This is a genomic window from Marinomonas sp. MED121, from assembly GCF_000153025.1.
Lineage (GTDB): Bacteria > Pseudomonadota > Gammaproteobacteria > Pseudomonadales > Marinomonadaceae > Marinomonas.
Genome location: NZ_CH672429.1, coordinates 1528760 through 1577106, shown reverse-complemented (window position 1 = coordinate 1577106; position 48347 = coordinate 1528760). Strand labels below are relative to the sequence as shown.

Here is a 48347-nt window from a genome sequence, read left to right as displayed (position 1 = left end):
TGATTACTGCAGAGGGTGAGCAGGAAGGAAAGCAGATAAAACGCCTGGATCTTGCTGTCTCCATGCCGGATGTCGCCAGTGAGATCTTTCGTGAAATAAGACCAAATAGCCAACTTACCGAACTAGATGCGTATGCCTATGTACCTAGTGCCATGCATGACTTTGCCAGAGGTTTACAGGCCCTACAAACGGATGGTTATGTGTTAGCTCAGTATTATTTCAAAGCCTCAATGCAGATTGATAAAAGCCATACTTGGTCCGTGCTTTATCAGGCGATCAGCCAATACCAACTAGGGCAATGGCAAGTGGCAGAGTCTGTATTTAGAAAGCTTGTGAATAACAATAAAGAAGCTGCAATTTTAGAATCTGCTCATTTTTGGTTAGCCCTTATCCACTATCGACAAGGTGAACTTGAGCAGGCACAAACTGAGTTAGAGAGCAGCCAGCGCTTTTATGTGGCTAATCAGCAAGACCTAGTACAGAGTTTAAGGACCCAGTTACAGCACAGAATTGATAAATTGCAGTCGGCTCATTTAATGGCCAAAGACAAAACTGTCTTGAAAGCTCTTGATGAAGATGCTTCATCATTAAAAGGGCCTTTATTGGATGTACCACTTTTTAGCCATGACAGGCTGATGGTCCTGTTAGCAGATAAACCTCAGACCAGCCTAGAGTATGCTGAGTTCGAAACCTTAAGTAGAGAACTTACGTTAAAAGGTCACAAGCCTGTCTTGTTTCGCCTTTTGTTAAAGCAAAGTCTCAAACCTAGTTTAACTTGGATCGTGAGAGACAATTTAGTCGCTCGTGCGATCGACATTATCAGTGAGTTAGAACAACCCTATGATCTCGCTATCGCTTGGTTGATTCGTGGACGTTTGGCTATGGCAATGCAGAATAGCAAGGCAGCTATGTATTTATCTCATGCCAATGACATAGCAAGAGAGTTCGAGGCAAAACTCTTGATCAGAGAAATTGAAATTTACGCCTTATTAAATGAAGCTCAGCTTGAGGCATCTGCATTAAAGAAAGGTGTTTTATTAGAGAGATTAAAAGCGCTTCAAGAGGGGTTAAGTCAAGACCAGCTAAGTCTCTTGAAACGGCTTTCAAAATAGCATCTAGATTTCAAATTAGCATCTGGATTACTTTTATGATTCTAGCGCATTTAAAAAGTACTTATCCCAAAGGGTACGGTATCTCTCTTTGTGCCAGCCAATATGACCAATGCGTTTTTGCCCGATATCAGAGGGTGTGATTTTTACCATGCTTTGTTTTGAACCAGTAAAAAAGCTGTGTAGCATGGTGATGTTTTTCATCGACATCATATCGTCATCACTAAAAGCAAACGCAGTAATTGGCATCTTGGTATTGGCAAAGCGCTCCTTTAGCCAGTCACCTTCATAGCCAATGGCGTAATCTTCTTTTAAACACCAGCGACGCCATTGCATGATGACACCTTTGGGCAAGTTACACATTATCTTGAGTTTATCTCCAGGGAAATAGCCCATGAGAGGCACCACAATAGGCACAAGAAAGTACCATAAAAACCAAGCTGCACGTTTAGTGGGTTTGGCGTTATACCACCAAGTGCCGGTACCTGCACCAACAGTAATTGCCTTGTCTATGGCATGGGTGTCTTCCATAAAACCTAGCATATGAGCGCCAACGCTGTGTCCTATCCAAGTGATCTTCTGCTCTGGATAAGCGTGTTTTACAAAGTTTAAAACCGTAGGGCAATCATGTTTGGCCCAGCTTAATTTATCGCTTTTGCAGTATTTAACATGGCGATCAATCGACTGGCCGATACCATCATAATCAAAGGTAACAGCCGTATAATTATGCTCAGTTAGCCAGTTGGCAAAATCATTATATAAATGCTGGGCCACGCCGGTTGCTGTGGCAATGATACAAACCCCTTTGCTCTCTCCTTGTGGAGAGAATATTTGAGCGGTAATTGAATGGCCTGCCGTGGTTTCTAAAATTTTTGTTTCCATCATGATCTCTCATCAGAGCAAAGCTTGCTCCTTTAGACATTGGTTAAAAGCGCTGGATAATAAAGTTTAAAAACTTCAGCACGGTTTGGATTTCTTCTTTACTGAATTCATCACTAAACAATTCATTTAACTGGTCAATATAGGGAATTAAGTCTTTGGCTTTTTGGGCACCAATAGGGGTGGGAAAAAGCTTCATCGCTCTCGCATCTTCGGTGTCAGTAATGCGTTCAACGAAATCATTTTTTTCCATCCGTGCGATGAGCCCAGTGATAGCAGACTTATTCAAACATATGGCTTTTGCTAATTCTTTTTGAGAACAGCCTTGGTGCTTCACCAAATATAAAAGGGCAGCAAGTTGAGTCACTGATGCCTCAAATTCTTTCTCACATACTTTATCTAGGTGATTGAAAAGCTTGCGTTGAGCCATGCTAAGTAGAAAAAAGAGACGCTTATCCAAAACTTAAAAGATCCTTAAAAATTAAATAGTACGTATATGAACTAAAATTAGTTTACATGCAAACTAAAAAGAAATACAAGAGGATGATGAAAATAATCTGCTGTCGCATATCTTCAAGACAGCCTTAATACACCTAGCTAAGCTGTACTCTTTTAAGAAGAAGTGAAAGACAAGATTAGGCCCTAACACACTGCTTTTTTAGTAATTTTCTAGTGCTTAGCCTTGGTTATTAAGCAGTTTAATGGAGTGGAAATATGGCAGATCTAACTTTTAAATATACAATTTTATATGTGCAGAATGTATCTGAAACCTTGGCTTTTTATGAGGCTGCATTTGGCCTTAATAGGGCTATGCTGCATGAAAGTGGTGATTATGGTGAGCTAGTGACAGGCAATACTAAATTGTCATTTTCGTCCTTAGCCTTGATGACCTCTCTGGGTAAAAAGCCCGGAACACAAGCAGACTTAAATGCGTGTTTTGAAATTGCGTTTGAGACCACAGATGTACCAATAGCTTTAACTAAGGCGTTAGCGGCTGGGGCGAGTTTGGTTCAGGATGTGGAAACCATGCCTTGGGGTCAAACCACAGCTTATGTGAAAGATTTAAATGGTTTCTTGGTGGAGTTGTGTTCGCCAGTTGCTCTTTAGGTTTCGAAGTTCATCTTCGCTGATAAGTTTATTTGAATTTAGAAAAGATCAAAACCATAACCTGTACTGTCTAATTGGGCCATTAACATAGGGTTATTGAGCAGTTGTGTTGGGCTAAGTTTAAACCAATGTTGAAACTCTCGACACATATGGGATTGATCCGAATAACCATATAAAACAGCGGTGTCAGCCATGGTCTTTGTTTGGCCTAAGTGCTTGGCTGCTTTGCGTGCTCTGGCTAACTGGAGCCAGTAGCTAGGGCTTTTATCTGTTTCCCTGATGAGCATACGTTGTAAGCTGCGAGTGCTCATGCCGAGTTGTTTTGCTGCTTGGGTAACATTGAATAAATCGCTGGCTAAGGATGTCAGTGCTTCTTCCACACAGGGCTTGATAGACGTGACTTCATTAAGCATGTCTTCCAATTGGCTAATGGCTTTTTGATCCTGGCTAATGGCTTTTTCATCATGGCTAATGGCTTCATTATCAAGCTTAAAAAGCGGCATATATTTGACGAGCTTTTCTTGCTCTATCTTCACGCCAGGCTTTAAACGAAAGCCAAGAGTATGGGTGTTTGCTTGAGTTTGAACCGCTTGAGTATGTTCAAATAGAGGGGAAACAAACCACAAAGAAGGATGAGTTCGATTATTCACTTGGTGGGTCTTGATAATGAGATCACGACAGCCATCAGGCAAAATTAAAATGCTGCCATTAGAATGGGAGTGAGCTGACCAGACATCTGTGATGTGACTCATGTGTTCCTCCCATTGTTAGTGTTTTAAAGGTTTCCTAGCCTATGGTTCCATTTACCTTGGTGTTCTTCAAGACAGGCCTCTTCACTATCAAATTTAATTTGCTTAAAGCTATCTTGCAACTGGATGCCGAGTGGTTTTAATTCAGACTGAATCAGCCGGCTCATTTCTTTTCGCTTTTCTCCACCTGTCGGGCTACCTATAAAATGGCTTACCTGAGCGCGAGTTTCAAAGACACAAGTCACCTTGATGGAGCGAGATATATCATTGAAATCCACTTGGTGGGTTAGCCATTGGAAACCCTCAAAGGTCTCCATGGCTTGGTCACAGACCTTAGTAAGGGCTGTGATTATGGCTTTTTCGTGTTTCTTGTCTGTTTTTTTCATGACAAATTATTTATGCCTTGGGGCTCTTTTTTTCTCAGGTTTAGTATTAGCTGTTTTGTTGCTTTTTGGCTGTGTATCCTTGCTAGGTGCTTGTTTACCTTCAGCATCAGGACGGTTCGCTTTACGCACATAATTCAAGATAGAAACAGGCACAGTTTTACGTACAGGGAAGCCTTCGATTTCTTTACGCTTTATAATATGTCCTAAGCGACTTTCAATCGCACATAGGTTCTTAAAATCTCCCATAGCGACAAAAGAAACAGCTTCACCCGCAGCGCCAGCACGGCCAGTTCGGCCAATTCTGTGGATGTATTCTTCTGGTTTGAAAGGTAGATCATAGTTAACCACGCGCGTTAGGTCGCCAATGTCTATGCCTCGTGCTGCAACACCGGTTGCCACAAGGTACTTAAGCTCACCCGATTTAAACTCAGCGAGGACTTTTTCACGCATGGATTGGCTTCTATCCCCATGGATACAATCTGCTTTGATACCGCGTTTTTCTAACTGGCTAACCAACTTAGCCGCACCGTGTTTTTTCTCAATAAAGATAAGGGCCTGATCCCATTCTTGCTCTTTGATTAAATGGCTCAAAAGGGCAGACTTGGTATCTTTATCTACGGTAATCAAGCATTGATCTATGCTTGATGCTGAGGTTTCTTTAGGGGAGATGTTGATCTCTAAAAGGTCATCATAAAATTCTTTGTTTTCCATACCCACACCTGAAAAGGTGGTAGATAAATTGCGAACATGGTCATTTAAAGTCGCGGAAAATAACAGGTTTTGTCTATCGTCAGGTAATCGATCGATAATATTATAGATGTCATCGATAAAGCCCATGTCGAGCATTCTATCGGCTTCGTCTAGTACTAAGGTTTCAACTTCATCAAAATGTAGTGCGCGCTGGTGGACCATGTCAACCAAGCGGCCAGGTGTTGCAACCAAAAAGTCGACACCTTCAATTAAACGCTCTTTTTGAGGGACTTCATCAACACCGCCATAAAGTGCCATTGAGGTAAAATCTAACTCTTTGCCATACTCTGCGATGCTTTCTTCAACCTGAGTGGCCAGTTCTCGCGTTGGCGTTAACACCAAGATGCGAACACGTTTTCCTCTGACCTTAGTTTGGCCGTTATAACGTCGATTACGGAAAAGCTTTTCTAATAGGGGTAAGACAAAACTTGCGGTTTTACCTGTCCCTGTTTGAGACGCTGCTAACAGGTTTCTATCCAGTAAAATGGCTGGGATGGCTTGTTTTTGGATAGATGTAGGCTGGGTGTAACCCAACTTGGCAACCGCATTCAGAATAGGGGTGCTTAGTCCAAGTTTAGCGAATGACATAAAATAGGTCTCGATAGGGAGCAGATCAGGAGGACGTGCGATGGCGGGAGTATAACAGTAAGTTAATAGGAGAACATGGAAAGCATCAAATTATTGGGTAGAGGGAGCAAGGCTAAAAAAGAGAGTCTCATTGCTATGATAAGTCCGTTTTAAAACTAGGGCCTAACCTTCCTTGGTATGACCACTCATTTTAGTGCTTTTGGCCTACATCAACTCTTTTAGGCTTATAAAGCCATCGTTGTTTTGATCCAGTTTATGAAAGTAATATTCAGCCATAGCGATCAAGTCAGGATTAGAAAAGTGCTCTCTCAGTTCGTGATCTGTAGTGTAAAAGGTTTTTAATTCTTGTTTCGAAATTTTCCCATCACCGTTCTGGTCTCGGGCTTTCAACCTTTCATTAGCAAGTTCTATGATTCGTTCTTGATTGTTCATGCTTCACCTCATTAGTTTATGTCACTTTCTAATGGGTATTAAATACAAAGCTTGATTGGCTAACGCGGGAAAATTCATGGATTTCGAGATGTCATAGAATCTCTGTATATCAAAAATTATGATTATAAAAACAGCGCTTTCTCATTCTTTGTACGGCTAGAATCTAACTAAGTTTGTGTTAAACACTTCCCAATGAACATCAGCATAATTAACTATTCAGACGCTCAGCACCCTAATATAGGTGCTGACGTAAGGTGAAGTTTTAATGCAGTCTTGTGCTGGTCTTAAAGCTTGAAGTTACATCTTCAAAGGATTTAGACACATTTGTTAGCTCAAGGCTTGAGCTCTCAATGGAGGAGATCTTATTCAGATTAGTGGTACAGGCATGTTCGATGTCTTCAACGGCACTTAGTTGCTGAGAAATATTATCTTTTTCACTTTGGGCCATTTCATTAATGATACTATTCGCACTCTGTACTTTGATTATTTCATCGTTACTTCTCGATAATCGCTCTATCGTTTGGCTCATTAAGTTGTTACTTTCTCTGACTTTTAATCTGTTATCATCCATTAAGTTATTTGCATGTGTTGTTCTGTTTTGCAGACTGTCAATGACAACGCTGATTTCTTGTGTTGCCAGATTGGTTTTACTAGATAGTTGGCGTACTTCATCGGCCACGACAGCAAACCCACGACCGCTCTCTCCAGCGCGTGCAGCCTCTATGGCTGCATTAAGAGCAAGTAGGTTTGTTTGTTCTGAGATCTCTTGGACACCAGATAGAATGTTTATAATCTGATCGCTGTCCTGTCTTAGAGCTTGCATTATATCGTAGGCTTCATCTGCTTTAGATTGCATTTCAAGCATCATAGCTTTCATTTCTTCAATCATTTCTAATGATTCAAAAGAGCTACTTTTAACATGATTTGACCTTTGTGTGATGTCCATGGTCAGGTTTGCAAAGTTGTGAAGTGAGTCATGCAACTCTGCGGTGGACTTAGTGATGTTTGCAATATCTGCTAATTGCTTTTGCACGGCCAAACTAATATCAGATGAATCTAGGTTCATATTGTTGGTATGGTGTTTTAAGTTTTCCACTCCTTGAGAAAAGTTCGAATAGGTTTGTTCAACTTGGCTTAGAAGCCTATTAAACATTACAGCAATATCGCCATTCTCTGTACCATTTTCAACCTCAAGACGCTTTGTCAAATCGGCAATTGCATCGGGATTACTGTGAGCGTTAACGAATTCTTGCATTGCACTTAGGGTTTCAATAATGCCACTGGTGGCACCATGTTCAACAATATTCAGGCCTTCTTTTTCGTGCTCTGGATCCACTCTGAGTTTATTAAAAGCTTTTAGCCCCCAAAACATAATGAGGCCTGCTGAGAAGGACCAAGCAAATACAACCAAGACACCGGTTAATTGAATTGTGAATTGATCAAAACGACTGACATTGTTTAAATTTTCAATAGGAGCAACTAACGCCAACATTAAGGTTCCTACAACACCTGCAACACCATGGACTGCAATAGCGTTGACCGGATCATCTAATTTAAATACATGAAGCATCATCTCTTCACTAAAGTAGACAATCGCACCTGTCACTAAACCAATAATAATGGCCCCACTGGGAGTAACGACCGCGCAACCTGCCGTAATACCAACTAGGCCGCCAATGACACCACTTAGAATTTTTTCAATGTCAATGGTCTTTTTATTGTTAGAAACTGCAATAACAAAGCACATAATGGCAGACGCTGATGCTGCCAACATGGTATTTGCCATAATACCTGCAATGTCTTTGGTTGCAGCAAGCGTACTTCCTCCGTTGAAGCCAAACCAACCGAAGAAGAGAATAAAGGTACCAATAACAGCCAAGATAAGGCTATGACCATGAATCTTCTTTGCCTTACCTTCAGCATCAAAGCGACCGATACGAGGCCCAAGCATGATAACACCAGCTAGACCAACCCAAGCCCCAACAGAGTGCACAACGGTAGAGCCTGCAAAATCTATCATGCCTTTTTCAGCTAACCAGCCACCGCTTTCCCATATCCAATGTCCTGAAATCGGGTAAATAACAGCTGTTAAAATAAGAGAAACAACAACATAGGACATAAACTGCATTCGTTCAGCAACAGCGCCACTGACGATTGTCGCTGCGGTGCCTGCAAAGGTAGCCTGAAATACAAAAGAGGCAATATCACTTGGCTCACTTAGGCCTTCAAGCATAAAAGCACTGGTTCCCCACAAGCCCAAAGTATCGCTACCAAACATTAAACCATACCCAATAAACCAAAATGCAAAGATGGCAACGACAAAATCTGTCATGTTTTTCATTGCAACATTAATGGAGTTTTTTGCTCTGGTAAGACCTGCTTCAAATGCTGTGAAACCTGTTTGCATAAACATGACTAGAGCAGCAGAAATCATGATCCAGATAATATCGAGTGTTGGTTGAATTTCTTCCATAGTGGTTCGACTCTTAATTCTTTTTGAACGGGGTTAAGTGCTTAAACATACTCTTATAATGTGACATTTGAGTTGTATGAATGCAGGTTTGATGCCGAATAGAGAAAAAATGGAATAAAGTTCTAGAAAATCAACTTAAGTGATTAAAAACGAAGTAAATTTTAGAGGGGGTTAGTGAAGTTAAAAAATTATATTCGTAATTTCTAATGTTTTAGAGGCGCTTATATATGATCTCAAAAAATAGGCGCACCAATTTATCTCATTAATATGTTTGGGATTTTTGGGATGCACTATTTCGGTTCTTTAACTAGCTAGTCGCTCGGCTAAGGCTTTTAGGTTGGCTAGGTTTAGTTACTTATCTCCTTGATTCGCTTCAAAGTATTCTAACCAATTCGTCACAGGTAACGGCTTGGAGAAGTAGTAACCTTGTGCACGTTTACAGCCCAATTGGATGAGTTTATCTAAATGCTGTTGTGTTTCGACACCTTCTGCAATGACAGACAAATTTAGAATTCTCGCGAGTTTTAAAACAGCGTTGGTAATTTCATAATCAAGTTGCGAGGTGTCTAAGTCTTGGATAAAGCTACGATCCAGTTTTAGGTAATCGGCTGATAAGTTTTTGACGACAGAAAGTGACGAATAACCTGTACCAAAATCATCAATAGCAATTTTATAACCTTGGGCTCTGAGGATCTCTATGTTGTGCACACAGGTGACAAAATCACGCATCATGTCTCGTTCGGTAATTTCTAAAATAAGCTGATGAGGCTGACAATTAGTTTGATCCAGAATATTTTTTAATTGATCTGCTAGGTCAGGCATATAAAACATGCGTGCTGAAAAGTTTACTGAGAAGTGAATGCCATCGAGGTTAACGCCTTCAGCTTGCCATTGGCTGATTAAAGAAGCGACCTTCCTAAACACCCATTTATCAATATCTACAATAAGATCTGTTTTCTCAGCTATCTCTAAAAAGTCGACAGGTTGTAGTAGCCCTAATTTAGGATGCTGCCATCTGACTAAGGCTTCGGCACCAGTAACATGTTTGCTGTTTAGGTCGACTTTAGGTTGGAAAAAAACCACCAGTTCATCATTTTTGATCGCTTGGCGAAGGCCGACATTAGTCTCAATAATATCGGTCACTTCCAGTGTCATTTTATCCACATAAATACGATATTGGTCTTTGCCGTTGCGTTTTGCATGGTACATGGCTGTATCGGCATTTCTAATCAAGGTCTCTTCATCGTGACCATGATCGGGGAACTGACAAACCCCAATACTAGCAGACACGAAAACACTCTTATCATCGATATAATAAGCTTTACGTAGGGACTTATTGATACGTTCTGAAATGAGCTCACCGTGTTTTATGCTTTCAACATCATCCACAACAATCATAAACTCATCGCCACCCATACGAGAGACAAAGCCAATGTTTTGGGCTAATTCTTCTAAAATTCTAGCAACATTGATCAGTAGGTTGTCGCCAGATGTATGGCCCAAAGAATCATTAATGGTTTTAAACTCATCAATATCTAAATAGATTAAGAGGAAGCAAGTATTTTGCTCTTCTGCTTTTTTTATTTTGGCATTGAGTTTCTTGGTGCCCAAAAGTCGATTTGCTAGGCCTGTGAGTGGGTCGTGGTGAGCAAGGAAGTCAAAGTTTTTCTTCTCTTCATTGAGATCTGAATAAGCATCCGACAGTCTCAGTGCCATCTTATTAAAGGTATTTTCTATATGGCTCCATTCATCACTTCGATTTAAATCAATGGGTTTGTTGATGCCGTTTGATTCAATTTGATCAAACCCTTCACTCAGATCATCAAGGGGTTTTCGTATGTGTTTTTTGACCACTAAACTGATCAGTAAAATGGATAATAAGAAGGCGAATATACTAGTGACTATGGCGTTAAAACGAGACTTACCTATTTCTTTCTTTAAACTATCGGTTAATGCCAGCGCTTCAGCTTGAACTTTTTCTTCGGTGATCTCAACCATAGAGAGTAGATTGTTTTGCGCATTAACGAGGGCATCCATGACAACCCAACGTTGTTCTAAATTAGCTTTTATACGCCTAAGAGCCGCATTATATTTTTGCAAAGTACGCTTCATCTTCTTTTTTTGCGTATTTAGCATAGGGGTTTGTGTATCAACGTTTTCTAGATGTAAAAGTAGTATGTCTAACTCTTTTTCTACTTCTATGATCAAGACTCGTTCCGTTTCTGGCGTAATACGGCTGTGAATATTTCCGACCATTTTCCCCGTCATTAAAAAAGATTCACGCAACATAGCGACTAGACTAAGTTTATTGTAGTCATTCCAATCCTCACCCTCGTTAGCATCAAGTAAATTCTTATCAGCTATGTGAAATTCTAATTCATCTATTTGCGACGCTAATAACTCATCAATTTGATCCGTCTTTTTCAATATACGATTAAGAGACAGTGAGCTGCCTAGAAAGCGATGGAAGTTATCGATAAAGACATCCATTCTTTTGGCGAGAACTGGGTTTGTGGATAGCTCTCTAAGGGTTTGTAGTTCCAAGTCAATATGGAAGGCTTCTTCGGATAAGGTGGTTTCACTAAAAAGGAAGGTTTGTTCCAGCAGCTTTACCCTGGACGTTAATTGGAATACACGACGACTAATATCGGAATGCTCGGTGAGAACGGCTAGGTGCTCATGGGCCTGAGTCTTTAAGGTAGATTCCACATAATAAAGGGACCTGATCACCATAAGTATGGCAAAGCTAACAATGACTAAAGAGAGTAAATTAGAGAATATTAGACGTTGAGTTATCGTGACATCTCTGAACTTCATTTACTGCTCCAAATGTTTAAATAAGTTTCACGATATCCATTTTTGGGGTCATATATCCCTGTGCTTTTATTGTTAATTAATTCATCTACGTTGTTAGGTATCACCAAGTGAACAGGGGTCGAGTAACCACTAGGAGGGTGGTTGTTAAAGGCTCGGTTAAGCTCATCGATAATCTGCCAACCATGTAAATATAAGGGCTCAGGTACGGTTGCCAGTTGAAAGCGTTGCTGGCTGATCCGTCTGTAAGCGGCTTTACTGCCATCGCCTGCTGAGATATTTAAAGGGATGGTTTTTTGCTCTTCTAAACGTGATTCAAAAGAGGGGATAGCGTAGTCAATATAAAGGTCATTGATAGCTAGAATATGGGTGACCTCTTCACCATAGGCTTGCCAAAGCTTATTTAAGGTAGCGGGCATTCTTTCAGCAATTTGATCCAAGGGGAGTGGGTTTAATTCCATTACGCTACATGAAGAGCAACGCTTGAGCGTAGCCACCATTGCGTTGGCTTTTATCGTGGCAATTTTATAATTTGGGTCAGTAAAAACGATGGCTTTGGCTTTACCTTTTGAATTCACCACAGCGAGAAGGGCGGCAACTTCGGCTACTTCTAAAGGGTCTGTGGTGATGTTGGTATAGAGTCCTAGGGCTTCGTTTTTTCCTGCTAATTCGGCTGCATGCCAGCCAACGACGACTATGCCAAGCTTGTTTGCTTGAAGTAATGTTTCCTTGTGTCTGAGGGCATCAATCCCACCTAATATAATGGCATCAGGTTTAAAATTAATGGCTTCTCTTAAACCGGCTCCTTGGCGAATCTCAGATCCGCGGCTATCAATAAATCTCAGATGCCAATCAAGGTTGGAGACGGCTTCAGATATCCCTTTTGCAACACCATAAACGCCGCCATTTCGAAGATCAGATGCGACGAAGATAATATTTTTTTTGCTCACCAATTTAGGCCCTTCTTTTGGGCCATCCCACTTTTGGTTACTGTCTATCGCTTGTTCTACTTTCTTTGTCGCAAATTTTAGAAAGTCAGTATCTACATTATTGGCTAATGATTGTGGTACATAGCAACTTAAGACAGCGAATATTATTAGTAGCGTTTTTTTGATTAGCATCATCTTATATAAGCTTAAATTATCAATTTTATTAGTATAAGATAAGAATATTCCACATTCTGTTTAGTTGGTGTAAACCATGTATATACGTGCTCTTGGCTCTTTTAGTAAGGTTTTTTTGCTGATTATAATAAGTATTTCTACTTGTCTTAATGCCAATGAATTAGCCGAATCTGGGTTAGCAAAGCAACTGACTGAGCAAGAAAAACTTGAACGATTTCAACTGACTGTGAATGATCAAGCGGTGCCGGTTGACCTCAAAATTCAGCAACCCGTTCGTATTGCCATTATCTATCCAAGTGCCGATATTTCTGATTTTTGGGTGCGTAATTACACGGCCATGACAGAACGTTTAATGGAATTAAAGTTACCTTTTGTGATTGACCAATACTCTTCTAGGCAGATTGAGCATGCCTTACAAACTCAGCATACACGTGCTGTTTTAAGTAGCGAAAAAGCCTACGACTTTGTGATTTTTGGACCTTCTGAGCTTGCGCTTCAATCGGTAAATATTCAAAAACTGGCTGCATCAGAGCAATTTAAAACCTTCATCTGGGCGTTTCATACTCCGAATCCAAGGTGGGAACATCAGCCTGATGCCTGGTTTGATTTCTCAAGTGCTATGGGGGCTGAGGTGCTTTGTCACTATGTGATTGAGCGTTTGGGTGACAATATTGAATTTGCTGCCAATAGGGGGATTCCTGGTATAACGGATACCCAACGCTCTCAAGGTTTTATTGATTGCGTCGAGAAAAAAGCGGATTGGCTTAATATGTATGAACATTTTGGACAGTATCAAAAATTAGGCGGATCCGATGGCGTAAAACTGTTTTTGTCTAACTTTCCGGAAGTGAAAATGGTCCATAATGCCAATACCGCCATGACAATTGGGGCTCTCGACACCCTTGTTGAAGAGAGCAAGTTATCTGATATTTTTGTTACGGGTTGGGGAGGCACAGCGAAAGAAATTGAAAAAATAAAAATGGGTGAATTAGGCGCAACGCCGATGCGAATGAGTGATGATCTTGGGGTTGCGACAGCCGAATCCATTAAGTTTCATATTCAAAAAAGAGAGTCAGATATTCCACACACATATCTAGGTAGAATCGTTGTTGTGCACGATAAAATGACCCATGAAGAGCTAGATGCCTTCACCAAAGAAGCCTTTAGATACTCAGGTATAAAGCAGGATGAATAAGGCTTTACTTGGTCAACTTCATTGCTAAGCAGTCTTTAACTCGTTCGCACTTCAACAGCAGCGAAAAAGCATCCTTAATGGCACAGTTACCACGAAAGTGGATGCCTTTGTTGGGTTTAACGTTAGGGGCATCCTTATACCTGACCGAATTATTGGAACAAATTTAAATAGAGACCGCCTAGAACAACTATTAAAAATAATAGGTTCGAGAGTAAACTGATTTGCTTTTGATATTGCTGATCTAGCGTTTCAAAAAAATACTCTAATATCGCTACGAAAGCGTCCTTGCTTAAGAACTTTTTTAAGATTTTTTCCTCAATGTAAAAAGCTTTTATTGATATCTTTTAATCACTGTTTTTAATAGGTGAGTGTAGATATTACTTTTTTACTTTTTAACAAAACCTTTCTTATCATATCAGTGTAAAAATCGTATATAAATCAATGTTTATGCATGGTTTCTATACAGATCTGAATAGGTTTTTCTCTATTATAAACGGCTCTTTTTAAGTAAGATTTTGCTCGAATAGACAGGACGTATGAAACGTAAAAGTAAGGAAGGTGTAAATGAAAAACTGGTTGAAAAAGCGATTAGTTGCCGCTTTTATGTTTATGCTGTTTAACGTGCATTTCGCCCATAGTTTTGAAGTAGCCATCGATCCTGTGCCGTTTTTACTCAAAGGCTACTCTCTGCATCTAGCACAGACCATTGGTGATAAACGTTTTGATATCGGTGTATTTAAATTGGAGGCTGGGGACGACATTCATGGCAATGATAACTTTGATATGGCGTTTGAGGGGGTAGGCATCAAATACGATCATCTTTTTAATCATGACCAAGGTGTTTTTGTTGGTTGGGAGTTGAATGTCGCTGATGTCACTTATACCCATACCAAGAGCAAAGAAGTATTTGAGCGCACTGTTATCACCACTGCCCCAAGGCTAGGGTATCGTTTTGTTAAAGATAATAATTTCACCATCACACCTTGGTTAGCCTTAGATATTTTGCTCTATGATGGTAACTCGGTCGAGAGTGACGGTGACAGTTTTGAAAATGAGAAGGTGCAGCTCTTTCCCTCTATTCATTTTGGATACAAATTTTAGTATCAGAAAATCATTCCTATTTTGTTTAATGGATTAATGAGTATTTAAAATATAAAGTTGGCTCATATAAGGCGCCTTATCTTTTATTGAATTAATAAGATTAAAACCAGGCGCTCTAATGTGGTTTAACAGGAGCGTATAAATGCGGAATAATCTTTATGATAAACAGGCTAAACTAAGTATTTGGCTGCAAAGTTTTTATCATATTGCCAGCATAGGTAGCTTTTCAAAGGCGGCAAAAGTGCTAGGACAGTCACGTAGTACTTTAACGAATCATATTGCTGAATTAGAGTCGCTTTATTCGGTCAGCTTGATAAACCGAACCACAAGGAGCTTTGCTTTAAGCCAAGAAGGGGAAGCTCTTTTAGTACATTGTCAAAAATTAAATACGATTTTATTTGATAGCCATGCTTTGTTATCGAGCTTTTCAGATAATCACGAAGGCCTGTTGCGCCTTCAAATTCCCAGTGTACTAGATACTAAAAACTTCCACCAAATACTGAGTTTATATAAACAAGCCTACCCTCAAGTCGTTTTAGATATTGTGGTTAGCCAAGAGCTTGGTGACCTAGTGGAAGATAATATTGATGTGGCGCTAATACTGGGGGACCTAGAAGATACGAGTTATATAAGTCGTGAATTACTCAGTATTGCTTCCCATGTTGTCTCTAGCCCAAGCTTTTGGAAAAACCGACAAAAACCAACTCACCCTAATGAATTAAAAACCTTACCTTGTATTAATTACCGTCATTGTAGGACAGGTAATCAATGGAGTTTCAGTGAGCAAGGTAAAATTTTTTTGGTCGATATCGGTCCTTCTCATATGTGTCACTCGGATGAAATGCTTCTCTCTTTTGCCCTCGATGGCTCTGGTGTCACAACCTTGCTGGACTTTACCTGTCGTGAATACATCACTGAGGGCAAGCTAGAAACTTGCCTTGAAGGTTGGACTTATAACATCCCTTTAAGCGCGCTTTATCAAAGACGAGATAAAACGCCCTTAAGAGTCAAAAGCTTTGTCGATTTTCTGGTCCTGCATATGCCTGCTCTTTAATAGAGAGCACTATTTGTTTTCAAGTATTGGAAACAACTTGTCTGATTTTCTGACATCTGCTGTCTGAGTAATTGAACCGAGGAATCTGTAGTCTTGATGACGAATGAATAAGTGCCAAACAGCACTTGTTCAAGCTTCACTTTCATACTGCTTTTTAAGCTTGTGTGATGACCATGGCAGGCTCAGAAACCTATGTTCCAAAACCATCTTAAAATCCTCGTTTCAAACTTTATTTGGGGCTCTATTCCGCTGTATTTTTTCTTCATAGGAGAATATTCCCCTTTATTTTTATTAACGGTGCAAATCACGAGCGCTTTTTTTGCCTTGCTTGTGCTGACTTATCTGTTTACCCCAATTCGAATCAAGGTTCAGGATATAAAGCGAAGTATGGTGCCAACGGTTTTTCTTTCAATTAACTGGGGAGGGTATGCGTTCGCGATTAAATCAGGCTATGTGATTGAAGCGAGTTACGCTTATTTGATCCTACCGATTTTATTTTTATCAGTTAACTTAGTTTTAGGTAAGGATAGGCAATTAAGTACCAAGTTCTGTGTGGCTCTTACTTTAATTATATTGCTGCTAGAGTGTTTGCTAAGTGGTGTATTTCCACTAATTGGACTTGGAATCGCCCTCTCATTTTTAGGGTATGCGCTCTGGCATACTAAATACCAATTGAATCCTATCAAAAATTTATTACACGAAACCTTACTCATGCTACCTGTGTCCTTTGTCATCTGCTTTATCTATGACGACACAAGCTTAACGACACTCAAAATAGAATCACTCTCAGCGTTATTTTTACTGGGTATATTAACCGTGACACCTCTTGCCTTATTCGTCAGTGGTGCTAAAAAAGTTAACTTTAAAATCTTACCTTTATATCAGTTTATTTCCCCTGTGATAGGCATGTTGTTAGGCATTTACCTATATCGTGAGCCCCTAGACACTTGGCGCCTTACTGCTTATGTCTCACTGATATTGACGCTTGTTGTTTATAATCTGTATCACTTGAATCGAAGGGGAAACCATCTGGTTTCTTAACCCATTCTTTAAACATTAAATTAGATTTTCAAACCATGTTGGAAATAAACCAGCACCTTAAATAGATGCCGGTAAGGTTTGATTTAATGAAGCCTTGTATTCGTTTTAAAGTTTGAAGTCACTTCTTCAAAGGATTGAGATACGTTTGTAAGCGCTAGACTTGAATTACTCTCACCTTAGTCATACATAATATTTCCTTTTTGAATCAAGAGTTTAAAGGCTGCAAAATGACACATTTGGTTCCTTCTAGTGAGGGCATATTTAAGTTAGCCATTTTCACTTTACACCATGTATCCTATAGGCTACTATTTTTTCATGAAATACTTAATAGAAAAAACGGACTTTTTCGACAAGTGGCTCACAAAACTGAAAGATAGAAATGCCAAGTCAGCGATTTTAATGCGTATTATGCGGGTCGAAAATGGCAACTTTGGTGATGTTAAAAGTGTCGGTGTGCCAATTCAGGAGATGCGAATTTTTGTAGGTAAAGGCTACCGCATATATTTCACTGTGCGTAATGACCGTATTATTTTGTTGTTGTACGGTGGCCACAAAGGCACACAAAGTAAAGATATTGAAAAAGCGCATCAATTACTAGCAGACCTGGAGAGTTAGCATGTCTGAAAAAATAAGTTCATTTAATCCGTTTGATTATATGGAAAGCCAAGAAGAGGTGAGTACTTTTTTAAGAGAATGTTTGGCAGACGAGGACCCTAATGTCTTTGTTTCAGCATTAGGCCACCTTGTGAAAAAGCAGGGCGTTGCCAAAGTGGCTGCAGAAACAGGACTTAGTCGTGAAAGCCTTTATAAAACCTTTAATGGTAAGACTCAGCCTAAGTGGAGCACCATCTACAAGGTGACCAATGCCATAGGTCTTCATTTGGCGGTAGCGTAAGCTAAACTTGAAACCTTCACCCAGTTTGCACAACTCTGGGCTTCAACGCCTTTCATGGAAGCCGTTTTGTTAGCATATATGGCTCTACTCCAAATAACTGACTCTCGTCATAAATAAAGCCCCTGCAGTGATGGCTTGAACTACAAAGCACACGATAAATATCATATCTATACCATAGGCTGTAACCAGATATCCTGAACTGGCGAGCCCTGCTGGCATCAAGAGTTTAAAGAGAGAGCCTGTGATGCCTGTCACGCGTCCTAATTGATGCTCATCAAAGGCCTCTTGTCGGTAACTCCAAATGCAAATGTTGCCATAAAGTCCGACTGCGCTAACCCAAAAAAAGGCGAATAAAAGCGTCCAAGAATTGGTATAGATAAGTGGCATAATGAAACCAATCGATTCTAGAAAAATAGACACAATCAGCAGCAAGCCTATACCCATATGTTTGCGAACTCTATCTGCCGTAAAAGAGCCAATCAATCCGCCTATGCCAGAGGCGGCAACCAGATAACCAATTTCTAGATGAGACAGAGCTAGCGTGGCTTTGGCGTAGAAAATGGCCTGTATCCAAAAGATAGCCCCCGTGGTGTTGATGACCATTACCGCTAAGGTGATGTACCACATGTTTTTATTACGATAGAGAATGATAAAGCCGTCTTTTAAGGACGCCCAGATTGAGGCTTTAATCTGTGTTCTTGTGTCAGTTGTTTTAAGGCGATTAAGTTGAAAATAAGCAATCAAGTAAAAGAGGCAAACTAACAAAAAGACGTTATGTAGCGCTGACATAAGTAGCAAAGCACCTGATAAGACAGGCCCTATGGTCTCCAGCAAACTGTAGAGAGAACTCATGCGAGCTGTGGCTGTGTTTTGTAAGGATTGTGGTAACGCGTTCTTCATCATTCCCATGCGGGCATTGTGATAGCCATAGTTAAACGCCATCATCAAAAAAGCACAGGGAAAAAGGGCGATGAGAGGGTTATCAAGCCAGCGTACTGCTGAGTAAGAGATGACGAGCATGGCTATCTGGCCTAACAACATATATTGAGACCAACGTTTCTTATTAAACCTATCCACCCAGACACCAATAAAGAGCGCTAACAAGAGGTTAGGTAAAAACTCAACTGCTCGCATCCACCCCATCATTTGTGCTGATTGAGTCAGTTCATAGACAAGTAAGGGAAGGGCGATATCATAGATTTTTGCCCCAAAAGCGACAAAAAAGGCACTGGAAAATAGAATCAAAAAACGCTTGTTTTTCCATATGCTGGCCGTATTTTCGATCTGGTTATCCAGGTTGTTTGTTGTGTCATTTTGGGCTTGGCTGCTGCTTGCCATTGTTATCTTCCTTTTCAAGTTTGGCGGTTTCTTCTATTATCGAAATTAAAAGATGAAGAAAAATAGAAAGATAAGATAAGGATTTCACCTTTTATGCATTATTGGAAAGCACTGGCATTTTTAAGGTCTCGATTAATTTTGAACCAAGTCACTCAGCTCTCGTTAGATGAATTGACTCAAGCCCTAGGCTGTACACGTCGTAACGCTCAGCTCATTATAAAAAAGCTAGAAAAGGAAGGTTGGATTGAATGGCAAGCAGGCATTGGCCGTGGCAATTTACCTCGCATCAAACTGATCAAATCTTTGCATAAGGTTCTACAGGATCAAGCGGATGTTTTGATTAGCGAAAATAAGCTAGATCAAGCTTTGTTACTGATTGAAGAGACGCAAAGAGACGCGTTTTTAGTGTCTTACATAGAGCGTTATCAAAGTAAGGAAGAAGGTGAAAACCCTAATCAGGATATACTGCAAATACCCTTTTATCGGGGTACACACTGCCTTGACCCTGTCTATGTGGCCAGACGCACAGAAAGCCATATCACCTCTTATTTATACAGTAATCTACTCAGGTTTGATTCAATTAAAAACACCTATGAAGGTGATTTAGCGATTGATTGGAATCGAGATGGAAATACTTGGTTTTTCACCTTGAGAAAAGGGCTTAAATTCCATGATGCTAGTCCGCTTAAAGCGCAAGATGTTAAAGCCCATTTTGATCGGCTAAAAGCGGCAGAGCATCAAAATAGCCAATTGTTTAGCTGTATCAAAAAGGTGGAAGTGCGAGACCCGTTACGATTGGTGTTTCATATGCAATCACTGTCTGGGCATTTGCCTGCGTTACTCACAAATACCCCAGCAGGTATTACGAAAGAGGTCACGGATGACGAGAAAACAAACATTATCGGCAGCGGTAGTTTTGTCTTAACTGAGCAAAATAACTGGTTAACCAGACTCACTGCTTTTGAACAATATCATGGTCTTCGGCCTTGGGTGGATGGCATTGAAATTTGGAATATAGGTGATAAAGCAAAAGAGTTTAAACTTCATTGTGACCTAGTGCATCCGCATCAACTTGTTGAAATAGAAGAGAACCAAAGGCCTGAATTTGAACAAAAAGTTCAATGGGAAAAAGGCTGTGAATATGTCTTGATCAACGCCAACAGAAATCGCTGTCTAGGGGGTGAAGAAAGCCGGATTTTATTGCAGTCCTTACTAAAAGCCCTAGGCGTTCCAAAGGATATTTTAAAAAATAAAGGTGAGTTAGTAAGCTTCGCCACAGGCATGTTATCCATCCCTCAAGCGCCGCCTTACTCTTTACCTAAACTACAGGAAGAGACAGCGAAGCAAGTTGCAAAAGCTTTGCGAGAAAAGATATTTCTCAATCATAATGCTGGAGATGAAAGCCGTCGAGAAACAGCCAGTCAAGCAGATAGCCGTCTACAGATACTTACTTATCCACTACCGCAGCATATCGCTATGGCCCAATATTACTGTGAACAACTCAATAATTTGGGGCTAGTCTGTGACTATAAAGTAGAAGAATTCCCCATTTTTAGTCTCAATGAAACTCAAAGAAAAGCAGATATCATTATCTCAGGTGAAGTTTTTAGTGAAGCGCTAATGGATGTCAGCTGGGTAGGTTGGTTTAAAGGCTGTTCCGCCCTTGAAGCGTGTTTTACTTCAGCACAAAGACGGTGGCGTGATCATCAATTAGAGCAGGTATTTCAGCAAGAAAATGAAGCCGCTCGCTCAGCTTTATTCAACAAAATGGAAACTGAGCTGGTGGAGAAAGGTATTTATTTACCTCTTTTTCATGTTCAGCAGCAGCTTAATCAAGCGGATACGTTAAACCCCATGGAACTACTCGCTAACGGCTGGATTGATTTTAATACAGTGACTTTTAAAGGGCGTTAGAGACTGATCAAACCTTAATCGTTTTTGAAAGGCTAATGACACTTATGGGAAATGAGTTACTCTCCTTGCAGCGTCACCACGATTTTTCTTGGACCTCCATGGTCCCTGTGTTCACACAGATACACCCCTTGCCAAATACCTATGTTGAGCTTGCCATTAGAGATAGGCAGGCTTTGGCTTGCACCTAATAAGCTGGCTTTAATATGAGCCGGCATGTCGTCTGGACCTTCGTAAATATGCTCGTAATAGGGGGCGTTTTCAGGGGCTATCACATTGAAGTGAGATTCCATGTCCGTTCGCACACTTGGATCCGCATTTTCGTTGATGGTTAAGGAGGCTGAGGTGTGTTTGATGAACAAGTTCATCAAACCTATGTTGAGTTTTCTAAGCTCAGGCAATTGAGCCAGTAGCTCATCGGTAATTAGGTGAAAGCCTCGAGACTTGGCTTTAATGGTAATTTCTTTTTGAATCCACATAGTGAATAACCTTTTGTCAAATGTGTGTAAGGGTGACCAACTTTGCTATTTAAATAGAAAGTTACTTACTTTGAAGATGGGATTAGGCTTAGTGACTCATCATACTGAGTTGTATTTGATCTTGAGTATTTAGCGTCATTTCAGCAAATTTGCTCACTGCAGCACTATGATTTTTCTTATATTGTAGTTGTAGAGGGATTTGCGTAGTCACGCTTTTTAAATCGACAAAGTGGCAGCCTTCGCTATAGAGTTTGCTAATACATAAGGGGGCAATGGCAACACCAAACCCCGCTGCGACTTCTGTTAGTAAGGTTTGCATCTGCTTTGGCTGGCTGACCAAATTGGGAGAAAAACCTGCTTGTTTGCATTGCATGATGATCTCGTCAAAAAGTCCAATAGCTTCCTCCCTATTAAAAATAATAAAAGGTTCCGCTTTTAGTTCTGATAAGCCGACTTTGCTTTTGGTGGCAAGATGATGATTTTTATTCACAATAGCCACTAGTTTATCAATGTAAATATCATGGCAAAGGTACTCACTATTGAGTGTACTGGGTAAGGGGCGCGAAAAGGCAATATCGACCTCTTCGCTTTCTAATGCTTTTATTTGCTCTGTGACTGACATTTCAAACAAAGATACATGAATATGTGGGAAATGCGATTTATAAGTACGAACTAGGCCTGCCATAAATGAGAAACAAGCCGAGCTTAGATAGGCAATTTTAAGTGTTCCTAGTTGCCCCATATTAGCGAGCTCAGCACGTGCTTTTGCTTGTTCAGTGAGAGCAAGTATGGCTTTAGCATCATTTAATAATTGCTCACCTGCCTGAGTAATGGCGACATCTCTAGAGTTGCGATTAAACAAGTTAATACCTAGCTCAGACTCTAGTGCTGAAATATGACGACTAATGGCAGGTTGTACCGTATGTAGCTCATTTGCAGCGAGGGAAAAGCTCTTATGCTTTGCCACAGATACAAAGCTTTTTAATGTTTTAATGTCCAAGAGTCACCATAAATACAAAATTGGTATAGATTCTATAAAATAATATCATTTTTGTTATTGATAAAGAGAATTTATTCTAGCGGCATATTTTTAGAGGCAGAGAAAACTATGACGCAAGTTAAACAACCCCAAGCATTAACAAGGTTCATTTTATTGTTAATGACCAGTGCCATTGCAGCAACCGCAGCAAACTTATATTACAGCCAACCCATATTACCCCTGATCGCGGATGAGTTTAACTTGGCAGGATCTGAATTAGGCAGCATTCCTGCTTTTGCTCAGTTTGGTTATGCATTTGCCTTACTTTTTATTTCACCTTTGGGAGACTCAATAGTACGCAGACGGTTAATCGGTTTTCTATCCTGCTTGCTTGTTCTAGCTAGCGCAGTTGCTGTGCTCTCACCAAATTTAACGGTTCTATTATGTGCTGTCTTTTTTATCGGTGTGAGTGCCAATATTACGCAGCAATTGATTCCATTTGCGGCTTCTTTAGTCTCCTCTGAGCAAAAAGGTGCAACCCTAGGCACTTTAATGATGGGACTGACGATAGGTATTCTCTTATCAAGAACCTTGAGTGGATTTGTTGGAGAGCAATTTGGCTGGCGTAGTGTTTTCATTATGTCTGCATCTTTAGCAGTATTGTTTGGTGTATTGCTACGCATGTATTTACCGACAAATAAGCCACTAGCGAACCTAGGTTACTTGCAATTAATTAAGAGTACGCTAGCACTTTTAAAAACCCATAAATCACTCAAAATTTATACACTGGCAGGTGCCTTTTGGTTTGCGGCATTTAATGTACTTTGGGCAACCCTTGCTATTTACGTGAGTGATGCCCCTTTTAATTACAATGCTCAAGAAGCGGGCTTATTTGGTGTTATCGCGCTCGCGGGTGTCATAGGTGCTAAGTCATCTGGAAAGTGGGTTAATACTCTAGGTTCTAAAAAATTAGTCATGATGGTTTTGCTAATTGCTGCTTTAGGCTTTGTGATAACAGGCGTTTTTATTGGAAACCTGATTGCCTTAATTGTGGGTATTATTCTAATCGACTTTGCTATTTTCAGTGCGCAAGTGGCAAACCAAGTGCGTGTTTTTAGTATTAATCCAGCGGCTCAAAGCAGAATAAATGGTCTTTATATGCTTGGCTATTATCTCGGTGGTGCAATAGGTTCAGTGGCAGGTGTTAAGGCCTATGCGCTCTATCAATGGCCTGGTGTCGTGCTGGTCAGTATTTTATTCATTTTACTAAGTAGCCTGTTTAATTTTGTGGCTAAAAAATGATCCCTTAATTCATATATCACTATGGCCAGTGCCTATTTTCTTTGCCACCGAGTGTAAGCTCTTAATGGCGGCATCATAGAGTTCATTGTCTTCTGCTTTTTTGCGGTAGACGGCATAAACCGGTTGTAAGATGCTAGGTGCATCTTTGACTAGGTGAAACTCCTCACTGGCTAAGAGCTCTTTTGCGCGCCAAGCCTGAATGTACATAGAGCCTCCTTTCTCTTTTAAGTAGTTTATCGCCATAGTACCTAGGCCCATGGTGACGCCTTTGGCTTTGAGAAAAGGGACTTGTGAGGCGTGAGCGTTATGAAAGTTAGGACACCAGCCGATGTATACATACTTCTCTTTATCTAGCGTTTCTAGGTTGCAGGCTTGAGTCGACACTAAGACAAACTTGTCATCAAATAGCTTGATGATCTCTATGTCTAATAAAACACGAGGCTGATACATGACGGCAATATCTAGCAGATTATCAACGATCTGCTCCATCATGGACATGGAGTAATCCGACTCAAGATGCAGGGCAATGTTGGGATATTGCTCATGCATATCAATCACCCAGTTATTTACAAACTTGTCCCAAATACTAAATTGAGTGGAGAGGCGTAAAATCCCTTCATAGCCTCTTGGTAGTGCCAGCTCTTGCTGTGCTTGTCGCCATACTTCACAAATGTTGATGGCATACTGTTGAAACTTAACACCTGAGCTTGTAAGCTCGGCGCCAAATCGACCTCGCGTGAATAGCTCTACTCCTAATGACTTCTCTAGTGATCTAATTCTTGTACTGACTGCTGATTGGGTAATACAGAGCTCTTCTGAGCTGCGATTGAAGTTTCGAGTACTCGCCACACTCAAGAAGGTTTCTAGTTGAACGTAATTCATAACTCACCTTATCTAAGGAACAAAAATCTATCTTATATTTAGATTTAATTTGGGTTTTCAATATAAATAATCTATTGAATATTAACTGACTGGATGACGGAAAACTTGCTGAAAGGCGAATACAAGTTACTCAAAAGCACTCAATGCATGAGGTAGTGATACAAGAGTCGAGACTAGAAAAGAAGCTATGAAAAGAGACTATGAAAAGGGTGCGGTAATGAAACTTTGAGTGTGGGAGCTATGGGTTTGTAATACAGTAAATGTAATTAACAATCATTGATTGCGATCATAACTATAGAAACATTTCGTTATATTTCTGTTGAATGATCAGATATTTTCTAATGATAGCTGAGTTTTTTTCGGCTTAAGCGTCAATAAGTTAGACCCTTCGTCTAACTTATGAGCTTTATTCATCCAATCTTAGAGGTATCTTTGCATGTAAATGGTTAATCGAAAATTACTATATCAACCCACTCATAATCGACGGTTAGAAATTTGCGTCAAATCGGTGCAAATATAATCAGAAAAGCAGCACAAGAAATTAGCTTCTTAATACTTAATTAGTGGTAAATATTTTTCATCACTTTTCATTAGATAACGTAGCGGCTGTGACACAGATTACAAAAAAGCAATGAAAAAGGTGAATATATGTATAGTGACAAGGAGCTTGATAAGCTCATTGAAAAAAGAGGGATGCTAAAAGGGATAAATTCGACACTCGGCATCACGGCAATCGTGATGGTTTCAGTTTTTATTATTTACACGATATTGCTTGGCAAAACCGCAAGTGAACATTTTTTTGGGATCAAAACTTGGATTGAGCAAACCTTAGGTTGGTATTACATTGCGATAATGATGTTGGCCTTTCTGGTTTGTATGTTTGTTTTATTTTCTAAAGCAGGAAGAATTCGTTTAGGGCGAGATGATGAACGTCCTGAATTTTCAAATTTTGCTTGGTTCTCCATGCTGTTTGGGTGTGGTACCGGCGCCGGCATGCTTTTCTTCTCAATGTCAGAACCCCTTATCCACTTTGCCAGTGGCTGGAGTGGTGGTAACCCTTTTGTTAGCTCTGAAGTGAAGGGTGCTGTGGCCGCCTTCTTTGAAGCTAAACAAGCGGCATTAAATGCAGGTTTACTGCCAGGCGATGAAGGCTTTCCTATTCCCAATGACCTTGTTGCTGAAGCGGCTGCAGGTGGCTTAAAACTCACCGTATTTCACTGGGGTGCGGTTGCTTGGGCCATGTACGCAGTGGTTGGTTTATCGCTAGCTTATTTCTCTTTTAGAAAGGGTTTGCCTTTATCCATGCGTTCAGCACTTTATCCTTTAATCGGCGATAAAATTTACGGACTAATAGGACACGCTGTCGATATATTAGCGGTATTTGGTACCATTTTTGGTATTGCTACGACGCTTGGTCTAGGGGTTGAACAAATCGGTGCAGGGCTAGTGTCATTAGGTGTTCTGGCAGAAAAATCTCAAACAGTCACCATTATTTCTATTGTCCTTATTACTGTGATAGCAACCTTTTCGGCAACCACGGGGGTGGCGAAGGGTATCAAGCTGCTATCTGAACTAAATAGCTGGATCTGTTTGATTATTCTCGCGTTTTTCTTAATTGCGAGTAATGCGAACTATTTAATCGCAAGTACCTTAACTGGCCTTGGCGAATACATCTCTAGTGCCGTACACATGTCCCTATGGACAGCTCGCAGTGACGATGAGCGAACATGGCAGGGCGGTTGGACCATCTTCTATTGGGGTTGGTGGATTGCCTGGGCGGCTTTTGTTGGTATGTTTATCGCGCGCATTTCTCGTGGTAGAACGGTGCGTGAATTTGTACTTGGGGTCATGATTATTCCTACCCTAGTGTCCACTGTTTGGTTTGGTGTTATTGGCTCAGCAGGCATTTATGAGTCGCTTTATAGCGCAGATATGAGCATTTACAACACCGCTGTGAATAACTGGGATTACGCCGGAACCCTCTATACTGCCTTTGATGTGATTAGCCCTGGTGTGGTTGCGACTATTGCTAAAATCGCCGCTTTAGTCGTTGTGGTTGTCTTCTTTGTGACCTCTGCTGACTCTGGTACCTTGGTTCTGGGTCGTCTGTTAGCCTTTGGTAAAAGGCCGCCAATACAGCAGCGTATCATTTGGGGATGCATGCTAGGTGCGGTGACATTGGTGATCCTATTATTGGGTGGTAAAGAAGCATTAAAAGCGCTTCAAGCAGCCTCTATTGCAGGAGCATTGCCTTTTACCTTTGTCATTATTGCCATGTCGATTGGGTTAGTGAAATCTCTGATGGCAGAGAATAATGAACTGATAGAGAACGAAGAAAAAATGCAAGAAATCATTAATAAAGAAATTTCTGATTTGAGCTAATCTTCCTTTTGTTAGTAGCCAGCCACCTAACTAGGCGGCTGGCTACTAACATTTGTTTAAATGCATATTAGGCTCGTTTCAACGCAAATTAGCCTCGTTTAAACGCATGAAACAAACAAAAACCTACTAGTGCTTAGCAAAGTACTCCTGTAACAAACTAATCAATTTCTCGACTTCTTCAACCCTATTGTAGTGCGCCATGCTGATACGAATAATACCTTTGCTTAGGTCTTTAATTCCCATGGCTTCAAGTAAACGATAAGCATAAAAATGGCTGTTAGAAACGGCAATACCAGCCTCTCCCAAATAGGCTGTGATACTGGTAGGGCAATGCTCTAGAATCTCAAGCGCAAAGTTTGCTTCTCGCCCTTGCATGGTCTTTTTACCTAACAGCTTAACGGGTAAACCTTTGATGGCCTCTAAAAAAATAGTCCCCAGTTTGTCTTCATGGGCTTGCATGAGTTTGGCCATATCTTGCGCTTTTTCATAGCTATTTTTATCTTGCTCTATTGCGTGACCAAAGTGATGTTGGTGCATGCTTGAGAAGAAACTTTCTAAGCCAGCAAGGGCAGCAATCGAGCCATGATCAGGGCCTGCTGAATCGAGTAAACGCCAATTTTTGGTTTGCTCGTTAAAAAAGTGACACTGGGGAGTCAGTAGTGGCATAAAATCAGGTGCAATATACATGACGCCATGGTGAGTGCCGAAGGTTTTATAGGTACTAAAACAGTAGGCATCGACCTTGTAAGAGGGGATGTCTGGCCAGGTATGAGGGGCAAAAGACACCCCATCAACAACGACTTTGGCGCCCACTTTGTGAGCTAGGTCTGCAATCTCATTGATAGGATTTTCAGTGCCAATAATATTGGACGAGTGGGTCACGCTAACCAGCTTGGTTTTGGGGCTGAGCAAGCGCTTGAACACCTCTAATTCAAGCTCTCCTGTTGCTGGATCGACAGGCCAAAGTTTAAGGCTGATATTTTTCGCTTTGGCTAATCTCTCCCAACCGCCAATGTTAGATTCGTGATCTTGCTGGGTGACGATTATCTCATCCCCTTGATGAATAAATCCGGCGCAGGCTTGGCTTAGAGTATTAAAATTTTGGGTCGAAGAGGCACCGATAGTGATGGTGTCTTCATCTAGGCCGAGAAGGTCGGCAATGGCTTTACGACCCGCATCCATTTGTTCGCCAGCGGCCTTGCCAATGGGATTATTAGAATAAGGCTGCACCTTATTGTTTAGGTAAAAGTAGTTCAATCTCTCTATCACATCTTTCGTGGTAAAAGTCCCTGCGGCATTGTCAAAAAAGCCTTGGATGCTTGGATTCTCTAGTTGGAAAAAAGGAAACTGCTGTCTTGCGAATGTGACATCAAGGGTCGTCTTTGGCGCTGTTGTCATTGTCTTTCACCTTTTTAATTCATCAATAAGTGGGTTTGAAGGCCTTTCTTGTTCTTCGCTTATTTGTTTACTTACTCCTTGAAAAGTAAGTCTTTTATGGCGTTTCGTTTTGGCTTTTAGTAAGACCTTGTTATCATTTCTTGGCGTCTTCAAAGCTTGATTAAAGTATAGTTTGAGGGTTTGATGCCTTACATGACGCATTGCTGTTTTAATCTGTGATTTACCGACAAAGTGAAGGTGAAACCTAAATATGACTTACCATTTTAAAAAAGAGCCGGATGCCCTTGATTGGAAGATCTTAAGTGAGCTGCAAAAGGACGGCCGAATGTCTTTTTCTGAATTAAGTGAAAAGGTGTCGCTTTCAAGGCCTGCGGTTGCAGAAAGGGTAAAGCGTTTGGAAGAGGCCAATATCATCACAGGCTACAGCGCTAACATTAATTTAAAGCCCTTGGGTTATCCTATTTCTGCCTATTTGACTGTGTCTGTGAACCAAACCAAGTTTAAATCCGTGGTGGATTCGTTAAAGCAGATTCCTGAAATTACCGAATGTATTCGCCTTGCAGGTCAAGATGATATTATTGTGAAAATTGTGGCAAGTTCGGTGGAATACATTGCCAGTACGATAGATGGTTTATTAGAGACTCATCCAGACTGTAAGTATGTGACCTTTGTGGTGATGGAGTCTTTGTTAGAGCATGATGTGATTACGCTTTTTAAAAAATAAGTTTAGGCTTTGCTTTAGTAGAGCCTTCTAAGTTTGGTTTACCATTAACCTTTAAGTCGCCTCATGCTCTTATTCTCTACACCTTGCGCCATCGCTCGTTTGGCGTAATAAATTTGCTTCTTCTAGGGTAGTGAGATCTCGCACTATGGCCTTTTCAGAGATCTTAAAGCGCTGACTTAATTGATGCGAGGACACCTCGCCTTCTATTTCGACTAAGAAAAGAATCTTTTGTCTGCGCTCATTAGTGGCAATTAAAGCGCGCTTTTTAATCCCATTGTCTGTCTGCTTCATTAGGCCTCTCCTAATACTCCGTTATGTTTTTTCTCTTGGCTAAATCCCCTGAGCTTCTCTGTTGTTACAAGCAAACCAAGTGCCAAAATTAATAAGAGAACAGGGTATAAGGCGAAGGAGAAATAAGACACTAAACCCCCAATGAAGGGGGGAACCAAGGTTGTGCCTATGTATGCGCAGGCCATAGATAAACCTATGACTGCTTGTGACGCAGAGGCACTAAAGCGCTTTGGTGTCAGGTGTATGGTATTTGGATAAATTGGTGCGCAGCCCAACCCTATCAACATCAATCCAAAGGGGGAAAGCGCACTAGGAAGTGGCGAGATCAGTACTAGCACACCTAAAATAATGGTGATGACACCAAGGCGAATAAGGCCTTCTTCATTGAGTTTATGTATTGGCTTTTCTGAGCCTGTTGCAGCAACTTTTTCTGAGACTTTTCCCGAAACTTTTCCTGAGACTTTTCCTGAGATAAGGCCACATAAAAAACGACCAGATGTGATGCCTAGGTAGAAGACAGCGGTCCAAAAGGCAGCATCTTCTGGGCTAAAGCCTTTTTCGATACTTAAATAACTGGCAGCCCAGAGACCTGTGCCAACCTCAAGGGCGCAGTAGCAGAAGAACATGATGAGCTGAATCTTGACCCCAAAAATACCAAGAGCCTTTTTATTAGAAATATAAGGGGTAGAATCGGTTTCTTTTTGTTTCGCCGTGATAGCCTTTTTCCAAAGAGGCAAGCTTGCAAAGAGTATGATGACCAAGGCAAATTGAATTAGGGCAATGGTCATATAACCTTGTCGCCAGCCTTCATTTAGCATGAGGTAGTTCGCCATAATGAGCGGGCCTGCCGTAGCCCCGACACCCCAGAAAGAGTGTAGATAATTCATATGCTTAGATTCGTAGTTTTGCGCCACATAATTGTTTAATGCCGCATCCACTGCGCCAGCGCCTATGCCTAAGGGAATGGCTAGTAGCATTAAAGCTAAAGCAAAGTTCGCCATGCTAAAGCCCAGTAGGGCGCTTGCTGTTAATAGCACGCTAAAAGCAACCACCTTACCGATTCCAAATTGATTAATAAGCTTGGCTGTTATTAGGCTTGAAATGACAGTGCCTAAGCTGATCACTAGGGAAACGACACCTGCAAATTCAAGACTCGCATTGAGGTTTTGACTCATGATGGGCCAAGACGAGCCAAGTACCGCATCAGGGATTCCCAAGCTAATAAAGGCTAAATAAATAATCACAAGTAAAATGAGCATGGCGTTTGTTTCCGTTAAGCGCCTTGCCTTATAGCAAGAGCATTAAATTAATGAATTGGAATAACAATACTGCCAGTACTATTAAAAAAATATGTAAATGCTATTCTAAAATATAACAATCCTTCCAAATTTAGTTGTACTCAACTTGATGGCATAAGTATGCAAATTTATAAAATTGAAACAGATGAGAGCGGTAGAGAGCTTACCTCCCATGGAGCGAGTGACTTTCCTTGCGCTTCTTATGATGAGTGGTTTTCTAAATTCTTTGGCGGAGAAGTGCCTTGGCATTGGCATGATGAAGTTGAAATAGTGCTAGTGGTTGAAGGCAGTACCAAGGTGGAGTGCATAGGTAAGAGTGAGATCCTTACTGCCGGTGAGATGATCTTTGTGAATGCGGGGGCACTGCATAAGTTGACCAATAACGGCCCTGGTGATTGTCGTATCCTCAATGCGGTTTTTAACCCTCAAATGATAGGTGGCCAGAGCTTTAGCCGTATCTATAAAAAGCATGTGTTACCTGTGCTAAACAACAAACAATTGCTAAGTTATAAATTCTCACCTGAGCTTACTTGGCATCAAACTGTCATAGACGAGCTAAAAGCGGCTTTTGTGGTTTGGCAAAATGAAAGTGATGATTATGAGTTTGTGATGACCATGGCTTTGATGAAATTCTGGCACCTTTTTGGCGAGAATAAACCTGATATTTTGTCTAACGCTCAAGTGCCCAGTACCAATGAAAAGCGCTTACATGCCCTGCTTAATTATATCCATGACAACCACGGGACTCATATCAGTGTGGCTGACATTAGCCTTGCCGCAAACATTAGTGAAAGTGAGTGCTATCGCTTGTTTCGTAACGGGTTAAAAACGACGCCCAATAATTATCTGCTCAATTACCGTTTAAGAATTGCCGCACAAATGCTGGTGGAAAGTAATAAGGCCATCACCAAGGTCGCCTACGACACAGGCTTTAGTTGCCCTGCTTATTTTGCTAAAAAGTTTAAATTAGCCTTTGAGAAAACGCCTAAAAACTTTCGACAAGAAAGCCGTTTAGAAACGCACTAATAACTAAGGTTAGGTTCATATTTACTCAGCGAATGTGCTGTTAAGCTGTCCATAGAATATTAAATTCAATCGAATTTAGTTCTCTTTAGGTTATAGTTCGATCTAAACTCCTCTCTCTAATTCGGCTCAGTTTTTAGTTTCTAAGGTGATTTATGCATAAACTTCCGCCTCGTGCACTTGAGTATCTCAATGCCATCGCGCGTTATAAAACTCTTAGAAAAGCGGCCGCTAGGCTTAATGTAAACCCGTCTGCCGTGAGCCGTTTACTCTCTCAATTGGAAGAGAGTTTATTGCTTCCTCTTTGGGATAGAACCAATAGTCGTAATCCTATTACCCCAGCGGGCGAAGAGCTTCTGCAATATTATCGAAAGATGTGTGCCAGTGAACAAGCCACCTTGTCCCGCTTAGATGACATGCTTAATCTGCGCTCGGGCGAGGTGAGAATTGCTGTGGGCGAGGGGATCATAGGGGATTTAATCTCTTCTCCACTGCAATCCTTCTTAAAGAAACATAAGAATATCCAGCTCACTGTGGAAATGGCTGGCGCACAGGATGCGGTTAGCTTACTCGAAGAAGAGCATATTGATTTCGCTTTAACCTATGCCTCTGCGAACCATCCTAAATTACATTGCCATTTAGAAACTCAACATCCGTTAGAGTTAATCGTGCCACCAGGCCATGAACTGACTCAGTTAACAGGCCCAGTCACCTTTAAGTCAGTGGTAAAATACCCCATTGCTTTGATTGATAAATCTACGGGAATGGGCCGCTTAGTCACCTTGGCAGAAGAATTGAATCACTTTAAATTAACGCCAAGCTTACGGACTAACTCTGTTTCTGCCCTGAAAAATTATGTCATGTCTGGCCTAGGCATTTCCTTTATGCCAAGACTGACGATTTGGGAAGAGATAGAGCAAGGCAAGATAGAGGTTGTGCCTATTGATAACCCTGTTTTTGCAAAAGCCAAGGTTTGCGTGCTGAGCCTAGAGGGCCGAGAGCTGACACTTGCTGCCCAAGCCTTGCTTGATCACTTGTCTGAAACGATGCGTTTTTTGTCTGATACCTAATACCTAATGCCTAATACTAAAAATACTTTGTGCGCTGTCGCTTCTAATTTTAGTTTTTGTGCGTTGCTTAAAATGCAACAGTTTGGGGCTTGTGGTGTCAACAGCTCAAGTTTAGTTTGTAAAAGGTGGGCTACAAAATGATCAAAAATACACAGAAATATCAAACTGATAAAAATGCTTAGAGGAATCTAAAATGACGATTATAAAAAAAGTGTTTGGTGCAACTAGCGTCTTCAAATCCCTAGCTTTAGGTGCCGCACTTTCAACCTTATCTCTTGCTGTGAACGCTCAAACAATCAATTTGAGTTACAACGGCGCGCCAGATGCGAATAAAAATGCGGTACACCTTTTTGCTGAAAACTTGAAAACCTTAGTGTCAGAAAAAACACAAGGTGAGTTAGAGCTAAAACTTTACCCAAACAGCATGTTAGGAAATGAAGAGCAGCGAATGGAGCAGGTGTTAAATATCCCTAGCTTAAATATTGCTTCTTTCGGTGGCATCTCACCTTTGTTCCCTGAGATTTTTGTGAGTGCGATTCCTTTTATGTTCAGCGACTTTGATAAAGCACGCGAATTTTTTGATAAGGGTGACTATTGGAAAGCGGTTGAAAAAGACTTCTATGCTCGTACAGGTGGACACCTTTTGGCTGTAGTCGAAGAAGGTGGATTACTGGCTTTTACTAATAACAAAAAACCAATTAAATCCCCTAAAGACTTTGATGGTCTTAGGTTTCGTGCCATGGATAAAAGCCAAGTTGCACTATACAACGCATTTGGTGCATCCGGTACGCCGATTCCATGGACTGATGTTTATATGGGGTTAAAAATGGGGGTTGCTGATGGGCAAATGAACCCACCTATGTACATCATTTTGGGTAGTTTATACGAAGTACAAAAATATCTAACGCTGGCTAACATTCAGTATTCTGATCAGTTCTTGGTGGGTAATGATGAGCTTCTAAATAGTTTGTCTGCTTCTGAAAAAGCGGCTTTATTGGAAGCGGTAAAAGAAGCTAACGACATGAACCGTAAGTCAGTCGAAAGCAAGGTAAATGAGCGTATTGCTTACCTAGAAGAAAAGGGCATGCAGGTTTATAGACCAACCGCAGCTGAACTCGAAGAGTTTCGCCAAGTTGGCCAGCCGTCTTACTTTCAATGGTTGAAAGACGAGGGCATAGACCAGAAGTGGGTTGATCTTGCTCTAAAAGATGTTGGTTTTAATCAGTAATTTATTTGGTTAGGCGCTTCGGCGCCTTTGAGGCTGTTATGACCTTAGATATTATCCGATCAGGTATTTATCGCCTGTTAATGTCTTTATCCAAGACGATACTCGCTTTAAATGTGCTGCTGATACTCTACAGCGTGTTTACCCGCTATATTTTGAACTCTGCCCCTATCTGGTCGGATGAGCTGTCAAGGTACGCCATTATTGCCAGTGTAATGCTGATTATGTCCTGTGCCTATGTGGACGCAAGGCATATGAAGGTGTCCTTTCTGGAAGAAATGGTCAATGATTTTACCCGTCGTTTGATTAAATATTATCAGTGGTTTGTCGTGTTAGCGGTCGCCTTATTCTTTACCTTTATTAGCACTAAGTACTCCTTATCCATGGGACGTTTTACCAGTATGGGCTTAGGCGTCAGTAAAACCTTGCCTCTTCTGAGTATGCCGATTGGTTTTGCCGCTTTATTTTTAATGGTGTTATTACAAGGACCTTTTCCAACTAAGAAAAAAGAGGATGAGGCATGTTAACCGCCATTATTATTACCTTTTTAATTAATATCCTGCTGGGTATTCCGCTTTATATTTGCCTGATTCTCGCCTCGTTAGTTGGCTTTTATTTTATTGATTTTTCCCTTGCGTATCGCATGGTGCCACAGCAATTTTTTGGTGGTATAGACTCTTTTGCGCTCATGGCGATCCCGCTCTTTATATTGGCGGGTAACCTGATGAATTCTTCAGGCTTAACTTCTCAGCTCATCCGCTTGGCTAATTCTTTGGTTGGGCATTTACGTGGTGGTCTAGGCTATGTGAATGTGGTTTCCAGTGTCTTCTTTGCTGGCGTAAATGGCTCAGCAGTGGCTGATACTTCTGCCTTAGGTTCTTTGTTAGTGCCTGCCATGAAAAAAGAAGGTTATGCCACCAGTTATGCGGCAGGGTTAACCGCTGCTAGTTCCTTAATTGGGCCTATCATTCCGCCTAGTATTTTCATGATTCTCTATGCGTCATTAACCAATACATCCGTAGGGGATTTGTTTTTAGCGGGTGTGATTCCAGGCCTATTGTTAGGCGGCGCCTTCATTGTGATGAACTATCTCTATGTGAGAAAGGTGGGTCTTAAAAGCCAAACAGATAGATCCAGTCTGAAAGGCGTCTTAATTGCGCTTTGGTATTCTGCCCCGGCTTTGCTGGCGCCTTTTATTATAGTTGCCAGTATCGTATTTGGGTTTGTAACACCGACTGAATCCGGTGCACTGATTGTTGCCTATGCACTTTTGTTAGGCTTGTTAAACCGTAGTCTATCCATTAATAAGATTGGTGAGGCGATCGCAGATACCGCGATTTTAACTGGCAGTATCTTTGTCATTATTGCGGCATCCTCTGTGGTGAGTTGGTTATTAGCCTATGCTCAGTTACCTTCAGAGTTAGCGCTTTTATTAGCGCCTTTTAAAGAAAACCCCACCACCGTGTTGCTCATTATTAGTTTGATGACTTTCTTTATTGGCATGTTGATGGAAGAGGTTTCAGCGCTCATGCTGCTGACACCTGTCTTCTTTCCTGTGGCAATTGCCTCGGGTATCGACCCGATTCATTTTGGTGTCGTGATAACCGTGAATATTACAATCGCCCTGATCACGCCACCTATGGGAGCCTGTGTTTTTGTGGCCGCAGCGGTCAGTAAGCTAGATATTCTGGAGATGTTTAAGAGTATTTGGCCCTTTGTGTTAGTGGCAATCTGTGCCCAAATTCTGGTGATATCTTTGCCTAGCTTAACCTTGTTCTTACCAGGTGTTTTTAACTGATATGAAGCATTTAATAGAGACGCCAATCCCGAGTACCTCAGAGTTTTCTTGGGAGCTTTATAAAGAGATTCCGATACTTGATACTGGAGAAGACTTAATCCCTTTAAGCACATCGGATCAACTCGTGACTTATCCTTTTTACGCAAAAATGGGCATAGCCACCGCCATGCCAGAATGCTTTGTGCGAGAAGGGGTATTTGAAAAGTTGCATCAGGCAACCAAGCTTATTCCATCGAATATCAAGATAGTGGTGCTAGATGGCTGGCGTCCTTATTCGGTACAGCAGTACTTGTATGACACCCTGATTAATATTCTGAAGAAGAGTTTCCCAGATCACTCTGAAAGCCATTTGCATGAAAAAGCAAAGCGGCTGGTTTCACCACCCAGTGCAGATGTTAAATCGCCTAGTCCTCACCTTACGGGAGGCTCAGTAGATGTGACTCTATGTGATGAAATGGGGCGTTTTTTAGAGATGGGCACTCACTTTGATGAGGCCAATGAACGCTCTTGGACTGATGCCCTTGAAACTGAAAAAAGTGATAAAAGCAGGGCAAAAGAAAATCGACGTATCCTTTATCACGCCATGTTAGAGGTGGGGTTTACTAACCTGCCTAGTGAATGGTGGCATTATGATTTTGGTAATCAATTATGGGCCTATCGAACAGGCCAAGAAGAAGCCCTCTATGGATCAACTCGCCCAAGGGACATTATTAAACAATGGGAAAGCGAGATAGTAGAGAACAAGTTTATTTAAATTTAGGTTAAGCATCCTAATGAATTTCCGTTAGGTTTACGCCACGCTTTTTTACCCAAAAGCGTGGCGTTTTTTTAGGATAAAGCGCTTAAAAGCCTTTAAAGAGCGGCTTTAATCGACTCCTGAATCATGGTGGTTGGACGGCCAATTAGCTGGCTTAGAGTGTGGCTATCGTCGAACAAAGCACCTTCTAGCATTAGCGCATCAGAGTCTGCCAATACCGCTGCAAAGCCTTCAGGTAACCCAATTTCTACTAACATAGCGGTATAGTCCGCTTCGCTTAAACCTTGATAAACAATGGCTTGGCCTGTCTGCTTAGCTATCTCAGCGGCGTAGTCTGCTTGGGTAAAGGCTTGATCACCTGCTAGTTCATATACTTTGCCAATATGAGCCTGAGAGTCGGTGAGTACAACGGCAGCGGCTTCGGCATAATCAAGGCGAGCAGCAGGGGCTATTTTCCCTTCACCACCGGCACCCACAACGGCTTTGTGTTCTAGTACCGCCGCAAGGTTGCCTGTGTAGTTCTCGTTGTACCAGCCATTACGCAAGACAGTCGCAGGGATACCTGAGTCTTTAATTGCTTGCTCTGTGACCCTGTGTTCTTGGGCTAAAATCATTTTTGATGTGTCGGCTTTTAGCAGGCTGGTGTAAGCAAGAAAGCTCACTTGCGCTTCTTTCGCGGCATCAATAACCGCTTGGTGTTGCGGCGCTCTTTGGCCTATTTCACTACCAGAAATCAATAATAGCTTGTCTACGCCTTGTAACGCAGTTGCTAGCGTAGCAGCTTGGTTATAATCCGCTTTACGTACCTGAACCCCTTGTGCTTTGAGTGCCTCTGCTTTTTCTGGGCTTCGCACTAATGCAATCACTTGATCCGCAGAAATACGCTTAAGTAGTTCAGTAATGACCAACTGGCCTAGTTGTCCGTTTGCACCTGTTACAGCAATCATAATTTTCTCCGCCTATCTAATAAAGAGTTTGAATAAATCGTTTTGGTAAGTTGTTTTAGACAGAGCAGAATTTGCTCTGCCCTAGTAATGAAGCAAAGTATGGGGAATAATCTTTGTATCGAATAGATAGCTAAAACTTAATGGAGTGTTCGGGTTTTGAGTACAATTGATTTTTCACATCTTAAGCATATGGCGATCTTTGTCACAGTCGTAGAAGCAGGCAGCTTTGCTGCAGCCGCTCGTAAGCTTAACTCCAGTCGATCTAGAGTGAGCGAACAAGTTGCTCAGTTAGAAGCCGCTGCTGGTATGCGCTTATTACATAGGTCAACACGCCAACTGGCTTTAACCTCAGAAGGGGAAAAGGTGTATGCCAAGGCGAAAATCTTGCCTGAGCTTATCCATGAGATAGAAGCTGTCGCCTCCCCCGCGGAGCCAAGCGGCCGCGTGGCGATTAGTACTACCCATGATATTGCGATTAAGCATTTGATCCCTGTGTTGAATGAATTTCAGCGACGCTATCCTAAAGTACAAGTGGACCTGATTATTTCGGATCAGAAGCTGGATTTGATTGCTGAGCAAATCGACATTGCGATCCGAATCGGCCTGCCTAATGACGACTCCTTGATTGGCCGTGTCATGTATGAAGAGCGCTCCGCCTTATATGCAAGCCCTGCTTATCTGAAAGAACATGGCAGGCCTAAAACCTTAGGTGAACTTGCCCAACATAAGTGGGTGGTGATAAGTCAAATGAGCCAAAACGGCGAGCAAAGCCTGATTTATCAAGGCAAGCCTGTTCATATCAATCCGGCATACTATCAACTAACTAACTCGCCTTTAGTTGCCCAAAGTTTGACCTTAGCCGGTCATGGTATTAGCACCTTGTTACCTGTGACAGTGAAGGATGAATGTAAGGCGGGGCTGCTTGTGCCGATTGGATTAGGTGTGAGTGCTTTTAGTGCTGTTTTTACCTTAGTTTATCCGTCCCGCAAACAGGTACCAGCAAGAACTAGAGTTTTAATAGACTATCTGCTTGAGGTGCGTATGTTTGGCTGAAAAGCTGTTGAGTTCGGTTCTCTGTAAGAAAAGTATATTGTTAAAAGCCAACTCAAAATGCTCACTTATCTCGCACTTTTTTTTAGCCAAGTCCGCTTTTTTGTTGCCGTTTCTTTTCATCAAACCTTGCCTCATCTACGCTTACGACGCTTTTTGGTGGAATCACACTAGTTGTATTGAAAGGGCTGAAAAGCTTGTTATTTCTTATGAATGATTTTTGAGAAGGTATTCTTTGTTCTTTTCCACGGTGGTTTTAAAAACAATCTGAGCGAAGGTCAGACAAGGCAAGCTGTGACGAAAAATGTGAGCTTATAGTTATAAGTGAGCATTTTGAGAAGCAGCTTAACGAAGTATGGCCAATGATCAGGCGTTTTATCCTCCAAGGTGAGCATTTTGAGGAAAAGTTTAACGCAGCATGATCGATGATCAGACGTTTTAATCCAAATCAATGAGAGTCGAGCTCGTTCAAGTGTGCTAGGAAGAGGGTAAAGATCTCCGACTGCGTCGAGGTATCGAGTCGAGTATGTATATTCTTCCTATGTACCTTAACCGTGCCTAAACTAATATTTAGTTGGTTAGCGATCACTTTCGATGAATGGCCTTGTAATATAAGGCCTGAGATCTCTTGCTCGCGTTTTGTGAGTATGCCTCGGCCAAAGCTGCTAAGGGCCTGTTTCATAACGCTGTCGGACTTTTCGTACTGCACATATTCATGGGATTGAGATAACCAGAATTGTCTCACTAGGGAGGCAATAACAGGGAAGATATCTTGTAGATGGTGCATCTCATTACGTGTGATTGTGCCAAGGCTGGTCTTGCGATTTAGGGAGATAGCAAAGGTGACTTTCTCGTCCAGATGTATGATGAGGTTGACCTCATCCACTAGGTCAAAATTCTTATAACAGGTTTGGTAATACTCTGTTTGATCAAAGGAGTCTGGGGCGATTTCGGCCAATCGACTCACACCTTCATTTGCGCCACTTTGTATCTTGTTGAAAAGCGGGTCCAAGATAAAGGCTTTATTAATATATTGGTGCAGGGTTGGGCTTTGCTGAGCTGGGTCAGTAGGGAAGAGCATAATGGGTTTAAAAGACTTTTTATAGGTCACCATGAGGGCGCTGTTAAAGTGGCATTGGGTCTCTAAAAAGTCGGCTAGGGCTTTAGGAAAACTGCGCAGGCGGATATGGTCAATGAGTGTGGCAAGATCCTTATGAAGTGAATCATTGTCTTGAGCGTATCTATTTTGCATGGCAGTTTTCTCATTTTATTAATGCATGAGCCGTCTAGTCCTCCTTTTACTATAACGACTTTCATTAGAATTACGCCCTGTAATTCTTGTTTGAGTTTATTTATCTCTGACATCGGCCAAGGTGAGATTAAAGCAGTGGCGGGCTTTTTCGCATAACTCGTCGACTTCTTCATGGCTAATGACAAGGGGTGGTGACAGTACCATTCGGCTATCCACAGCACGCATAATTAAGCCATTTTCAAAGCAGTGATCACGGCAAATTAAGCCTACATCCAGTTCATCGCCAAAGAAGGTTTTACTGTCTTTATTTTTTACTAGGGCAATACCTGCAACGAGTCCAACCCCTTCAATATGGCCAACAAGTGGGTGATTTTCTAACACGCTTCTAAGTTGTTTTTGAAAGTAAGGGCCTATGTCATCTTTCACATATTGCACTATGTTTTCTTGCTTCATCAGACGGATGTTTTCGAGTGCCACAGCCGCAGCGACAGGGTGGCCGGAATAAGTATAACCATGGTTAAAGTCATCATCATGGGCGAGCAGTGTTTGGCTGATGCGCTTTCCTACTGCCACAGCCGCAATCGGCAGATAGCCAGAAGACAGGCCTTTTGCCATGGAGATAATGTCTGGTTTGATATTAAAGGTATCGCTACCAAACCAACCGCCAGTGCGGCCAAAACCACAGATAACTTCATCGACTGCCAATAAAATATCGTACTTTTGGCAAATTCTTTGAATCTCAGGCCAGTAACTTGCTGGTGGTACTATGACACCGCCAGCCCCTTGAATAGGCTCAGCAATAAAGGCGGCAACACGATGGGCACCAAGGGTAAGAATCTTTTCTTCTAGTGCTTGAGCACAGACAAGGCCAAACTCATCAGGTGCCATATCGCCCGCTTCGCCATACCAGTAAGGTTGGCAAATACGTTCGATATCAGGTACTAAAGGCGCACCTTGTTTATGCATGCCACTCATGCCGCCTAAACTCGTGCCAGCGAGTGTACTGCCGTGATAGGCATTTTCACGGCTGATGATAATGCTTTTTTCTGGTTGCTCTTTTAGCACCCAATGGTGTCTTACTAGGCGTAAAATGGTATCGATCGCTTCTGAACCAGAGTTGGCAAAAAAGATGTGATCCAAGCCTTCAGGTGTAATGCTGGCAATTTCTTTCGCCAGTTTCGCAACAGGTAAGTGGGTCGTTTGGAAGAAAGTATTGTAAAAAGGCAGTTGCTGCATTTGTTTAGTGGCAGCATCCACTAACTCTTGGCGACCATAACCCATATTGACGCACCAAAGCCCAGCCATGCCATCTAGCATCTTATTGCCATCTTGATCCCACACATAAATGCCTTGGGCTTTATCGATAACACGAGCGCCTTTGTCATTGAGTGCTTGGCTATTGGTAAAGGGGTGAAGATGGTGTGTGGCATCCATTTCCTGCACATCTTGTCTGCTAAAAGTCACTGTGTTGTTCTGGTCTAGCATCACTTACTCCTCGGGCAAAGCCACGCAAAGGTTGTCGCTGTTTTATTCTGTTATTGGATGAAATTTGATGGATATTTAATCTAATATGGCTTCATTTTGTGATCACAAAATTTAAAAGTCAAACAAAAATATTGAAAAACTGAATGCGTCTCTTGTATTTCAACTATTGGCTAACGAGAGAGAAAGGGGAATAAAAAAAGGGTTTAAAATTGATTTTAGAAGAGAAATAAAGCCGTAAAAGAGTGATTAATTACGGCCTGCATAGGCGCATTCTTCGATAAAGTGGTGCAGCCTTTCTGGGGTAGAAACAAAGGCTATGCCTTCGCGAATATCGGCATTGATGGCGAGCTGTAATGCAAGGGCATCTTTGTTCTCTATGGCTTTCATGGCTTCGTCATGACGGTCTATCACATAGTGCTCTTTAAGGTGACGGCTAGCTAAACTCAAAAATGGGCCAAGCTGTAACCAAAGACTTTCAATGAGTGGCATGCTGATTTGATGGGGGTTAGCAGTGTAAAGCGCACGGTGGAAGTCTTGGTTTAAGAGGTTGATCCTTTCTAAGTCGCCTTCTTCTTGGGCCGCATCAATGAGTCGGTCTAACTCTCTCAACGTCTTTAATTTAGGGCTGTCTATATAGGGTAAGGCGCGAGAAGCCGCATGGGATTCAAGTGCCATTCTGGCTTCGCAAAGCTCAGTGAATTTCATCGCTGTCATATTAGGCACCATGACCCGACGATTATCTTTTATCTCTAATGCATTTTCTGTTGCAAGCTGGCGTAGTGCTTCACGTACCGGCATAGGGCTAACCCCTAATATACCTGCTAACTCTCTTATGGTAAGTGCTCGTCCCGGTAAGATCTGCCCATTCATGACGGCATGGCGTAATGTTTCATATACCCATTTAGAGATAGTTACACTTTCATCTCGTTCAGTTAAGGTAAATTTTATCGGTGATTTCTTATCCATAGTTTTTATATTTCTGGCTAAATTTCATCATATTCTAAAGCGATCATCTTATTGGTTGAATCTTTATTTTGAAAAAATAACAGAAGATGACCAATATTACATAAAAGCCATTGCTGAGTGTATTTGTGATCACGAAAGTAGTAGTGTGAATTATAACATTACAAAATGACATAAAGTTTCGCACTCATGCTGCGACAAAGATTATTAGAGAGAATCTAAAATGCCTGTTCATAGCGAAAAAGAATTCGATCTGTTTATTACTGATTTAAACGGTAACTTACGTGGTAAGCGCATGCCTGCCAACTCAATCAATAAAGTGATGGAAGAGGGGGTTAAATTACCTCGTTCTGTGATCGGTTTTGATTTTTGGGGCGATGATGTACTGGACAATGGTTTGGTATTTGAAACCGGTGATAGTGATGGTATTTGTATGCCAGTACACGATGAGCCTGTCCCTGTCTCTTGGGCAGAATCCCCGCGCGCACAAATACTGGCTACCATGTTTAATCCAGACGGAACGCCTTTTGGCGCTGATCCAAGACAGGTATTAGCAGGTGTGGTTGATAAGTTTAAAGCGCTGGGTTTGACCCCTGTGGTTGCGACTGAGCTTGAATTCTATTTGATGGATGCAAAATCTGAAGAAACCCAGCGCCCACAGCCACCGGTTTTAGTTGAGGGGCACGGTCGTCGTTTGATCGAAACTGACTGTTATTCTATTGATGAAATGGATGGTTTATCCGCTTTCTTTGCAGAAGTACGAAAAGTTTGCGAAGAGCAAGGTGTGCCTGCTGACACCATTATTTCTGAACTTGGCCCTGGTCAGTTTGAGATTAACTTAGAGCATGTTGATAACCCTATGCTAGCAGGTGATCAGGCGATTATGTTTAAGCGTCTTGTCAAAGGTCTTGCACGTAAACATGGCCATCTTGCTACCTTTATGGCGAAACCTTATGCCAAGAAGAGTGGTAATGGCTTTCATGTGCATTTCAGCCTGTTAAATGAAGCCGGTGATAATGTGTTTGATAATGGTGGTGAAGAAGGTACGGATGTCCTTAAACATGCTGTTGCAGGGTTGATGCATACCATGGCAGATAGCATGCTTGCGTTTGCGCCCCATATGAATTCATATCGTCGCTTTATGGTCGGTGCCCATGCACCAACCTGTGCCAGCTGGGGATATGAAAACCGTACCGTGGCGATTCGTATTCCTGATAGTCCCAATGTGGCCCGTCGAATTGAACACAGGGTGTCAGGTGCGGATGCTAACCCTTATCTTGTGCTGGCGACCATTCTTGCTGGAGCGCTTTATGGGATCGAGAATAAGTTGATGCCACCTTCGCCGATTACAGGTGATGCCTATACCGAAGTTAACCCTGCCCTAGTTTTGCCCAATAAATGGGACGATGCCACCGAGAGCTTCTTTAAAAGCGATGTATTAAGAGAGTATTTGGGTGAAGAGTTTGTCCGTGTTTTCACTGCTGCTAAGCGTCAGGAACAGAGGAAACTACATGAACAGATTTCAGATATTGAGTATGAATCTTACCTAGGGTATTTATAAAATCTTCATTTAAAAACAGTTTTAACTTATTAAGGCGTTGAATTAAAAGGTTTTTTCAAAATACCCTTAAAGGGGTATATAGATATAAAAAGGGCTGGCGTAAATTTAATACAAGATACAAATTGTGTCTAAGAAGAGGCGTAAGTGAATACTCTTCTTGCCTAATAATAAAAATAATTGGTGTTTAGATGAGCTAGAAAAAAGAAAGCGAAAGTTTTCTGCTCTGGCCTCATTGTTGCTTTTAAATCATCAAATACAGTGTGTAGCTAAGGCTACAATAATTGGAGAAATTAACATGCATCACAAAAAACTTGGCCTAGCAGCCGCTCTAGCGCTTACCCTTGCCGCACCAATTACCCTTGCCGAAGAGGCTGTTGTTAACATCTATAACTGGTCTGATTATATTGACCCTGCCATTCTAGAAAAATTTGAAACTCAAACCGGCATCAAAATTAACTATGATGTGTACGATTCTAACGAAGTGCTTGAAGCTAAGTTGATGTCGGGCTCAACTGGGTATGATGTGGTGATGCCGACAGGATCTTTTTTGGAGCGCCAAGCATTAGCGGGTGTTTATGCTGAAATTGATCGTAGCCAACTTCAAAATATTGGTAATCTAGATGCTGAAATGGCAAGCAAAGTGGCTTTGCACGATGCTGGCAACAAGCATAATGTGCCTTACACTTGGGGTACCATTGGCCTTGGTTACAATGTTGATATGGTTAAGGCGCGTTTGGGTGATATGCCTGTCAATAGTTGGGATCTGGTCTTTGATCCTGCGATAGCTGCAAAATTGTCTGACTGTGGTGTCAGTGTTTTAGACTCCCCAGCGGAAGTGATGTCGGTTGCACTTAACTATCTCGGTCTTGATCCTAACTCTGAGAAAAAGTCTGACCTTAAAAAAGCAACTAAGCTAATTTCTGCCTCACGTGAAAGCTTTACGAAATTCTCTTCTTCACAATATATTTCTGACCTAGCCAATGGTGAGCTTTGTGTTTCCATGGGTTATAACGGTGATGTGCTGCAGTCTCAAAGCCGTGCGATTGAAGCAGGTCAAGGTATCAATATTAGCTATATCATCCCAAAGGAAGGTTCCTTAGTATGGTTTGATTTGATGGCGATTCCAGCGGATGCACCACATAAAGAAGCCGCTCATAAGTTTATTGATTTTATCCTGCAACCAGAAAATGCAGCTGGTGTCTCTAACTATGCTTTTTATGCCGTCCCTAATAATAAGGTGGAGCCTTATTTATTAGAAGAGGTAAAGAACGACCCTTCCATCTATCCAACGGATGACATTAAAGAGAAGCTTTTCACCCAAAAAGCACACTCAGTTAAGTTCGATCGCTTATTAACTCGTGCTTGGACTAACATTAAAACAGCGCGTCAGTAGTTAAGTTTAAGGGAGGCTGAAGTGCCTCCCTTATTTTTTAATATTTAAGATAACTAATTGTCTTAAAAATAAAATATTTGCTAATTTTAAATTGAACCACTAATTAAGTGTTCTTTTAGCTGAATATTTAGTTAGCGATTCAGTCACTAGCCACCTATCTTCGACGGGTCTTGTTCAGGCTTGATAGGGGCAGTTAGAGCCAATTTATATAATAATTTTAATCGAGGGTTTGCCATGTCTTTCTCTGAGCAGATTGTGCCCAGTTCAATGTCAACTGAACAGCTACCACTTTGGAAACAAGAAGGTGCTGAACCATTTTTACGGATAGAAAATGTCACTAAAAACTTCGGTGACTTTAAGGCGGTGGACAATATCTCGCTGGATATCTATAAGAAAGAGCTTTTCTGTTTATTAGGGGGATCAGGCTCTGGCAAGAGTACCTTGTTGCGTATGTTGGCGGGCTTTGAAACGCCAACCAGTGGTCGTATCCTGATTGATGGTGTAGACATGGCAGGTATTCAGCCATGGGAGCGTCCCGTCAATATGATGTTCCAATCTTACGCACTATTCCCTCATCTTAGTGTGGCTGACAATGTGGCCTTTGGTCTTAAGCGTGAAGGCGTTGCAAAAGCGGAAATTAAGCAAAGAGTCGAAGAAATGCTAGGCATGGTCCAGCTTGGCCACCTTGGTAAGCGTAAACCGCATCAGCTATCGGGTGGCCAAAGGCAGCGTGTGGCGCTAGCTCGGGCTTTGATAAAACGCCCTAAGCTTTTATTGCTTGATGAACCCCTTGGTGCCTTGGATAAAAAACTGAGAGAAGAAACGCAGTTTGAGTTAATCAATATTCAAGAAGAGTTAGGTGTCACCTTTGTGGTGGTAACCCATGACCAAGAAGAAGCCATGACATTGGCGACCCGCATTGGGGTAATGAATCAGGGCATCATAGTTCAAACCGATGAGCCCCATGATGTGTATGAATATCCTAACAGTAAGTTTGTGGCGGACTTTATCGGCTCAGTCAATATGTTTGAAGGTAAGGTGATTCAAGACGAGCCAGACAGTGTGCAGATAGATTCAAAAGAAGCTGGCACAACCTTGTTTGTGAATCATGGGATTAGCTGTGCACCGGATCAGATTGTTAATGTGGCGATTCGTCCTGAAAAGATTCGAATTACGAAGAAAGAGCCTGAAAAAGGCGTTAATTGCATACAAGGTATCATAGAAGAAATCGCTTATATGGGCAGCCTTTCTGTGTTTAGAGTGCGATTGGCATCAGGTAAAGAAGTCAGAGTGACCCAGCCTAATTTTACTCGCAGTATGGGCGACAGATATACTTGGAATGATGCTGTCTTTTTGCATTGGGATGAAGATAGCAGCGTGGTACTTACATCATGAGCATGTCTTTAGGTTCGGCTGTGATGGACCGCATGGCAGCCAAGTTACAGAAATACAACTTCGTGAAGAAGGTAAACTGGGGGCGAGCGGTTGTTGCTGGTATCCCTGCCTTTTGGTTAGGTTTATTCTTTTTTGTGCCTTTTCTTGTTGTCTTTAAAATCTCGCTAACAGAAGCGGCGATTGCGATTCCACCTTATTCTGAATTATTAGATTGGGATCTGGAAGAAGCTTATATCTCCATCAAGATAAATTTAGGTAATTACCTGTTTTTGTTTGAGGACGACTTTTACCTGGATGCGTATTTAAGCTCGGTAAAAATTGCGGTGCTGTCGACTTTCTTTACCTTGCTCGTGGCCTTTCCTATTGCCTATGCCATCGCAAAATCAGATGGCTCTACACGTGTTTTGTTATTGGCTTTGGTAATTCTACCTTTTTGGACCTCTTTCCTTTTAAGGGTTTACGCCTGGATGGAGTTCTTGAAAAAGAACGGCATAGTGAACGAATTCTTACTGACGATCGGCATCATAGATGAGCCGCTTATCATGTTGCAGACCGACTTTGCTGTCTATATCGGTATTGTTTACACCTACCTGCCTTTCATGGTTTTGCCCTTATACAGCGCCTTGGAAAAAATGGATGGCACCTTATTAGAAGCTGCCCAAGATTTGGGTAGTAAGCCGACTCAGAGCTTCTTCTTAGTCACCTTACCTTTGGCTATGCCTGGTGTGATAGCAGGTTGTGTCTTGGTATTTATCCCTGCGGTAGGTGAGTTTGTGATTCCTGCGCTGCTAGGTGGTGCGGATACCTTGATGATAGGGCGTGTGCTGTGGGATGAATTCTTCCTTAACCGTGACTGGCCTATGGCATCGGCTGTTGCCATTGTGATGCTGGTGGTCTTGGTCTTACCCATAATGTTGATTCGTAATTCTCAGGGCAAAGGGGAGGCCGTCTAATGCAAACTAAATCACGCTTTTTAACCGTAACAGCAGGTTTAGGTTATCTGTTTTTATATGCACCTATCTTCTCTTTGATTATCTACAGCTTTAACAAATCTAAGCTGGTAACTGTCTGGGGTGGCTGGTCATTAAAATGGTACAGCGAGCTATTTGAAAATGAGCAGATCATTAATGCAGCTCTGCTAAGCCTGAAAATTGCCTTTATCAGTGCCACCTTAGCGGTCGTACTTGGCACCATGGCGGGCTTTGTTTTAAGCCGCTTTGGCCCTTTTAAAGGCAAGATGATTCTCTCTGGTTGGGTAACGGCGCCTTTAGTCATGCCTGAGGTAATCACAGGTTTATCATTACTCTTATTATTTGTAGCAATGGAAGGTTTGTTTGGCTGGCCATCTGGTCGTGGCACGCTGACCATCATTATTGCTCACACGACTTTCTGTTTGGCTTATGTGGCCGTGATAGTGCAGTCACGTTTAGCATCTATGGATGAAACCTTAGAAGAAGCGGCGATGGATTTAGGGGCGAAACCTGGTTCTCTCTTTTTCTTGGTGACCTTGCCTTTGATCATGCCTGCCATTATTTCAGGTTGGTTGTTGTCCTTTACCTTGTCTTTGGACGATCTGGTCATTGCCAGCTTCGTATCAGGCCCAGGTAACAGTACCTTGCCTATGGTGATCTTCTCGAAAGTGAGATTAGGGGTGACACCTGAGGTCAATGCGTTAGCCACCTTGATGATACTTGTGGTAGCCATTGGTGTGATTGGTGCTGTTTATCAGATGCGTCGACAGGCAACG

At 41.7% G+C, this 48347-nt stretch carries 44 protein-coding genes (1 of these 44 cut by a window edge); 24 read left to right on the top strand and 20 right to left on the bottom strand.

Going from position 1 to position 48347, the window contains the following annotated elements; all coding sequences use genetic code 11:
* The coding region (locus MED121_RS07160) for a tetratricopeptide repeat protein (RefSeq protein WP_036178916.1) at positions 1–1112 on the top strand (1112 nt) is incomplete at its 5' end.
* 33 nt (positions 1113–1145) lie between these two features.
* Here the strand turns inward: MED121_RS07160 and MED121_RS07155 are convergent.
* A complete protein-coding gene (locus tag MED121_RS07155) occupies positions 1146–1994 on the bottom strand; it encodes an alpha/beta hydrolase (protein ID WP_009832981.1) in 849 nt (282 codons plus the stop codon).
* 40 nt (positions 1995–2034) lie between these two features.
* Positions 2035–2448, bottom strand: coding sequence for a MarR family transcriptional regulator (locus MED121_RS07150; RefSeq protein ID WP_036178914.1), 414 nt, complete (start codon positions 2446–2448; stop codon positions 2035–2037).
* Between the two features lie 254 nt (positions 2449–2702).
* Between MED121_RS07150 and MED121_RS07145 the strand changes: the two genes are divergently transcribed.
* Positions 2703–3095 (top strand): VOC family protein, encoded by a 393-nt coding sequence (locus MED121_RS07145; RefSeq protein ID WP_009832979.1) that lies wholly within the window; start codon positions 2703–2705, stop codon positions 3093–3095.
* Between the two features lie 38 nt (positions 3096–3133).
* Here the strand turns inward: MED121_RS07145 and MED121_RS23640 are convergent, their stop codons facing one another.
* From MED121_RS23640 to MED121_RS07110, 7 genes are all read right to left on the bottom strand, one after another.
* Entirely contained in the window at positions 3134–3847 is a 714-nt protein-coding gene (locus MED121_RS23640) for a helix-turn-helix domain-containing protein (protein ID WP_009832978.1), read from the bottom strand.
* A 23-nt stretch (positions 3848–3870) separates the two neighbouring features.
* Positions 3871–4230 (bottom strand): hypothetical protein, encoded by a 360-nt coding sequence (locus MED121_RS07135; protein WP_009832977.1) that lies wholly within the window; start codon positions 4228–4230, stop codon positions 3871–3873.
* A gap of 6 nt (positions 4231–4236) precedes the next feature.
* On the bottom strand, positions 4237–5568 hold the full coding sequence (locus MED121_RS07130) for a DEAD/DEAH box helicase (protein WP_009832976.1): 1332 nt from the start codon (positions 5566–5568) through the stop codon (positions 4237–4239).
* A 204-nt stretch (positions 5569–5772) separates the two neighbouring features.
* A complete protein-coding gene (locus MED121_RS07125; protein ID WP_009832975.1) occupies positions 5773–6000 on the bottom strand; it encodes an EF-hand domain-containing protein in 228 nt (75 codons plus the stop codon).
* Between the two features lie 262 nt (positions 6001–6262).
* On the bottom strand, positions 6263–8473 hold the full coding sequence (amt, locus tag MED121_RS07120) for an ammonium transporter (RefSeq protein ID WP_009832974.1): 2211 nt from the start codon (positions 8471–8473) through the stop codon (positions 6263–6265).
* A 351-nt stretch (positions 8474–8824) separates the two neighbouring features.
* Positions 8825–11290: an EAL domain-containing protein gene (locus MED121_RS07115; RefSeq protein WP_009832973.1), complete on the bottom strand. Its 2466-nt coding sequence runs from the start codon at positions 11288–11290 to the stop codon at positions 8825–8827.
* The gene (locus tag MED121_RS07110; protein WP_009832972.1) at positions 11287–12411 is read right to left on the bottom strand and encodes a substrate-binding domain-containing protein; all 1125 of its coding nucleotides are present in this window, start codon (positions 12409–12411) and stop codon (positions 11287–11289) included. The genes MED121_RS07115 and MED121_RS07110 overlap by 4 nt, the downstream gene beginning before the upstream one ends.
* Positions 12412–12487: 76 nt before the next feature.
* Between MED121_RS07110 and MED121_RS07105 the strand changes: the two genes are divergently transcribed.
* The 6 genes from MED121_RS07105 (at position 12488) to MED121_RS07080 (ending at position 17697) form a co-directional block, all read left to right on the top strand.
* Positions 12488–13606, top strand: a complete 1119-nt coding sequence (locus tag MED121_RS07105; RefSeq protein ID WP_009832971.1) for a substrate-binding domain-containing protein — start codon at positions 12488–12490, stop codon at positions 13604–13606.
* A gap of 564 nt (positions 13607–14170) precedes the next feature.
* Positions 14171–14707 (top strand): hypothetical protein, encoded by a 537-nt coding sequence (locus MED121_RS07100; protein WP_009832970.1) that lies wholly within the window; start codon positions 14171–14173, stop codon positions 14705–14707.
* A 142-nt stretch (positions 14708–14849) separates the two neighbouring features.
* The gene (locus tag MED121_RS07095; RefSeq protein ID WP_009832969.1) at positions 14850–15761 is read left to right on the top strand and encodes a LysR family transcriptional regulator; all 912 of its coding nucleotides are present in this window, start codon (positions 14850–14852) and stop codon (positions 15759–15761) included.
* A gap of 192 nt (positions 15762–15953) precedes the next feature.
* A complete protein-coding gene (locus tag MED121_RS07090) occupies positions 15954–16802 on the top strand; it encodes a hypothetical protein (RefSeq protein ID WP_009832968.1) in 849 nt (282 codons plus the stop codon).
* A gap of 315 nt (positions 16803–17117) precedes the next feature.
* Positions 17118–17417, top strand: coding sequence for a type II toxin-antitoxin system RelE/ParE family toxin (locus MED121_RS07085; protein WP_009832967.1), 300 nt, complete (start codon positions 17118–17120; stop codon positions 17415–17417).
* Position 17418: 1 nt separating this feature from the next.
* Positions 17419–17697, top strand: coding sequence for an addiction module antidote protein (locus MED121_RS07080; protein ID WP_009832966.1), 279 nt, complete (start codon positions 17419–17421; stop codon positions 17695–17697).
* 84 nt (positions 17698–17781) lie between these two features.
* Here MED121_RS07080 and MED121_RS07075 read toward each other — a convergent pair whose 3' ends face one another.
* Positions 17782–19035 carry an MFS transporter gene (locus MED121_RS07075; protein WP_009832965.1) on the bottom strand — a complete coding sequence of 418 codons (1254 nt, stop codon included), beginning with the start codon at positions 19033–19035 and terminating at the stop codon, positions 17782–17784.
* A 93-nt stretch (positions 19036–19128) separates the two neighbouring features.
* Here MED121_RS07075 and MED121_RS07070 point away from each other — a divergent pair, with 93 nt between their 5' ends.
* Positions 19129–20949, top strand: coding sequence for an ABC transporter substrate-binding protein (locus MED121_RS07070; RefSeq protein WP_009832964.1), 1821 nt, complete (start codon positions 19129–19131; stop codon positions 20947–20949).
* Positions 20950–21005: 56 nt separating this feature from the next.
* Here the strand turns inward: MED121_RS07070 and MED121_RS07065 are convergent, their stop codons facing one another.
* Positions 21006–21425: a secondary thiamine-phosphate synthase enzyme YjbQ gene (locus MED121_RS07065; protein WP_009832963.1), complete on the bottom strand. Its 420-nt coding sequence runs from the start codon at positions 21423–21425 to the stop codon at positions 21006–21008.
* 88 nt (positions 21426–21513) lie between these two features.
* The gene (locus MED121_RS07060) at positions 21514–22425 is read right to left on the bottom strand and encodes a LysR family transcriptional regulator (protein WP_009832962.1); all 912 of its coding nucleotides are present in this window, start codon (positions 22423–22425) and stop codon (positions 21514–21516) included.
* Between the two features lie 108 nt (positions 22426–22533).
* Between MED121_RS07060 and MED121_RS07055 the strand changes: the two genes are divergently transcribed.
* Positions 22534–23706: an MFS transporter gene (locus MED121_RS07055; protein ID WP_009832961.1), complete on the top strand. Its 1173-nt coding sequence runs from the start codon at positions 22534–22536 to the stop codon at positions 23704–23706.
* Between the two features lie 9 nt (positions 23707–23715).
* Here the strand turns inward: MED121_RS07055 and MED121_RS07050 are convergent, their stop codons facing one another.
* Positions 23716–24588: a LysR family transcriptional regulator gene (locus MED121_RS07050; protein WP_009832960.1), complete on the bottom strand. Its 873-nt coding sequence runs from the start codon at positions 24586–24588 to the stop codon at positions 23716–23718.
* Positions 24589–25236: 648 nt separating this feature from the next.
* On the opposite strand from MED121_RS07050, the gene MED121_RS07045 reads away from it, so the two are divergent.
* A complete protein-coding gene (locus MED121_RS07045; RefSeq protein WP_009832959.1) occupies positions 25237–26970 on the top strand; it encodes a BCCT family transporter in 1734 nt (577 codons plus the stop codon).
* 126 nt (positions 26971–27096) lie between these two features.
* Here the strand turns inward: MED121_RS07045 and MED121_RS07040 are convergent, their stop codons facing one another.
* Positions 27097–28368 carry an aminotransferase class V-fold PLP-dependent enzyme gene (locus tag MED121_RS07040; protein WP_009832958.1) on the bottom strand — a complete coding sequence of 424 codons (1272 nt, stop codon included), beginning with the start codon at positions 28366–28368 and terminating at the stop codon, positions 27097–27099.
* Positions 28369–28618: 250 nt separating this feature from the next.
* Between MED121_RS07040 and MED121_RS07030 the strand changes: the two genes are divergently transcribed.
* Positions 28619–29092 (top strand): Lrp/AsnC family transcriptional regulator, encoded by a 474-nt coding sequence (locus MED121_RS07030; protein WP_009832956.1) that lies wholly within the window; start codon positions 28619–28621, stop codon positions 29090–29092.
* A gap of 69 nt (positions 29093–29161) precedes the next feature.
* On the opposite strand, the gene MED121_RS07025 is transcribed toward MED121_RS07030, so the two are convergent.
* Together MED121_RS07025 and MED121_RS07020 are read right to left on the bottom strand one after the other, a co-directional pair.
* Positions 29162–29383 carry a DeoR family transcriptional regulator gene (locus MED121_RS07025; protein WP_009832955.1) on the bottom strand — a complete coding sequence of 74 codons (222 nt, stop codon included), beginning with the start codon at positions 29381–29383 and terminating at the stop codon, positions 29162–29164.
* Entirely contained in the window at positions 29383–30642 is a 1260-nt protein-coding gene (locus tag MED121_RS07020; RefSeq protein ID WP_009832954.1) for an MFS transporter, read from the bottom strand. The genes MED121_RS07025 and MED121_RS07020 overlap by 1 nt, the downstream gene beginning before the upstream one ends.
* Before the next feature lie 159 nt (positions 30643–30801).
* Between MED121_RS07020 and MED121_RS07015 the strand changes: the two genes are divergently transcribed.
* The 6 genes from MED121_RS07015 (at position 30802) to MED121_RS06990 (ending at position 36551) form a co-directional block, all read left to right on the top strand.
* A complete protein-coding gene (locus tag MED121_RS07015) occupies positions 30802–31707 on the top strand; it encodes an AraC family transcriptional regulator (RefSeq protein ID WP_009832953.1) in 906 nt (301 codons plus the stop codon).
* 152 nt (positions 31708–31859) lie between these two features.
* Positions 31860–32774 (top strand): LysR substrate-binding domain-containing protein, encoded by a 915-nt coding sequence (locus MED121_RS07010; protein WP_009832952.1) that lies wholly within the window; start codon positions 31860–31862, stop codon positions 32772–32774.
* Between the two features lie 193 nt (positions 32775–32967).
* On the top strand, positions 32968–34002 hold the full coding sequence (gene dctP, locus MED121_RS07005; RefSeq protein ID WP_009832951.1) for a TRAP transporter substrate-binding protein DctP: 1035 nt from the start codon (positions 32968–32970) through the stop codon (positions 34000–34002).
* Positions 34003–34040: 38 nt separating this feature from the next.
* Positions 34041–34526 (top strand): TRAP transporter small permease, encoded by a 486-nt coding sequence (locus MED121_RS07000; RefSeq protein ID WP_009832950.1) that lies wholly within the window; start codon positions 34041–34043, stop codon positions 34524–34526.
* Positions 34520–35797 (top strand): TRAP transporter large permease, encoded by a 1278-nt coding sequence (locus MED121_RS06995; RefSeq protein WP_009832949.1) that lies wholly within the window; start codon positions 34520–34522, stop codon positions 35795–35797. The genes MED121_RS07000 and MED121_RS06995 overlap by 7 nt, the downstream gene beginning before the upstream one ends.
* Position 35798: 1 nt before the next feature.
* Positions 35799–36551 (top strand): M15 family metallopeptidase, encoded by a 753-nt coding sequence (locus MED121_RS06990; RefSeq protein ID WP_036178908.1) that lies wholly within the window; start codon positions 35799–35801, stop codon positions 36549–36551.
* A 98-nt stretch (positions 36552–36649) separates the two neighbouring features.
* Here the strand turns inward: MED121_RS06990 and MED121_RS06985 are convergent, their stop codons facing one another.
* On the bottom strand, positions 36650–37501 hold the full coding sequence (locus tag MED121_RS06985) for an SDR family oxidoreductase (RefSeq protein ID WP_009832947.1): 852 nt from the start codon (positions 37499–37501) through the stop codon (positions 36650–36652).
* Between the two features lie 156 nt (positions 37502–37657).
* Here MED121_RS06985 and MED121_RS06980 point away from each other — a divergent pair, with 156 nt between their 5' ends.
* Positions 37658–38554, top strand: a complete 897-nt coding sequence (locus tag MED121_RS06980) for a LysR family transcriptional regulator (RefSeq protein ID WP_036178905.1) — start codon at positions 37658–37660, stop codon at positions 38552–38554.
* Between the two features lie 445 nt (positions 38555–38999).
* Here the strand turns inward: MED121_RS06980 and MED121_RS06975 are convergent, their stop codons facing one another.
* The 3 genes from MED121_RS06975 to MED121_RS06965 form a co-directional block, all read right to left on the bottom strand.
* Complete coding sequence (locus tag MED121_RS06975) at positions 39000–39803, bottom strand: LuxR C-terminal-related transcriptional regulator (RefSeq protein ID WP_009832945.1); 804 nt, start codon at positions 39801–39803, stop codon at positions 39000–39002.
* 96 nt (positions 39804–39899) lie between these two features.
* Positions 39900–41288 (bottom strand): aspartate aminotransferase family protein, encoded by a 1389-nt coding sequence (locus MED121_RS06970; protein WP_009832944.1) that lies wholly within the window; start codon positions 41286–41288, stop codon positions 39900–39902.
* A 246-nt stretch (positions 41289–41534) separates the two neighbouring features.
* Positions 41535–42254, bottom strand: a complete 720-nt coding sequence (locus MED121_RS06965; protein WP_009832943.1) for a GntR family transcriptional regulator — start codon at positions 42252–42254, stop codon at positions 41535–41537.
* A gap of 220 nt (positions 42255–42474) precedes the next feature.
* Here MED121_RS06965 and MED121_RS06960 point away from each other — a divergent pair, with 220 nt between their 5' ends.
* From MED121_RS06960 to MED121_RS06940, 5 genes are all read left to right on the top strand, one after another.
* Complete coding sequence (locus MED121_RS06960) at positions 42475–43812, top strand: glutamine synthetase family protein (protein WP_009832942.1); 1338 nt, start codon at positions 42475–42477, stop codon at positions 43810–43812.
* Positions 43813–44107: 295 nt separating this feature from the next.
* On the top strand, positions 44108–45205 hold the full coding sequence (locus MED121_RS06955; protein WP_036179572.1) for a polyamine ABC transporter substrate-binding protein: 1098 nt from the start codon (positions 44108–44110) through the stop codon (positions 45203–45205).
* A gap of 234 nt (positions 45206–45439) precedes the next feature.
* Positions 45440–46600 (top strand): polyamine ABC transporter ATP-binding protein, encoded by a 1161-nt coding sequence (gene potA / locus MED121_RS06950; RefSeq protein WP_009832939.1) that lies wholly within the window; start codon positions 45440–45442, stop codon positions 46598–46600.
* Positions 46597–47553: an ABC transporter permease subunit gene (locus MED121_RS06945; protein WP_009832938.1), complete on the top strand. Its 957-nt coding sequence runs from the start codon at positions 46597–46599 to the stop codon at positions 47551–47553. The genes potA and MED121_RS06945 overlap by 4 nt, the downstream gene beginning before the upstream one ends.
* Positions 47553–48347 carry the 5' portion of an ABC transporter permease subunit gene (locus MED121_RS06940; RefSeq protein WP_009832937.1) on the top strand. 27 nt of this gene lie beyond the right edge of the window, so 795 of the gene's 822 nt are visible here — the first part of the coding sequence; the start codon lies at positions 47553–47555; the stop codon falls past the right edge of the window. Before MED121_RS06945 ends, MED121_RS06940 begins: the two co-directional genes overlap by 1 nt.

Excerpts from the sequence above, each read along its gene's own strand:
- MED121_RS07130 (WP_009832976.1), bottom strand. The coding sequence starts at position 5,568 with ATGTCATTCGCTAAACTTGGACTAAGCACCCCTATTCTGAATGCGGTT.
- MED121_RS07115 (WP_009832973.1), bottom strand. The coding sequence starts at position 11,290 with ATGAAGTTCAGAGATGTCACGATAACTCAACGTCTAATATTCTCTAAT.
- potA (WP_009832939.1), top strand. The coding sequence starts at position 45,440 with ATGTCTTTCTCTGAGCAGATTGTGCCCAGTTCAATGTCAACTGAACAG.
- MED121_RS06970 (WP_009832944.1), bottom strand. The coding sequence starts at position 41,288 with ATGCTAGACCAGAACAACACAGTGACTTTTAGCAGACAAGATGTGCAG.
- MED121_RS06945 (WP_009832938.1), top strand. The coding sequence starts at position 46,597 with ATGAGCATGTCTTTAGGTTCGGCTGTGATGGACCGCATGGCAGCCAAG.
- MED121_RS07025 (WP_009832955.1), bottom strand. The coding sequence starts at position 29,383 with ATGAAGCAGACAGACAATGGGATTAAAAAGCGCGCTTTAATTGCCACT.
- MED121_RS07135 (WP_009832977.1), bottom strand. The coding sequence starts at position 4,230 with ATGAAAAAAACAGACAAGAAACACGAAAAAGCCATAATCACAGCCCTT.
- MED121_RS07070 (WP_009832964.1), top strand. The coding sequence starts at position 19,129 with ATGCATTATTGGAAAGCACTGGCATTTTTAAGGTCTCGATTAATTTTG.
- MED121_RS07085 (WP_009832967.1), top strand. The coding sequence starts at position 17,118 with ATGAAATACTTAATAGAAAAAACGGACTTTTTCGACAAGTGGCTCACA.
- MED121_RS07090 (WP_009832968.1), top strand. The coding sequence starts at position 15,954 with ATGTTCCAAAACCATCTTAAAATCCTCGTTTCAAACTTTATTTGGGGC.
- amt (WP_009832974.1), bottom strand. The coding sequence starts at position 8,473 with ATGGAAGAAATTCAACCAACACTCGATATTATCTGGATCATGATTTCT.
- MED121_RS07045 (WP_009832959.1), top strand. The coding sequence starts at position 25,237 with ATGTATAGTGACAAGGAGCTTGATAAGCTCATTGAAAAAAGAGGGATG.
- MED121_RS07015 (WP_009832953.1), top strand. The coding sequence starts at position 30,802 with ATGCAAATTTATAAAATTGAAACAGATGAGAGCGGTAGAGAGCTTACC.
- MED121_RS07080 (WP_009832966.1), top strand. The coding sequence starts at position 17,419 with ATGTCTGAAAAAATAAGTTCATTTAATCCGTTTGATTATATGGAAAGC.
- MED121_RS07110 (WP_009832972.1), bottom strand. The coding sequence starts at position 12,411 with ATGATGCTAATCAAAAAAACGCTACTAATAATATTCGCTGTCTTAAGT.
- MED121_RS07040 (WP_009832958.1), bottom strand. The coding sequence starts at position 28,368 with ATGACAACAGCGCCAAAGACGACCCTTGATGTCACATTCGCAAGACAG.
- MED121_RS07095 (WP_009832969.1), top strand. The coding sequence starts at position 14,850 with ATGCGGAATAATCTTTATGATAAACAGGCTAAACTAAGTATTTGGCTG.
- MED121_RS06955 (WP_036179572.1), top strand. The coding sequence starts at position 44,108 with ATGCATCACAAAAAACTTGGCCTAGCAGCCGCTCTAGCGCTTACCCTT.
- MED121_RS07155 (WP_009832981.1), bottom strand. The coding sequence starts at position 1,994 with ATGATGGAAACAAAAATTTTAGAAACCACGGCAGGCCATTCAATTACC.
- MED121_RS07105 (WP_009832971.1), top strand. The coding sequence starts at position 12,488 with ATGTATATACGTGCTCTTGGCTCTTTTAGTAAGGTTTTTTTGCTGATT.
- MED121_RS06985 (WP_009832947.1), bottom strand. The coding sequence starts at position 37,501 with ATGATTGCTGTAACAGGTGCAAACGGACAACTAGGCCAGTTGGTCATT.
- MED121_RS06995 (WP_009832949.1), top strand. The coding sequence starts at position 34,520 with ATGTTAACCGCCATTATTATTACCTTTTTAATTAATATCCTGCTGGGT.
- MED121_RS07145 (WP_009832979.1), top strand. The coding sequence starts at position 2,703 with ATGGCAGATCTAACTTTTAAATATACAATTTTATATGTGCAGAATGTA.
- MED121_RS07020 (WP_009832954.1), bottom strand. The coding sequence starts at position 30,642 with ATGCTCATTTTACTTGTGATTATTTATTTAGCCTTTATTAGCTTGGGA.
- MED121_RS07100 (WP_009832970.1), top strand. The coding sequence starts at position 14,171 with ATGAAAAACTGGTTGAAAAAGCGATTAGTTGCCGCTTTTATGTTTATG.
- dctP (WP_009832951.1), top strand. The coding sequence starts at position 32,968 with ATGACGATTATAAAAAAAGTGTTTGGTGCAACTAGCGTCTTCAAATCC.
- MED121_RS07055 (WP_009832961.1), top strand. The coding sequence starts at position 22,534 with ATGACGCAAGTTAAACAACCCCAAGCATTAACAAGGTTCATTTTATTG.
- MED121_RS07000 (WP_009832950.1), top strand. The coding sequence starts at position 34,041 with ATGACCTTAGATATTATCCGATCAGGTATTTATCGCCTGTTAATGTCT.
- MED121_RS07125 (WP_009832975.1), bottom strand. The coding sequence starts at position 6,000 with ATGAACAATCAAGAACGAATCATAGAACTTGCTAATGAAAGGTTGAAA.
- MED121_RS23640 (WP_009832978.1), bottom strand. The coding sequence starts at position 3,847 with ATGAGTCACATCACAGATGTCTGGTCAGCTCACTCCCATTCTAATGGC.
- MED121_RS06990 (WP_036178908.1), top strand. The coding sequence starts at position 35,799 with ATGAAGCATTTAATAGAGACGCCAATCCCGAGTACCTCAGAGTTTTCT.
- MED121_RS07030 (WP_009832956.1), top strand. The coding sequence starts at position 28,619 with ATGACTTACCATTTTAAAAAAGAGCCGGATGCCCTTGATTGGAAGATC.
- MED121_RS06965 (WP_009832943.1), bottom strand. The coding sequence starts at position 42,254 with ATGGATAAGAAATCACCGATAAAATTTACCTTAACTGAACGAGATGAA.
- MED121_RS07010 (WP_009832952.1), top strand. The coding sequence starts at position 31,860 with ATGCATAAACTTCCGCCTCGTGCACTTGAGTATCTCAATGCCATCGCG.
- MED121_RS07050 (WP_009832960.1), bottom strand. The coding sequence starts at position 24,588 with ATGAATTACGTTCAACTAGAAACCTTCTTGAGTGTGGCGAGTACTCGA.
- MED121_RS07065 (WP_009832963.1), bottom strand. The coding sequence starts at position 21,425 with ATGTGGATTCAAAAAGAAATTACCATTAAAGCCAAGTCTCGAGGCTTT.
- MED121_RS06960 (WP_009832942.1), top strand. The coding sequence starts at position 42,475 with ATGCCTGTTCATAGCGAAAAAGAATTCGATCTGTTTATTACTGATTTA.
- MED121_RS07075 (WP_009832965.1), bottom strand. The coding sequence starts at position 19,035 with ATGGCAAGCAGCAGCCAAGCCCAAAATGACACAACAAACAACCTGGAT.
- MED121_RS06975 (WP_009832945.1), bottom strand. The coding sequence starts at position 39,803 with ATGCAAAATAGATACGCTCAAGACAATGATTCACTTCATAAGGATCTT.